The organism is Rhodococcus sp. Eu-32, assembly GCF_003336925.1.
In the GTDB taxonomy this organism is placed as follows: domain Bacteria; phylum Actinomycetota; class Actinomycetes; order Mycobacteriales; family Mycobacteriaceae; genus Rhodococcoides; species Rhodococcoides kyotonensis_B.
The window spans coordinates 115,344-173,014 of record NZ_QGNK01000012.1 but is presented as its reverse complement, the minus strand read 5'-3'; the positions used below and the strand labels follow the sequence as shown (position 1 = coordinate 173,014).

Sequence of the window (57,671 nt, the reverse complement as noted above, 5' to 3'; positions counted from 1 at the left end):
TCGGCGCCATCGCAATGGGAATCGGCACGAGCGAAGTCGAACACGTCATGGCGACGCAGACGCTGTCGCTGCGTCCGTTCAAGACGATGGCGATCACCGTCGACGGGCAGCTCGCGCCCGGCGTCACGAGCAAGGACCTGATCCTCGCCGTGATCGCGAAGATCGGCACCGGTGGCGGTCAGGGTTACGTTCTCGAGTACCGCGGCGAGGCCATCCGCGCGATGTCGATGGAAGCTCGAATGACCATCTGCAACATGTCGATCGAGGCGGGGGCTCGCGCCGGCATGATCGCGCCCGACGAGATCACCTACGAATACATCAAGGGGCGGCCGCACGCACCGCAGGGTGCGGACTGGGACGAGGCCGTCGCGGCGTGGGACCAGCTGAAGACCGATCCGGATGCCGTCTTCGACAACGAGGTTCACATCGACGCGTCGTCGCTCACGCCGTTCGTGACGTGGGGTACCAACCCGGGGCAGGGCGCGCCACTCGGTGATCGCGTTCCCGATCCGGACGATTTCGCCGACGAGAGCGCCAAATTGGCTGCCGAGAAGGCGCTGCAGTACATGGGTCTCGAGGCAGGAACTCCGTTGCGGGAGGTCTCGGTCGACACCGTGTTCGTCGGATCCTGCACCAACGGTCGCATCGAGGATCTGCGTGCCGTCGCAGAGGTTCTCGACGGCCGCACGGTCGCCGACGGTGTGCGCATGCTGATCGTGCCCGGATCGATGCGCGTGCGCGCACAGGCCGAGGAGGAAGGTCTCGGTGAGATCTTCACCGCCGCAGGCGCCGAATGGCGCCAGGCCGGATGCTCGATGTGTCTCGGAATGAACCCGGATCAGCTCGCGTCCGGCGAGCGTTCGGCGTCCACCTCCAACCGAAACTTCGAAGGGCGTCAAGGGAAAGGGAGCCGTACTCACCTGGTCTCGCCGCTCGTCGCGGCTGCCACTGCGGTACGAGGCACGCTGTCGTCGCCCGCCGATCTCGTCTGACCCGGCCTTTCATTCGCACGAATTATTCGTTGACCGTAGGAGATTTTTCGATGGAACCCTTTACCAGCCATAAAGGAATCGGCGTACCGCTGCGTCGGTCGAACGTCGACACCGACCAGATCATTCCGGCCGAGTACCTGAAGCGAGTCACGCGTACGGGTTTCGAGGACGGTCTGTTCGCCGCGTGGCGAAACGATCCTGATTTCATTCTCAACAACAGTCCGTACGACCGCGGTTCGGTTCTGGTGGCGGGACCGGACTTCGGAACGGGGTCCTCGAGGGAGCATGCGGTGTGGGCTCTCTCCGACTTCGGATTTCGGGTCGTCATCGCGTCGCGTTTCGCCGACATCTTCCGCGGGAACGCCGGAAAGGCGGGTTTGCTGGCCGCACAGGTCGAGCAGAGCGACGTCGAATTGATCTGGAAGGCACTCGAAGAGCAGCCAGGACTCGAGATCACCGTCGATCTGGAAGAGAAGACCGTCACAGCGGGAACCTTGGTGGTGCGCTTCGATATTGACGACTACACGAGGTGGCGCCTGCTGGAGGGCCTGGACGACATCGGATTGACGTTACGCCAGGTAGACGCCATTGCCGAGTACGAAAAGGCAAGGCCTTCATGGAAACCTACGACGCTTCCCGAGCGCATCGAGGCCCCGTCCGAAGGGTAGGAAATTCGGCCTCCGAGACCTACTGTGGCGGTAAATCTTTCCGTTGCGCCTGATGAAAATTGGCGTGGCGCATAGACTCTTGACGTCTTGGGGTTTACCGTTGTAGTAGTCGGTCCGACGATGGGCCACAATATTGCGGAGGAAATCCATGAACAAGGCAGAGCTGATCGATGCCCTGACCGAGAAGTTGGGGTCTGACAGGCGGAGCGCGACCGAGGCTGTCGAGAACATCGTCGACACCATCGTGCGTGCAGTTCACCGTGGCGAGAGCGTCACCATCACCGGATTCGGTGTGTTCGAGCAGCGTCGCCGTGCGGCTCGTGTCGCGCGCAACCCTCGTACCGGCGAGACCGTTCGCGTGAAGCCGACCAACGTTCCTGCTTTCCGTCCGGGTGCTCAGTTCAAGGCCGTCATCGCTGGCGGACAGAAGCTTCCGGCGTCCGGCCCCGCCGTCAAGCGTGGATCGGCTGCTGCGCCGGCGAAGAAGACTGCAGCAGCGAAGAAGACCGCAGCCAAGAAGGCAGCAGTCAAGACGACCGCTCGCAAGACCACCACCGCCGCCGCCAAGAAGGCAGCACCGGCCAAGACGACGGCCCGCAAGACCACCACCGCCGCCGCCAAGAAGGCAGCACCGGCCAAGACGACGGCCCGCAAGACCACCACCGCCGCCGCCAAGAAGGCAGCTCCCGCGAAGACGGCTGCCAAGAAGACCACGGCTGCAGCGAAGAAGGCTCCGGCCAAGACCGCAGCCAAGAAGACCACGGCTGCAGCGAAGAAGGCTCCGGCCAAGACCGCAGCCAAGAAGACCGCCGCCAAGAAGGCCCCGGCTAAGCGCACCGCACGCAAGTAAGCGTCGAACGGTACGGCAGTACCGAAAACAACGACAGGGCCCCGACATTCGATGTCGGGGCCCTGTCGTCGTCCTGTATGTCGTTGTCGTGGACCGTTTCTGTGTCGGCCGTTGTGTCGTGTCGTACCGCGTATCAGTCCTCGGCAGGCACGGTCGGCAGCGGGCTCGCCAGGTGATCGGCCGCGATCAGTTTGTCGCCGTACAGCGTCAGCACCCAGACGCTGCCTTTTCGATTGCGGTTCGGCGGTAGCGTGACGCCGTCCTTCTCCGCCCACCACGACAGCAGATCCGGAATGACCTTGCCCTGACTGCACAGTGCGGTCACGTGATCGGCCGACGCGATCTCGCGGGCACGCCGGCGAGCGGTCGGCGGGTCCTCCCAGTACCCCTCTTCGGACAGCAAGGGTTCCAACGTGATCTGTTCCCCCAGCGCGTCCGCAAGAGGCTGTACGGTTTGCACACACCGTCGCCGATTCGCTGCGTGCACGGTCTCCGCTCCGAACGCTCGCAGCTGTCCGACGAGCGCCGCTGCCTGGGTTTGTCCGAGCTTGTCCAAGGGGCGCAACGCGTCGTCGCCTTTGTAGCGCGATCGTTGCCCGGCGCGACCGTGCCGAACCAGCAACAGGGTCCGGGTGTCCGCCGGTTGCTTCAGGAATTTGTTCAGCACCTTGCGATCCATCGGATACGACAATTCACGCGCGGCGTGCTCGGGGCTGACCCATCTCAGCTCGTCCACTTCGGAGTTCGCTTCGAATTTGCCGTCGCGTGCCTCCGCGGCCCAGTAGTCGACCTTCTTCGTCTTCTGGTGCCCCGGAACGGGATACGTGACCTTGGTCAGATACCGGCCCAATCGAGCGTCGAACCCCGTCTCCTCGGCGATTTCCCGCACTGCGGCCACGACGGCGTTCTCGCCCGGGTCGATCTTTCCCTTCGGAAAGGACCAGTCGTCGTACTTCGGGCGATGAACGAGAGCGACACGAATGTCGCCTCCGTCGCCGGGGCATCGTCGCCACAGGACGGCACCCGCGGCGAAGATGTTGGCGCGCAGCGATTTGTCGCCGCGGCTCATCAGGAGGCCCGACTCCGACGGCTGCGCATCAGCTCGACCTGGTGCTCGCGCACGGTCTCACCCTGTGCGGGCGACGCGGCCCAGCTGCCGTCGGGCTGCAGAACCCAGCAGCGCGTGGTGGGGTCGAGAGCGGACTCGAAGATGTCGTCGAGTTGAGCGGTCAACCGTGGATCCTTCACCTGCGCCATGACTTCCACGCGGCGGTCCAGATTGCGATGCATCATGTCCGCGCTGCCGATCCAGAATTCTTCCGAACCGCGGAACTCGAGTACCCGTGAGTGTTCGAGGAAACGCCCGAGAATGGAACGCACCTCGATGTTCTCGCTCAGGCCGGGTACTCCTGGCTTCAGCGCGCAGATGCCGCGCACGACGACCTGAATCGGGACTCCGGCAGCGGACGCACGGTACAGGGCGTCGATGACCTGTTCGTCCACGAGCGCGTTGGCCTTCAACCGGACACCGGCGTTGCGGCCGGCCTGCTTGTGCTCGACCTCGCGTTCGATGCGCTCGATGATTCCGCGTCGAACCCCGTACGGAGCCACCAGGAGGTTCCGGTAGTGGGACTTGCGGGAGTATCCGGTCAGCGAATTGAACAGGTCGGTGAGGTCGGCGCCGATCTCGGGCGACGACGTCAACAAGCCCACGTCCTCGTAGATGCGGGCAGTCTTCGGGTTGTAGTTGCCGGTTCCGATGTGGCAGTACCGACGAATGACCGATCCTTCGCGTCGAACGACGAGGCACGTCTTGCAGTGCGTCTTCAAGCCGACGAGACCGTATACGACGTGTACCCCGGCTTTTTCGAGCTTGCGTGCCCATTCGATGTTGGCCTGCTCGTCGAACCGCGCCTTGATCTCGACCAGTGCGACGACCTGCTTGCCCGCGCCTGCCGCGTCGACGAGTGCGTTGACGATCGGTGAGTCACCGGAGGTGCGGTAGAGAGTCTGCTTGATGGCGAGCACGTGCGGATCGGCAGCCGCCTGCTCGATGAAGCGCTGCACACTCGTCGAGAACGAATCGTACGGATGCTGCACCAGCACATCGCCGTCGCGCAGCGTCGAGAACACGCTTTTCGGTGTTTCGCGCTCGCCGAACGCCGGATGCGTCGCGGGCACGAACGGTGCGTCCTTCAGGGTGGGACGGTCGACGCCGTACACCTGCCACAGGCAGGACAGGTCGAGGAGGCCCGGCACCTGGATGACGTCACCGGGGTCGACGTCGAGTTCGCGCAACAGCAGACCCAGCATGTGCTCGGTCATGTCGTCGGCGATCTCGAGGCGGACCGGAGAACCGAATCGGCGACGCGCCAGCTCGCGTTCGAGTGCCTGCAGCAGATCCTCGTCTCGATCTTCCTCGACCTCGAAATCCGCGTTGCGCGTGATGCGGAACGCATGGCTCTCCACGACTTCCATTCCGGGGAACAGGACGTCGAGGTGCGCCGAGATGACTTCTTCCATCGCGAGGAACGCATCGACGGCCTGGCCGTCGCCGCCGCGTCGCACACGCACGAAACGGTCGACGTTGTCCGGAACCTTGACGCGCGCGAAGTGCTCGCCTGCGGTGGCGTAATCCTTCACCGTGACAGCGAGATTGAGGCTGAGGCCGCTGATGTACGGGAACGGGTGGGCGGGGTCGACGGCGAGAGGTGTCAGTACCGGGAAGATCTGTTCCTGGAAGTACGCGGACAGGCGTTCGCGTTCGGCGTCGTCGAGGTCTCGCCACCGGACGATCTCGATGCCCTCGGATGCCAACTCGGGCAGGATCGAGTCGAGCAGCACCCGCGCGTGGCGACGCGCAAGTTCCTGTGTCCGTTCGCCGATCAGCGCGAGCTGTTCGCGGGGAGTGAGACCGTCGGCGGATCGGACCGACAGCCCCGTCTCGTCACGACGTTTCAGACCCGCGACGCGGACCATGTAGAACTCGTCGAGATTCGAGGCGAAGATGGCGAGGAACTTCGCACGCTCGAGGAGCGGAAGCGACGAATCCTCCGCGAGAGCGAGAACGCGTGAATTGAAGTCCAGCCAGCTCAATTCGCGGTTCAGATAACGATTTTCGGGCAGAGCGTCCTTGTTCTGGACGACCTCGGGAGTGGTGGCGGCGGGTAGGGCGGACGGACTGCTCGGTGTCACGTTCGCTAGGGGAGCGCTCCATTCCGCAGCCTCGACACCGCCCGAAGGGCCAGTGGATTCCGATTCGCCGGTCTGTACTTCGCTGTCGCTCACGAGAACGATCATCCCCCATTCCGTCGATGGTTGAAACTCGGATCGGCCATTTCGATCGCGATGCCGTGGCCGCATCACCAACCGAGCGTACGGAGAACTTCCGCGGTGGCGGGTCCGACACCCAACGAGAGTGCTTGTCGCACGTCGTCGATCGTGTCCACGTCGAGACGGAGGCCGGGCCAGGTGCCGTCGAGATCGTCGGCGCCCGACTGTCGGTGACGCTGGGCCGACGCCGGTCCGAACAGGGGAGTGAAGTCGCTCGCACCTGCCTTCAGGATCAGTGCAGCCGTTCCCGTTCCGTGGTGATCGCTGACGACGGACCTCGACGCCGGACGTGCGGTCTCGTAGGCCTCGGCGAGTTCCTCCGAACGCAATGCGGGCAGATCGGCCTGCAGGACGATGATGTCGTGTTCTCCGCCGGCACGAGCGGAGGTCATCGCAGCCGAGAACGCCGAGTTCAGTCGGTCGGCGGACGTGCCGTCCTCGCCTGCCGGATCCTCGACGACGAGAGCCCCCAACTCGTCCGCCACGTCGGCGACGGTCGGATCCGGCGTGACGACGGTGATCGACCCGACTGCCTCCACCGCACGGGCCGCCTGCACGGTGTCACGCAGCATCGCCACGACGAGCCGCGCCCGATCGACGTCCGAGAACGAACCGGCCAACCTCGTCTTGGCGGTGGTCAGATCCTTCACTGCGATGACCACGTGGGCGGTACTCATGGGTACCGATCCTGCCAGCGTGCGCGTCGCGCGCCGAGTTCGACCTCGGTGACGGGGCTCGGGCGGCTACTGTGATGCGGCGGCATGCTGGCGGGGTGGCCGACGCGGATTCCGGCGAGACTTTTCGAGAAGGTGGTTTTCGATGACCAGAGCAGCAGTACTCGGTTCCGGATCGTGGGGAACGGCATTCGCGAAAGTGCTTGCCGATGCCGGGACGGACGTCACGATGTGGGCCCGACGTGAGGAGTTGGCGTCGGCGATCGCCGACAAGCACGAGAACACCGACTATCTCCCCGGAATCACGTTGCCGTCGTCGATCTCGGCCACGAGCGACCCGGCGACGGCGCTCGACGGGGCCGACATCGTCGTGCTCGCGGTGCCCTCGCAGTCGTTGCGCGCCAACCTGGCCACGTGGACCGACTTCATTCCGGCGGATGCGACGCTGCTCAGTCTGGCCAAGGGAATCGAGACCGGAACGTTGCTGCGTATGAGCCAGGTGGTCGGTCAGGTGACGGGGGCGGATCCGAGTCGGATCGCGTCGTTGTCCGGCCCGAATCTCGCGCGGCCGATCGCGGAGGGTCAGCCGGCTGCGACGGTCATCGCGTGCCCGGATTCCAGGCGCGCGCTCGAGATTCAGAAGTCCTGTGCGACAGGGTATTTCCGTCCCTACACCAATTCCGACGTCATCGGCTGCGAAATCGGCGGTGCGTGCAAGAACGTCATCGCCCTCGCCTGCGGAATGGCGAGTGGCGTCGGCTACGGGGAGAACACGCTCGCGTCGATCATGACGCGCGGCCTCGCCGAGATCATTCGGCTCGGCACCGCGCTCGGCGCGAAGCCGGCGACGCTGGCCGGTCTCGCGGGCGTCGGCGATCTCGTCGCGACATGCTCGTCGACGCTGTCGCGCAACCGCACGTTCGGTGAGCGCCTCGGGTCGGGCGGGTCGATGGAGAGTGCGCAGAAAGCTGCACACGGTCAGGTCGCCGAGGGCGTCAAGTCCTGCACGTCGGTACGTGCGCTGGCCGAGAGCTACGACGTCGAGATGCCGCTCACCGAAGCAGTTCACCGCGTGTGCCACGAAGGATTGTCGGTTCCCGACGCCGTCGGGCATCTGCTCGGCCGTCGTATCAAGCCCGAGTGAAGGTGGGCCACGTCCACTGTGGCCGATGAGGTGGCGGTACGGTTTGGAACCGTGAGCACACCCCGTACCAAGGTCGCCGTCCTCTTCGGCGGCCGGAGCAACGAGCACGCCGTGTCCTGCGTATCCGCAGGCAGCGTGCTGAAGCATCTCGATCCGGAGCGGTACGAGGTCGTCCCGATCGGCATCACCACCGACGGCGCCTGGGTGCTCGGCGCCTCGGACCTCGAAGCACTGGCCATCCACGGCCGTGAACTTCCGTCCGTGGACAAGGACGGCGTCGCGCTGGCACTGACGGCCGATCCGACCCGTCGAGGCGCGCTCGTCGGACTCGGGGAGGGCGACGCGGGCAAGGTGCTCGACGCCGTCGACGTCGTCTTCCCGATCCTGCACGGACCGTACGGCGAGGATGGAACGGTTCAGGGGTTGCTCGAGCTCGCCGGCATTCCGTATGTCGGCCCGGGCGTCCTCGCCAGCGCTGCGGGAATGGACAAGGAGTTCACGAAGAAGCTGTTGGCGGCGGAGGGACTGCCCGTCGGCAGGCAGGTGGTGCTCCGGCACGACACCGAATCGTTGACCCCGGCGCAACAGGATTCGATCGGACTGCCCGCATTCGTCAAACCCGCGCGTGGCGGATCGTCCATCGGCATCTCACGGATCGTCGCGTGGAGCCAGCTTCCGGCGGCCATCGCCGAGGCTCGTCGCCACGATCCGAAAGTGGTTGTGGAAGCGGCCATTCACGGGCGTGAGGTCGAGTGCGGTGTTCTCGAATTCCCGGACGGTGCCGTGCGCGCGAGCGCGGTCGCCGAGATCAAGTTGCCCGGCGCCGACGCGAACGACCACTCGTTCTACGACTTCGACAGCAAGTACCTCGACGACGTCACCGAATTCGACCTGCCCGCCGATCTTTCCGAGGACGTCGCCGACCGAATCCGGTCGATCGCGGTCGACGCGTTCCGTGCTCTCGATTGCCAGGGACTCGCGCGTGTCGACTTCTTCGTCACCGACGACGGCCCCGTCATCAACGAGATCAACACGATGCCCGGATTCACCTCGATCTCGATGTACCCGAAGATGTGGGGCGAAAGCGGCGTCGAGTACGGGACTCTGCTCGATACGTTGATCGAGACGGCCGTCGCCCGGGGTGTCGGACTGCGCTAGTTCGGGGGCTGACGCAGAGGCGCAGGATCGAGCGGTGTCTGCGGCAATGCGGCGGTGATTGCGTTCGACGCGTCCTGCAGCGGTGTCGGTCCCGACCCACCGGGAACGGTCAGTGCGACGTAGACGGCGCGGTCGACGGCGAACCACGTGCTGGCGTCGATGCCGGAGTCGGCACCGGACACCTCGAACCATTGCACATCGTTGACGACCTGCAGGGGCGCTGCGACGTCGAACCCGTCAGGTCGGTCGAGGCCACAACGCAGGACGACAGGTTCGGACTCGTCGTCGCCTGGTGCCCACGCGCGAGCGCCCGCCGGGGCAGGGTCGAGCAGTTCGGCCGAGCGGTAGTCACCGAGTTGCTCTGGCAGAGCGCCCAGCAGCGAGGTGCATTCCGGACTCTCGGCTTCGGGCGCGTTCACCGGTCCGAGCGCTTCGGGTGGGCGCGTGGACTTGCCCGACACCATGACTGCCGCAACGATGACACCGATCAGCAGCGCGACCGGAAGCGCCACCGCCGTCGCGATCACCGCAGGGTGACGCCGTTCGGGTTGCTCCTGATGTGTCGGCTCCGTCGGTGGCAGGGGCGTGGATTCGGGTTCGCTCATGGTCCTTCGATCTTTTTCGCAGTGTGAGGTCAATGCTGGTCGACGACCTGGCAGGTCAGCGTGCGAGTGATCGAGTCGACCTTCTGGATGTGTCCGACGATGTCGCGAACCTGTGCGTCGCCTTCACCCTCGGCGCGCACGACGACGTCGTAGGGTCCGGTCACTGCTTCTGCCGACACCACGCCGGACACCTCGCGCAACGCGGACGCCACGAGGCCCGCGCGCCCCACCTCGGTCTGAACGAGGACGAATATCTGCACCATTGCTGGTCCCTTCTGGCGATCCTCGGCCGCGACACCGGCGGTAGTGTCGAGCGAGGGGAACGTGATCGTGGTGAGCAGTTCACCGCCTGCGCACCTGCCGCTAAAAGTACCGCAGCGCCGAATCGGGTCCTCGCGCGCACGACCACCATCGACACGAGGGAGTTTTCGTCATCGACAACGGAGAGACGACCGTCGGCAGCGTCGGCGAGTTCGGTGTCATCGACAGGATCACCCGGGGGCGGCATCATCCGGCCGACACGGTCCTCGGCCCGGGAGACGACGCTGCGATCGTCGCCGCGCCCTCCCGATCGGTCGTGGCTACGACGGATATGTTGGTGCAGGGCAGGCATTTTCGCCTGGACTGGTCGAGTCCGGTCGACATCGGACGCAAGGCGATTGCGCAGAACGCTGCGGACGTCGTGGCGATGGGTGCACGGTGCACCGGCTTTCTCGTCGCCCTCGGCTGCCCGTCGGACACGCCGATCTCGATCACCGACGGACTCACCGACGGGCTGTGGCTCGAAGCCGAGCGTGCGGGAGCGGGCATCGTCGGCGGTGACCTCGTGCAGTCGGAGAGCCTCGTGATTTCGATCACCGCCCTGGGGGATCTGGACGGGCGACCCGCCGTACTCCGTTCCGGGGCGCAGCCGGGAGACGTCGTCGCCGTCGCCGGTCGGCTGGGACGGTCGGCCGCTGGGCTCGCCGTCCTGCTGGCGGGAATCGACGGTCACGTCGGACTCGTCGATGCGCATCGGGTTCCCAGCCCGGACTATTCCCGAGGGGCGGCTGCCGCGCGTGCGGGTGCGACGTCACTCACCGACGTCTCCGACGGGTTGCTCGCCGACCTCGGGCACATCGCGGACGCGTCGTCCGTGTCGATCGACGTCGTCACGGAGCTGCTGCACCCTGACGACGACATGCGTTCTGCGGCAACCGAACTCGGTGTGTCCGCGTTCGACTGGATGCTCGGCGGAGGTGAGGATCATGCGTTCGCCGGAACCTTCCCCGCGAACGTGACGCTGCCCGACGGGTGGGTCGTGATCGGGACCGTGCACGACGGGTCGGGCGTCACCGTCGACGGGAGAGGCCACGACGGGAGCCACGGCTGGTCGAGCTTCTCGGTGTGAGGACAGTTCTGGGCTATGTTGCACGATATGACGAAGAAGCCGCTCGCGGAGGTAGTCGAAAAGGGTTGGGCTACAGCGCTCTCCCCGGTCGAGGATCGAATCACGCACATGGGGAACTTCCTGCGTGAGGAGGTCGCGAACGGTCGGCAGTATCTCCCGTCGGGGAACAACGTGTTGCGCGCGTTCACCCGACCGTTCGACGACGTCCGTGTCCTGATCGTCGGGCAGGACCCGTATCCGACGCCGGGACATGCGGTGGGGCTGAGCTTCTCGGTCGCCCCGGATGTGCGCCCGGTGCCGCGTTCGCTCGCGAACATCTTCAAGGAGTACACCGAGGATCTCGGCTTCCCGACGCCTACCTCCGGCGATCTGACGCCGTGGGCGGATCAGGGTGTGCTGCTGTTGAATCGAGTCCTCACGGTCGAACCGGGTGTCGCCGCGTCGCACCGACGGAAAGGGTGGGAAGCGGTGACGGAACAGGCCATTCGAGCGCTCGTCGCCCGCTCCGAATCCGGTGAATCGGCGGGCTTGGTCGCCATTCTGTGGGGACGCGACGCGGCGACGCTGAAGCCGATGCTCGGAAGCACCCCGTACATCGAATCGGCCCATCCCTCACCGCTGTCCGCGTCGCGCGGATTCTTCGGTTCTCGGCCGTTCAGCAGAACGAACGACATCCTCGCCGACGGCGGCCACCGGCCGATCGACTGGCGGCTGCCCTAGCGGAGGAGAGGATCAGGAGAAGTCGGGGCGACGCTTCTCGACGAACGCGTCGACGCCCTCGCGTCCGGTAGGACTGTCGGCGGCGGCCGAGATCGACTCCGTCTCCGCAGCCAATTGCTGTGCGAGAGTGTTGTTCTCGGACTGCAACAGCAGCGCTTTCACGCCCTGGAACGCCGCGGTCGGGCCCGCGGCGAACGTGCGCGCCAGACGTTCGGCCTCGCTCACGATGATGTCGTCACCCACCAGACGGCTGAGGATACCGAGGCGAACGGCTTCCTCGCCGTTGATGATCGAGTCGTTCAGCAGAATGTCCCGCGCGCGAGTGGAGCCGACGATGCGGGGCAGAGTCCACGTCAGTCCGCCGTCCGGAGTGAATCCGATTCCGGGGTAGGCGGGACGAAGTTTGGTCGCGCGTCCGCCGATCGCGACGTCGGCGTGGCACACGATGCTCATGCCCGCGCCCGCCGCCCAACCCTGGACGCCTGCGACGATGGGCGCCGTGGCTGCGGCGAGCTCGGAGACGAAAGCGTGGAACGCGTCGGCGACCTCGCGCACGTACGCGCCGCGATCGGGTGCGTCGGCGAAGGCGCGGACGTTGCCGCCTGCACAGAAGTTCGGACCGGATCCGACGAGCAGAACACATCCCGCGCGAAGTTCGCCTGCGTTCAGCAACCGAAGTGCCGCAGCGCCTTCCGTCATCGCGTCACCGTTCAGCGACGTTCCCGCGGCCTCGGTGGCCACGGTGATTCTCAGTACACCGTCCTCGAGATGGACGTAGTTCGCGCTTTCGATGTTGGTCACCGTCGCACTGTAACGTGCCTCACCCGAGGGGACGCGAACCCCCTCCGGCAGATACGACGATGCCCCCCGAAAACAACTGTGCCCCGACGCTGAACAGCGTCGGGGCACAGTCGATGATGCAGTCGATGAGGGCTCGATCAGCCCCGAACCACCTTGCCGGCCTTGAGGCAGGAGGTGCACACGTTCATGCGCTTGCTGTTGCCGGGGGCAACCTGAGCGTGAACGGTCTGGATGTTCGGGTTCCAGCGACGGTTGGTCCGTCGGTGCGAGTGCGAGACCGACTTACCGAAGCCGGGCCCCTTGGCGCATACGTCGCAGACGGCAGCCATAGTCGCGAACTCCTTGATAGATGTTGTTCATTACATGAGGGCATTTGCTCCGACACGTACGACGCGCACAGCACACCGTGCCGCATCAGGCAACCCTGCAAGAATAGCCGTGCCCCCGGAATTAACCAAACCGCCACCTGAGGGCGTACGTCACAGCCGCTGGGAACGGTAGCCGCGCGTCACCGAGTCTAGGCTTGTCCGGTGTCGGTCCGCCGACGCACGGGGAGTTCTCGATCGATCTGCAGCGTCGAACAGGGGGTGTACGTGGCGGAGAGCGAGCTCGAGGCGACGTCGACAGAACTCGGCGTCGACGAGTTGCGTACGTGGGCGTACCGATGTGTCGACGATCTGACCGCGCGATGCGACGAGATCAACGAGCTGAACGTCTTTCCCATCCCCGATTCCGACACCGGAACGAATCTGGTGTTCACCGTCCGCGCTGCCGTCGAGAGCATGCGTGCGGCCGGACCCGACGCGGATCTGCGGGCGACGGCGTCGGCCCTCGCGGCGGGAGCAGTGGCAGGCGCGCGAGGAAACTCGGGCGTCATCGTGTCGCAGGTTCTGCGAGCGGTCGCCGAAGTGGCGTCTCGTGGCTGTCTCGACGGTGCGGGGTTGACCGATGCTCTCGTGCGCGCAGCCGAACTCGTCGTCGAGGTCGTCAGCGTTCCGGTGCAGGGCACCATCGTCAGCGTGCTCGCGCGGGTGGCCGAGGACGTGGCGTCGCTCGATCGGCAGGCCGACGTGGCGGTCGTGGCTCGCCGGGCTGCCGAATCGGCGTCCAGTGGGCTGGATCGCACGCGCAAGCAGTTGCCCGCGCTCGACGCAGCAGGTGTCGTCGACGCCGGAGCACTCGGTCTCCGCGTGATGCTCGATGCACTCGCCACCACGCTGACCGGTGCCGTCCCGTCGCGGCAGCGCTATCACCGACGGGTCGATCCGCAGACGCGACGAAGCGCCCCACCCCGGTTGCTGCCGCGGGCGACGGCTGTCGGCGACGTCACGCACGGCGAAGCGACGGTCGGATACGAAGTTCTGTACGGGATTCGCGACATCGACGACGACGGTGCGCGACAGCTTCGACTCGGCCTCGCAGAAATCGGGGATTCCGTCGTCGTGGCGGGCGACGGCGACGGCGGGTGGTCCGCGCACGTCCATACCGCCAATGCGGGGCTGGCCGTGGATGTCGGTCTGAAGATCGGGAACGTGCACGGGGTGAGGATCGAAGTGCTGGAGTCCGCCGAGGCGGGTTCGGGTGGGCACTGTCACCCGGGTGACTCCACTGCCGACGTTCGCGGTGGGCGCGACATTCTCGCGGTCGTGGCGGGCGACGGTGCCGAAGGGCTCTACTCGGGCGAGGGTGCGAGCGTCCTCCGATCCGACAGACAACGCCTCGGGCCTGCCGAACTGTGCGCCGCGATCGTCGAGTCGAACCACCCCGAAGTTCTCGTCCTGCCCAACGGAGCTCTGTCCGCCCAGGAATTGGTGCACGTCAGCATCGCGTCGCGCAACGCGGGCAAGGACGTGCTGATGCTGCCGTCCGGTTCGATGGTGCAAGGACTCGCTGCGCTCGCGGTCCACGACGCGTCGCGTGCAGCGGTGGACGACGCCTTCGCGATGTCCGAAGCGGCGGCCGGTACCCGGTGGGCGTCGCTGCGTCACGCCGAGGAACGCTCGCTCACGTGGGTCGGAACCTGCGAGCCCGGTGACGGTCTCGGACTCGTCGGGCACGAAGTCGTCGTCATCGGCCCCGACGGGGTCACCGCCGGCCGCGACCTGCTCGATCAACTTCTGTCGGTGGGTGGTGAGATGGTGACGATGCTGATGGGGCGGGCCGCGTCGGACGAGTTGGGTGAGCAGCTGACCGAACACGTACGCACCCGCTATCCAGGTGTGGAAGTCGTGGTCTACCACGGCGGACAGATGGACGAACTGGCGCAGCTCGGCATCGAGTGACTGACGAGAAGGGACGGACGACAAGCAATCATGGCCGTACTCTCGGATCGGCTCGACTCCGTGCTGGGCGCCACTGTGGCCACGCCGCTGCACGAGTTCTTCGACATCTCCACCGTCGAGGACCTGCTGCGTCATTACCCACACCGGTACATGACCCACGGCGGGGAACTCAGCGAGAAGGAACCGCCGGAAGGCGAACACATCACCATCGTCGCCACCATCTCGTCGGCGACGATGCGGCAGATGAAGGTACGCAAGGGCCAGTTTCTCGCGGTGTCGCTCGCGGCCGACGGCCAGCAGATCGACGCCAGCTTCTTCAACCCGCACAAACTCAAGCACGTCCTGGTGCCGGGACGCCGTGGCATGTTCTCCGGGAAGGTCAAGTACTTCGGCCGTCGCTGGAATCTCGCACACCCCAGTTACGTGCTGCTCGGTGGTGACGACGAGGACGGCGCGATCGTGCCGGCCGGCCGCATCGTCGGAGGCGGGGCGCTCGCCGGCTTGGCTCGCGGGTCGGTCGACTCCTCGGGCAGCGTGGACATGGCCATGTTCGAGCGCAGGTACGTGCCGATCTATCCGGCCACCAAGGACGTCGAGAGCTGGACGTTCATGCGCTGCGTTCGTCAGGTTCTCGACCGACTCGACCCGACGCCGGATCCTGTTCCGGCCGACATCCTGGCCGATCGCGATCTCGTCGACCTGGACACCGCACTTCGATGGATTCACTTTCCGGACTCCGCGGAGCAGAAGGAACAAGCCCGTGAGCGTCTGAAGTTCGACGAGGCGCTCGCGGTGCAATTGGTGCTGGCATCGAGGCGTCGGGACGTCCAGGCGCGGTCGGCTCCGCCGTGCCCGCCGCGGACCGACGGCATCGCGGCCGAATTCGAACGCCGACTTCCGTTCTCGCTGACCGAAGGTCAGCTCACCGTCGCGGGGGAGATCTCCGACGACCTGTCCCAGGGCCACCCGATGTCCCGGCTGCTGCAGGGCGAAGTCGGCTCGGGTAAGACCGTCGTCGCGCTGCGGGCGATGTTGCAGGTCGTCGACGCAGGCCACCAATGTGCGTTGTTGGCACCGACGGAAGTGCTTGCCGCCCAGCACGCTCGTTCCATCACGTCGATGCTCGGTTCGCTCGCGACCGCGGGCGAACTGGGATCGCACGATCTCGCGACGAAGGTCGCGTTGCTCACCGGGTCGATGAGTACGGCGGCCAAGAGGTCGGCGTTGCTGGACGTGGTCACCGGGGATGCAGGCATCGTCATCGGCACGCATGCACTCATCCAGGACCGCGTCGAATTCATGGACCTGGGCATGGTCGTCGTCGACGAGCAACACCGATTTGGCGTCGAACAGCGAGATGCGCTGCGGGGTAAAGCCCGTGAGGGCACGAGCCCACACCTGCTCGTGATGACGGCGACGCCGATTCCGCGAACCATCGCGATGTCGTCCCTCGGTGATCTCGAAACGTCCACGCTGACGCAACTTCCGCGTGGTCGATCGCCGATCGTCAGCAACGTCGTGTCGTCGAAGGACAAGCCGGCGTGGGTCGGTCGCGCGTGGGAACGCATCGTCGAAGAGGTCGAGCAGGGTAGGCAGGCGTACGTCGTGTGTTCGCGGATCGGCGGCGACGAGGACGAGAAGCCGGCCAAGAAGGCGTCCGACGAGGGAACGAATCTGCCCAAGCCGAAGGCCGCGCTCGACATGTTCGACATGCTGCGTGACGGTCCGCTGGCGCAGCTACGAGTGGGACTCCTGCACGGACGTATGCCGTCCGACGAGAAGGACGTCGCGATGTCCGAGTTCAATGCGGGCGAGATCGACGTTCTCGTCTGCACGACCGTCGTCGAAGTCGGCGTGGACGTGCCCAACGCGACGGTGATGGTGATCGTCGACGCCGACAGGTTCGGGATCAGTCAGTTGCATCAATTGCGCGGCCGTATCGGCCGAGGTGGCCACCAGGGTTTGTGCATCATGATCACCCAACTCGGCGGCGGCGGTCCGACGGCAGAGCGCTTGAAGTCGGTGGCGGCCACGAACGACGGATTCGAGCTGGCCAAACTCGACCTCGCGATGCGGCGTGAAGGCGACGTCCTCGGAGCAGCGCAGTCCGGCACGGTCAGCAGCCTTCGTCTGCTCTCGCTCTTCGACGACGAGGACGTCATCGCCGACGCGCACGACTGCGCCCGCGCGTTGTTCGACGCAGACCCGCAGTTGGAGAACAGCCCGGGCATCGCCACGATGATGAAATCGGCGTGGCGGTCGGACCGAATAGACTTTCTCGACAAGTCCTGACCGGGGTCTGCCGACCTCTGCACCGTTCAAGCAACGCATTTTGGTCAATTTGTCCCACATCTCGAGACTGAGGTCACATCGACAGCGCTCGGCGGCGGTAGGTTGAGCCAATGTTCTCCAAAGTGTTGGTTGCAAATCGCGGCGAGATCGCCATCCGAGCGTTCCGCGCGTCGTACGAGTTGGGTGCCGCGACAGTGGCTGTCTTCCCCTTCGAGGATCGCAACTCGGTCCATCGAACGAAGGCCGACGAGGCGTACGAGATCGGCGAGAAGGGTCACCCCGTTCGCGCCTACCTGTCCGTGTCCGAGATCGTCGCCGCCGCGAAGCGGGCAGGCGCCGACGCGGTGTACCCGGGCTACGGGTTCCTCTCGGAGAACCCGGACCTCGCTGCCGCGTGCGCCGAGGCAGGCATCACGTTCGTCGGGCCGTCGTCCGACGTGCTCGAGCTGACGGGCAACAAGGCCAGGGCGATCGCCGCGGCCAAGCGTGCAGGCTTGCCCGTGTTGGCGTCGTCGGAGCCGTCGAGCGACGTCGACGAGTTGGTGGCCGCATCCGAATCGATGACCTTCCCCGTGTTCGTCAAAGCCGTGGCCGGTGGCGGTGGCCGCGGTATGCGACGCGTGGCCGAACCCGCGCAGCTGCGTGAGTCCATCGAGGCCGCGGCGCGTGAGGCGGAGTCGGCGTTCGGCGATCCGACGGTGTTCCTCGAACAGGCCGTCATCGACCCGCGTCACATCGAGGTCCAGATCCTCGCCGACGGCGAGGGCAACGTCGTCCATCTCTTCGAGCGCGACTGCAGCCTGCAGCGTCGACACCAGAAGGTCATCGAGCTCGCACCCGCACCCAACCTTCCCGCCGAGGTGCGCGAGAAGATCTGCGCCGACGCCGTCGCGTTCGCGAAAGAGATCGGCTACTCGTGTGCAGGCACCGTCGAGTTCCTGCTCGACACTCGGGGCAACCACGTCTTCATCGAGATGAACCCTCGCATCCAGGTCGAGCACACCGTGACCGAGGAAGTGACCGACGTCGACCTCGTGCAGGCACAGCTGCGGATCGCGTCGGGGGAGACCCTTGCCGACCTCGGCCTGAGCCAGGACAAGATCGTGCTGCGCGGTGCCGCACTGCAGTGCCGCATCACCACCGAGGACCCGGCAAACGGGTTCCGTCCCGACACCGGTCGCATCACCGCCTACCGCACCCCGGGCGGCGCAGGTGTCCGTCTCGACGGCGGTACGACGCTCGGCGCCGAGGTCGGTGCGTACTTCGACTCGATGCTCGTCAAATTGACTTGTCGCGGACGGGATTTCGAGACCGCTGTGGCGCGTGCGCGCCGTGCGGTGGCCGAGTTCCGCATCCGCGGTGTCGCGACGAACATCCCGTTCCTGCAGGCCGTTCTGGTCGATCCCGACTTCACCGCGGGACGCGTCACGACGTCGTTCATCGAGGAACGCCCGGAGCTGTTGACCTCGCGCACCTCGGGTGACCGCGGCACGAAGATCCTCAACTACCTCGCCGACGTGACGGTCAACAAGCCGCACGGCGAGCGCCCGTCGACGGTGTACCCGCAGGACAAGCTTCCCGAGGTGGACTTCTCGAAGCCCATTCCCGACGGCAGTCGTCAGCGTCTGCTCGCGCTCGGGCCCGAGGGCTTCGCGCGCGATCTGCGCAGTCGCAAGGCGCTCGGCGTCACCGACACGACGTTCCGCGACGCGCACCAGTCGCTGCTCGCGACGCGTGTACGAACGTCCGGGCTGCTGATGGTGGCACCCTACGTCGCGCGTACGACGCCGGAACTGTTGTCGATCGAGGCATGGGGCGGTGCGACGTACGATGTGGCGCTGCGGTTCCTGCACGAGGACCCGTGGGAGCGCCTCGCGGCGTTGCGTGAAGCGGTGCCGAACATCGCGCTGCAGATGCTGCTTCGCGGACGCAACACCGTCGGCTACACCCCGTACCCGGAGAAGGTGACCCGCAGCTTCGTCGCGGAGGCCACCGACACCGGTATCGACATCTTCCGCATCTTCGACGCGCTCAACAACGTCGACCAGATGCGTCCGGCTATCGACGCGGTGCGTGAAACCGGTACGGCCATCGCGGAAGTCGCGCTCAGCTACACCGGCGACCTGTCCAACCCGAACGAATCGCTCTACACGCTCGACTACTACCTGAAGCTGGCCGAGCAGATCGTCGACGCCGGTGCGCACATCCTCGCGATCAAGGACATGGCAGGCCTGTTGCGTGCCCCTGCCGCGAAAACCCTTGTCACAGCACTGCGCTCGAACTTCGATCTTCCGGTCCACGTGCACACGCACGACACGCCGGGCGGACAGTTGGCGACGTATCTCGCTGCGTGGGAGGCGGGTGCGGACGCCGTCGACGGTGCAAGCGCCGCGATGGCCGGAACCACCTCGCAGCCCGCACTGTCGGCGATCGTCGCCGCGGCAGCACATTCCGAGCGCGACACCGGTCTCGACCTGGACGCGGTATGCGACCTCGAACCGTACTGGGAGGCGCTACGCAAGGTGTACGCGCCGTTCGAGTCCGGGCTTCCGGCACCGACGGGCCGCGTCTACACGCACGAAATTCCGGGCGGCCAGCTGTCGAACCTGCGGCAGCAGGCGATCGCCCTCGGCCTCGGCGACAGGTTCGAGACCGTCGAAGCGAACTACGCTGCGGCCGACCGGATGCTGGGCCGTCTGGTCAAGGTGACACCGTCGTCCAAGGTCGTCGGCGATCTCGCGCTGGCTCTGGTCGGCGCGGGCGCGTCGGCCGAGGAGTTCGCCGAGAACCCACGGGCATACGACGTTCCGGACTCGGTCGTCGGATTCCTGCGCGGAGAACTGGGCACACCCGCGGGCGGATGGCCGGAACCGTTGCGCACGAAGGCATTGGAAGGTCGCACCGAGCCCAAGCCCGAGACGCCGATCTCGGAGGAGGACGAGAAATCGCTCGACGGAACCTCTGCCCAGCGTCGAGATGCACTGAATCGCTTGCTGTTTCCCGGACCGACGGCCGAACTGGCAGCGCACCGCGAGAAGTACGGCGACACGTCGCGGCTGTCGGCGAACCAGTTCTTCTACGGCCTGCGTCAGGGCGAGGAGCACCGGGTCAAGCTGGAGAAGGGCGTCGAACTGCTCATCGGACTCGAAGCGATCTCCGACGCCGACGAGCGCGGCATGCGCACGGTCATGTGCATCCTCAACGGCCAGTTGCGGCCGGTGTCGGTGCGGGATCGCTCGATCGCGTCCGATGCCCCGACGGTCGAGAAAGCGGATCGGTCCGATCCCGGACACGTGCCTGCCCCGTTCGCAGGCGTCGTCACGCTGTCGGTGGCCGAAGGCGACAAGATCGCCGCGGGAGACGTCGTCGGCACGATCGAGGCAATGAAGATGGAAGCCGCGATCACCGCCCCCAAGGGTGGCACGGTCACCCGTCTCGCGATCGGCAACGTGCAGCAGGTCGAAGGCGGCGATCTGCTGCTGGTGATCAAAACCGGATCGGGCGCGGAGGCGCCGAGCGCGTGATGCGTAACCTTCTGTAGATGACCAGGATCGTCGCAGGCATTGCAGGAGGACGGCGGTTGAAGGTGCCGCCTCGCGGTACACGTCCCACGTCGGAACGTGTCCGCGAGGCGCTCTTCAGCTCTCTCGATTCCAGGCTCGACCTCGACGGTGCCGTCGTGCTCGATCTGTTCGCGGGATCGGGAGCCCTTGGCCTCGAGGCGCTTTCGCGTGGGGCGTCGTCGGTTCTGCTGGTCGAGTCGGATGCTCGCGCGGCGTCGGTGGTACGCGACAACGTCTCCGGCGTCGGCCTGGCGGGTGCGACGGTACGCTGCGCGCCCGTGTCGGCGGTGCTGGCCGCGCCGGCCGACACGCAGTACGACCTCGTGATGGCAGATCCGCCGTACGCCGTCACCGATGCCGCGGTCGAGAAGATGCTGCAGGACCTGCTCGCCGGGAACTGGCTCGCGCCGGAAGCCGTTGTGGTGCTCGAACGTTCGTCGAGATCGCCCGAGACCGCATGGCCGGACGGGCTCGTTCCGGAGAAGGTCAAGAAGTACGGCGAGACGCGTATCGAGATCGCGAGCGTGGCAGCGTCGCCCGGCTCCTGACGCGTCCTCGGTGATAGCGTCTTCGTCCATGACTGGAGCTGTGTGCCCTGGATCCTTCGACCCCGTGACCAAAGGTCACCTCGACGTCATCACCCGGGCTGCAGCGCAGTTCGACGAGATCATCGTCACGGTGATGATCAACAAGAGCAAGCGCGGACTGTTCACGGTCGACGAGCGCATCGAACTGTTGAAGGAAGCCACCGGCCATCTCGGAAACGTGCGGGTGTCGTCGTGGCACGGCCTGCTGGTGGACTACGCACGCCAGGAAGGCTTCACCGCCATCGTCAAGGGACTGCGCGGCGCCAACGACTTCGACTACGAACTGCAGATGGCGCAGATGAACCAGAAGCTGTCCGGCGTCGACACTCTCTTCATTCCGGCGAACCCCACGTACAGCTTCCTGTCGAGTTCTCTCGTGAAGGAAGTGGCGATGTTCGGCGGCGACGTCGAGGACATGGTTCCTGCCCACGTTCACGGACCGCTCCTCGAGCGCATCGCCGAACGCAAGGCGGAGTAGCGCGCGACACGCTTGTTCCGACACACCGCGGGCGCGTCGCGCACGGGCGGGGATCTGCAGGCAAACTGGACTGTGCTCGATCTTTCTTCGGTTCGACGATTGGGGTTACCGGTGTATCGCGTATTCGAGGCGCTCGACGAACTCGTCGCCATTGTCGAGGAGGCGCGCGGTGTCCCGATGACAGCCGGTTGCGTCGTCCCCCGTGGCGACGTGCTGGAACTGCTCGACGACGTCCGTGATTCCATCCCCGGCGAGCTCGACGACGCCCAGGACGTGCTCGACCACCGCGACAAGCTCGTCGGCGACGCTCGCGCCACGGCCGACAAGACCGTCACGTCGGCCAATCAGGAGGCGCAGGACACCGTCGAGAATGCTCGGGATTCGGCAGACCGCATTCTGGCCGACGCCAAAGCCCAGGCGGACCGCATGGTCGCCGAAGCGAAGGCACACGCCGAACAGCTGGTCGACGACGCAACCGACACTGCCGAACGGACCGTGGAGGACGGCCGTCGGGAGTACGAGGCCCTGACGACGCGGGCGCGCACCGAGGCCGATCGCATGATCGAGTCCGGGCAGGCGGCATACGACCGAAGCGTGGCGGACGGCGTCGCGGAACAGGCTCGTCTCGTCGCGCAGACCGAGGTCGTTCAGGCCGCGCACGCGGAATCGGCGCGGGTCATCGACGAGGCGCACGCGGAGTCGGATCGGATGCGCAGTGAATGCGACGTGTACGTCGACACGAAGCTCGCCGAGTTCGAGGAGTTCCTGACCGGCACTATTCGCTCGGTCGGACGCGGTCGTCAACAGCTCCGCACCGGGTCCGGCGTCCCCGATTACGGAACCGACCCGGCCGACGATTTCCGTCGGTCACGCCGTTCGTAGTCGTCCTCGCTCGGGATCCGGGGCCGCAGTTTGCCCCGACATGCATGCATGCGTATCGTTGTGTGGTTGCCTGATGCACGGTTCGACGACTCGTCGTGCCTGCGATCGGGCAGACATCCGTCATCGAGCAGGAAGATTCACTGTGTCAACCGGTCGTAGTACCCCCCGTCCCGACGCGGACGCGGGTTTCGTGCTGGACGTCGACAATCTGGGTCGCAGGCCCGGGTCGATGAAACAGATCCAGCGGACGGTCGCCGCGCCGTCGCGCATCGGGCTCGACTCGATCGCGATCAGCGAAGGATCGCCCGTCGAGCTCGACCTTCGGTTGGAAGCAGTGTCCGAGGGCGTTCTCGTCACCGGCACCGTGCGTGCCGACACGACAGGGGAGTGCTCTCGCTGCCTCGAACCGGTGACAGGTGACGTCGACGTCTACCTCACCGAGCTGTTCGCCTACCCGGACAGCGTGACGGAAGAAACGACCGACGAGGACGAGATTCATCGCGTCGTCGACGATCGGATCGACCTCGAACCAGTCATCGTGGACTCGGTCGGGCTGGAGCTTCCGCTCTATCCGCTGTGTCGCGAAGACTGCGAGGGATTGTGCCCCGAATGTGGCGTTCGCCTGGCGATTGCTGAATCCGGCCACAGTCATGACATACTGGATCCTCGCTGGGCTGGTCTTGCAGCCAAATTTGGCGTGGGCTCAGAACCGAGCACAGAACTTGTGAACAACGAAGCCGAGGAGAAGTAGAAGTGGCTGTCCCGAAGCGCAAAATGTCGCGTTCCAACACGAGGTCGCGTCGTGCACAGTGGAAGACCACTGCGCCCACCCTCGTCACCTGCCCCAACCGCGGTTGCGGCGAGAAGACCCTGCCCCACATCGCGTGCCCCTCGTGCGGCACCTACAAGGGTCGCCAGGTAGCAGCAGCGGTCTGATCCCAGGATCGGACGAATTGTGACGAACAAGGGCAGTTCTACCTACAGGAACAGCTCGACAGCCGGCAGCGGCGGGGACGACCGAGAGTCGCTCCTCGCCGCTCTTGGCGTTGTACTGGACGAATCACTGCTGACGTTGGCGTTGACGCACCGCTCGTACGCGTACGAGCAGGGCGGGCTGCCGACGAACGAGCGCCTCGAGTTCCTCGGAGACTCGGTGCTCGGACTCGCGATCACCGAACGGCTGTATGCGGTGCACCCGGACAAGTCCGAGGGCGAGCTCGCCAAGATCCGCGCCAGCGTCGTGAACATGCACGCTCTGGCCGAAGTGGCACGCGGCCTCGGCGAGGGCGGACTCGGTCGTCATCTGCTGCTCGGTAAAGGCGAAGAGCAGACCGGCGGGCGTGACAAGCCGAGCATCCTCGCCGACGGTATGGAATCGCTCCTCGGTGCGATCCATCTGCAGCACGGAATCGACGTCGCGCGTGAGGTCGTGTCCCGACTGTTCGCGGACCTGCTCGATCGTGCACCCCGACTCGGCGCAGGGCTCGACTGGAAGACCAGCCTTCAGGAGCTGACGGCGGGCAAGACGCTCGGCGTCCCCGTGTACGAGATCTCGTCGACGGGTCCCGATCACGACAAGGAGTTCACCGCGACGGTTCTCGTCGGCGGTCACGCGTTCGGTGTCGGTATCGGGCGGTCGAAGAAGGAAGCGGAGCAGAAGGCCGCAAGCACCGCGTGGAATGCGTTGTCGGACAGCGAAGAAGAATCCGACGGCGGCACCGACGTGGCGTCGGGCAGCGTGGATGCCTGAGCTTCCCGAAGTCGAGGTCGTGCGCCTCGGTTTGGAGGCACACGTCGTCGGGTCGCGCATCGACTCGGTCGACGTCCTGCATCCGCGTGCGGTGCGTCGTCACTTCGCGGGCCAGCGAGATCTGGTGGCGCAGTTGCGTGGTCGTCGAATCGCGTCGGCGGAGCGGCGCGGAAAATATCTGTGGTTGCCACTCGACCCCGGCGACATGGCGATCGTCGTGCATCTGGGCATGAGTGGGCAGATGCTCGTCCAGCCGCCGACCGTTCCCGACGAGAAGCACCTGCGAATCAGGGCGCACCTCGACTCCGGCGCCGATCTACGATTCGTCGACCAGCGCACGTTCGGGGGATGGGCCGTCGCCCCACTGGAAGTGGTCGACGGCACCGAAGTTCCGGAACCGGTGGCACACATCGCACGTGACCCCGTCGACCCGCTCTTCGACGCCGAAAAGGTCGTGGAAGTGTTGCGCGGCAAGCACACCGAGATCAAACGGGCACTGCTCGACCAGACCGTCGTGTCCGGTGTCGGCAACATCTACGCCGACGAAGCATTGTGGCGGGCCAAGATTCACGGCAACCGCATCGCCGATACCCTGACGCGACCTGCGCTTCGGCGGCTTCTGACGTCGGCACATGCGGTGATGGGCGAGGCGCTCGCGCAAGGCGGTACGTCGTTCGACGCGCTCTACGTCAACGTCAACGGCGAATCCGGTTATTTCGATCGATCGCTCGACGCATACGGACAAGAGGGTCGTCCGTGTTCGCGTTGTGGTGCGCCGATCAGACGTGAGAAGTTCATGAACCGGTCGTCGTACAGCTGCCCGAAATGTCAGCCGCGGCCTCGAAACACGCGCTGACCGCAGGCGTCGGCGGGCCTGTCTAGAATCTGCTGTCATGGCTGACGAGAGCACACCGACAGAGCTGTGGGTCGAACGCACGGGCACCCGCCGGTACACCGGCAAGAGTTCGCGAGGGGCCGAGGTGTCGATCGGTTCCGAGTCGGTGGACGGAGTCTTCACTCCCGGTGAACTGCTCAAGATCGCGCTGGCGGCGTGCACCGGCATGAGCTCGGACCTGCCTCTGTCACGCAGACTCGGTGACAACTACGACGCCACCGTCCGAGTCTCGGGCGCCGCGGACCGCGAGAACGAGCTGTACCCGAACCTCCACGAGATTCTCGAGCTCGACCTCAGCGAGCTCGACCCCGAGGCGCAGCAGCGGTTGCTGACCGTCGTCGAACGGGCGATCGACAAGGTCTGCACCGTCGGCCGCACGCTGAAGGCGGGCACGAAGGTATCCCTCGACGTCGTCACGGACGCCTGACATGAGATGGGGGGCGGCTCTGGGGGTACTGGCGGCAACGTGTGGGGCAGTGGTGGCCGTGGCTCCCACGGCAGCGGCAGCGCCCGCGTGTGCACCGTGGACCGTCAGCACGGTCGCGTCGGGGCTCGGCCTGCTCGAGAACGTGACGTTCGACGACCGAGGAACGATGCTGCTGTCCCGGACGTCGCTCACCGGTCCCGGCGCCATCGCCGGTCTGATGCCGGACGGGACTCGGTCGGTCGTCGTTCCGGACGTGACTGCACCCGGTGGGCTCGTCGTACGCGACGACACTCTGTATTTCACGACCGGCAACGGCTTCTCGTCGGGACTTCTCGACGTTCACGACGGCACGGTCGAGGCCGTCGACCTCGACACCGGTGCGCGCACGGTGGTGGCGCGCGACGTCGTCATGCCCAACGGCCTGGCCGTGCTCGACGACGGTGACCTCCTGGTCACACGCAATCTCGGCACGCCGAGCGGCGTCACACGGGTCGACGCGGGCGATCCCAACTCGGCTCGATACGTGCGTACGGACGTCGGGAGCGCCAACGGGCTGGCCGTCTCCGACGGAACGGTGTACGTCTCGAACACGTTCGAGCCCGAACTGGCCATCACGGTTCTCGACGCGTCGAACCTCGGTGGGGATGCTCGTCGCATTCGGGTCGACGGATTCGGACCTGTCACCGCGTCGGACGACCTGACCGTCGGGCCGGACGGGCAGATCTACCTCGCCCAGAACCTCGCCGGTCGAGTACTGCGCATCGACCCCGAGTCCGGTGCGTCGTGCGTCATCGGAACCGGTCTGCCGTCGACCTCGGCGGTCGAGTTCGGTGGTGTCGGATGGGACCCGGATTCGCTGTACGCCACGAGTTTCGACGGCTCGGTCCGCCGGCTGGCCCCCGCATGAGCGACGAACGACTGACCGCGTGGGTCCACGGAACCGTGCAGGGTGTGGGTTTTCGATGGTGGACGCGGTCTCGGGCGCTCGAACTCGGTCTCGTCGGGCACGCCACCAACCATGCCGACGGCCGTGTTCTCGTCGTCGCCGAGGGCTCGCGCGAGCGGCTGGAACGACTTCTCGACTTGTTGCGCGGCGGGACGACTCCCGGCGTCGTGTCGCTCGTCGTGGAATCCTGGGATCCAGCACGCGGCGGACTCTCCGGGTTCGTCGAGCGTTGAGGCCCGACGTCGGCGACTGGAGTGTCGGCCGAACAGGTCGGACCTACCCGGTAATCTGACTCGTCATGCATCTCAAGAGTCTGACGCTGAAGGGCTTCAAGTCCTTCGCCTCGGCGACGACTCTTCGTTTCGAACCGGGAATCACCTGCGTCGTCGGACCCAACGGGTCGGGTAAGTCCAACGTCGTCGACGCGCTCACCTGGGTCATGGGGGAGCAGGGCGCGAAAGCGCTGCGCGGCGGGAAGATGGAAGACGTCATCTTCGCCGGCACGTCCGGCCGGGCGCCGCTCGGCCGGGCGGAAGTGACGCTGACCATCGACAACGCCGACGGTGCACTGCCCATCGATTACACCGAGGTCTCGATCACCCGGCGCATGTTCCGCGACGGTGCGGGCGAGTACGAGATCAACGGCAACTCGTGTCGGTTGATGGACGTGCAGGAACTGCTCAGCGACTCCGGTATCGGACGCGAGATGCACGTCATCGTCGGACAGGGACGCCTCGCCGCCATTCTCGAATCGCGGCCCGAAGACCGACGCGCCTTCATCGAGGAAGCCGCGGGTGTTCTCAAACACCGCAAGCGCAAGGAAAAGGCCGTCCGCAAACTCGACGCGATGCAGGCCAACCTCGCGCGTCTGACCGACCTCACCGCCGAGCTCCGACGTCAGCTCAAGCCGCTCGGCAGGCAGGCCGAAGTCGCGCGGCGTGCACAGACCGTGCAGGCCGATCTTCGCGATGCGAAGCTGCGCCTGGCCGCCGACGATCTCGTGACGCGTCGTGAGGCATTCGCCAGCCAGGAACAGGACGAAGCCGCGCAGCGCGAGCAGTACGCCGTCGTTCAGGACACCCTCGAAGCCGGAAACGTCGCGCTCGGCGAGCTCGAGCAGTCGGTCGCCCGTCTGACACCCAGTGCCGAGGCGGCGAGCCAGACCTGGTTCCAGCTGTCCGCGCTCGCCGAACGCGTGAATGCCACCATCAGGATCGCGAAGGAACGCGCACGTCACCTCGACAGTGCGCCGTCGACGGGCCGCGGTCAGGATCCCGACGAGCTCGAGCAGCAGGCCGAACGCGTCGCCGAGGAAGAGATGGAGCTCGTCGAGGCCGTCGAGATCGCCCGCGAGACGCTCGAAGCAGCGCGCGAGCAGCTGATGGAACGTGAGTCGGCCGCAGCCGAGGCCGAACGCGCCCACATGGCCGCCGTGCGCGCCGTCGCCGATCGCCGTGAGGGATTCGCCCGGCTGTCCGGGCAGGTCGACACGTATCGAACGAAGGTCGAGTCCATCGATGCCGAGGTAGCTCGGTTGTCGGTCGCCATCGACGAAGCCCGTGAGCGCGGCGACGTCGCGCAATCGGAGTTCGACAGCGTCCAGGACCAGATCTCGGGGCTCGACGCAAGCGAACTCAGCCTCGACACGCACTACGAGCGTGCGGTCGCCGCACTGCGCAGCGCCGATGCTCGCGTCACCGAGTTGCAGAACGAGGATCGAACCGCGGGCAAGAAGGTCGCGTCGTTCCAGGCGCGCATCGAAGCACTGACGATGGGCCTCGAACGCAAGGACGGCGCGGGGTGGCTCATCGAGAACGGCCAGTCCGGCCTGTCGGGCCTGCTGGCCGAGCGGATCACGATCGAGCCCGGATTCGACGTCGCCATCGCGGTGGCCATGGGTCCGGTCGCCGACGCGGCACATGCCGACTCGTTCGCGAGCGCGCGCGAGGCCGTACGGGCGCTCCGCGAAGCCGATGGAGGCCGGGCAGCGATCGTGTTCGACGGCGCCGCCGTCGATGCGCAGCATCGGTCGGTCACCCTGCCCGACGGGGCACGGTGGGCTCTCGACGTCGTGTCGTACCCGGATTCCTTGGCCGAGTCGATGCTCGCCCTGCTCGGTGACGTCGCAGTCGTCCCGTCGCTCGACGACGCAGCGTCGCTGGTGGCGTCGGCGCGTGGGGTGCGTGCGGTGACGACGGCGGGCGATCTCGTCGACGCGGGCCTGGTCACCGGTGGTTCGGATCGTCGGCCCAGCACGCTGGAGGTACAGGCCGCGATCGATACGTCCATGGTCGAACTCGCTGCGGCCGAACGCCGATTGGCCGAGCTGGAAGCTGCGTTGTCGGGCGCGCTCGCCGAGCAGTCCGACCGCAAGGAATCGGCCGAGCAGGCATTGGCCGCGCTCAACGAGTCGGATGCGGCCATGGCCGCGGTCTACGAACAGCTGGGCCGCCTCGGCCAATTGGCGCGATCCGCCCACGCGGAGTCGACGCGTCTGTCCGAGCAGCGAGCGGCCGCCGAGACCGGTCGAGAGGAAGCTCTGGGGGCGCTGGCGGAACTCGAAGAACGGCTTCGGCTCGCCGAGGACGAACAATCCGGGTTGGAGGGCACCGGCGACTCCACCGAGTCCACCATCGCCCGCGAGACAGCTGCAGCCGCGTTGGCGGAAGTCCGTGCCGTCGAGGTCGAAGCACGCCTGAACGTGCGCACCGCCGAGGAACGTGCGCAGTCGCTGCGTGGACGCGCCGACTCGTTGCGCCGAGCGGCTCGCGCCGAGCGCGAGGCCCGTGCCCGTGCCGAACGCGAGATGGCATCGCGACGGCATGCAGCTGCCGTCGCCGAGGCCGTGGCGTCCGCGGGAGAGCGCGTTGCCGAACGGTTGGCGATGGTCGTCGACGAGGCCGCGTCCCGTCGCGACGAGCTCGCCGAACGCAAAGCGACGACGACGGCCGAGCTCGAACGCGTCAAAGAACAGGTTCGTGCGTTGCAGGCGCAGCTCGCGTCGATCACCGACGCCGTGCACCGCGACGAGGTAGCCCGCGCCCAGGCGGCGCTGCGCATCGAACAGCTGGAAGCGAGCATTCTCGAGCAGCACGGCATCGGCCTCGACGATTTGATCGCCGAGTACGGGCCGGACATCGCGTTGCCGCCGACCGACCTGGAGATGGCCGAGTACGAAGCAGCGAAGGAACGCGGCGAACAGGTCGTCGCCCCCGCGCCGATGCCGTTCGATCGTGTGACGCAGGAGAAGCGCGCCAAGAAGGCCGAACGCGATCTCGCGACACTCGGCAAGGTCAACCCGCTCGCGCTCGAAGAGTTCGCTGCGCTCGAGGAGCGCTACAACTTCCTCTCGACGCAGCTCGAAGACGTCAAATCGGCGCGCAAGGATCTGCTCGAGGTCGTCGCCGACGTCGACGACCGCATCCTTCAGCTGTTCACCGATGCCTGGCTCGACGTCGAGCGCGAATTCACGCAGGTGTTCGCGAAACTGTTCCCCGGCGGAGAGGGTCGACTGATTCTCACCGAACCCGGCGACATGCTGACCACCGGTATCGAGGTGGAAGCGCGACCGCCCGGCAAGAAGGTCAAGCGGTTGTCGCTGCTGTCCGGCGGCGAGAAATCACTGACCGCGGTCGCGATGCTCGTGGCCATCTTCCGTGCGCGACCGTCCCCGTTCTACGTCATGGACGAGGTCGAGGCCGCGCTCGACGACACCAACCTACGGCGGCTGATCGGGCTGTTCGAGCAGCTACGGGAGAAGTCGCAGCTCATCGTCATCACTCACCAGAAGCCGACGATGGAGGTCGCCGACGCGTTGTACGGCGTCTCGATGCGCGGCGACGGCATCACGACGGTCATCTCGCAACGGTTGAACCGGGATCGCGTCGAAACCATCGGCAGCGCAACGATCGACGAGGATTCCGTGGTGGATCCCGCACCGGCGCCGCCGGCATGACACGGCTGACGCGGGCGCTGTAGCGCATCGTGACAGGATGGTCCCCGTGAGTACCGAAGCGTGGATCGTCGTCGCGGCCGTTCTGGCCATTCTTGTCGTCGTGCTCGTCGCGGGATTCGTTCTGTCCCGTCGCCGCCGCGTGTCCTTCCAGTCCAAGGACACCAAGGCCGTCGAGGAAACTCCGAAGGACAGATCGGGTGGTTACAAGGCGGGTGGTGGCTTCTCGTTCAGCCAGGGCACCGCCACCGCCGAGCCGGAGCTCGCCCCGAAACCCAAGCCGCGCCCCGAGCCGACTCCGCGGCCGGAACCGACGCCCACACCCGAGCCCGCTCCGACGCCAGAGCCTGCGCCTGCTCCCGAACCCGCGCCGACTCCTACACCCGAGCCTGCTCCCGAGCCTGCGCCTACACCGGAGCCCGCGCCTGCTCCCGAACCCGCGCCTACACCGGAGCCCGCTCCCGAGCCTGCACCGACTCCCGAGCCTGCACCCACACCCGAGCCCGCGCCGGAACCTGCTCCTGTCCCGACGCCCGAGCCCGAGCGTCCTGTCATCGAGGAGATCGCACCCACCGAGGGCCGGATCGACCGACTGCGTGGCCGGTTGTCCCGGTCGCAGTCCGCGGTCGGGAAGAGCTTGCTGGGACTGCTCGGTGGTGGCGATCTCGACGAGGATTCGTGGGAGGAAGTGGAGGACACGCTGCTGATCGCCGACATCGGGTCGTCGACCACGGCGGAGATCATGTCGACGCTGCGTGAACAGATGGCGGCGCGCAGCATTCGCACCGAAGCGGATGCGCGAGCACTGCTGCGCGAGGTCCTCGTCGCTCAACTGCACCCCGAGTTCGATCGGTCGATCAAGGCGCTGCCGCACGAAGGTACGCCTGCGGTGCTGCTCGTCGTCGGTGTCAACGGCACCGGCAAGACGACGACCACCGGCAAGCTCGCCCGCGTACTCGTCGCCGACGGCCGCCGGGTTCTGCTCGGCGCGGCCGACACGTTCCGCGCCGCAGCAGCGGACCAGTTGCAGACGTGGGCCGAGCGCGTCGGTGCGGACGTCGTGCGCGGCAAGGAAGGCGCCGATCCGGCCGCCGTCGGATTCGACGCGGTGTCCAAGGGCATCGAGCAGGGTGTCGACGTCGTCGTCGTGGACACGGCCGGGCGTCTGCACACCAAGTCGGGCCTGATGGACGAGCTCGGAAAGGTCAAGCGCGTCATCGAGAAGCGAGCGCGCGTCGACGACGTGCTGTTGGTTCTCGACGCGACGGTCGGACAGAACGGTCTGATGCAGGCACGTGTGTTCGCCGAGGTCGTGGACATCAGCGGCGTCGTACTGACCAAGCTCGACGGCACCGCGAAGGGCGGCATCGTGTTCCAGGTCCAACGCGAACTCGGTGTTCCGGTGAAGCTCGTCGGGCTCGGAGAGGGCGCTGACGACCTGGCGCCGTTCGAGCCGGGGGCGTTCGTCGACGCACTGCTCGGCTGACATCAGGTGCGGCCGTCCGCCGCACGAAGCCACACGAAACACGCCCCGCCGAACCGTCGGCGGGGCGTGTTTTTCGTTGTGGACGGGTTCGTTCGAGGGTGGCCGGTTTCGACCGCTTTTCGCCGGTTTCGTGCTCGAAGCAAAACCGGCGAAAGGACGAAACGCCTGGACGAAACGTACTAGCAACACATTCCGTCTGTCCGTTCACATGCGCGAAACACCGGAGTGTCACCGATGAAACCTAGTGAAACCACTCTTTGTCCAGACCACGCGCCAACCGGTGCGTCAGATAAGGAGGGTGTACGTGAGTCCCGAGGATTTGTTGGCCAACTCCGGCAATGCCGCCTGGATGCTGGTGGCCGCATCGCTGGTGCTGCTGATGACGCCAGGCCTGGCGTTCTTCTACGGCGGCATGTCGCAGCAGAAGTCCGTGCTGAACATGATGATGATGTCGTTCGGCTCGATGTTCGTCGTCGCCATCATCTACGTTCTGTGGGGTTGGTCCATGTCCTATGGCACCGAGAACATCGGCGGGATCTTCGCGAACCCGTTCGAGTTCTTCGGACTGAAGGATTCGATCACCGACGCGGACGGCAACTTCATCGCCGGTGCCTGGGGCTACGCCAACGTGATCGACATCGCGTTCCAGGTGACCTTCGCGATCATCACCGTCGCCCTCATCAGCGGTTCCATCGCAGGCCGCGTCAAGTACGGAACGTGGCTCGCGTTCGCAGGTATCTGGGTCACGCTGGCCTACTTCCCGCTGGCACACATGGTGTGGGGCGGTGGACTCCTCTCGGGCTCCGAGGACGGACTCGCGGCCAAGCTGTTCGGCACGACCGACGACGGTGAGGGCGGCCTGGTCGCCTCCGTCGCACCGATCGACTTCGCCGGTGGCACCGTCGTTCACATCAACGCCGGTATGGCCGGCCTCGTGTTGGCGCTGATCGTCGGTAAGCGCGCCGGATTCGGCCGCGTCGCATTCCGCCCGCACAACCTGCCGTTCGTCATGCTCGGCGCTGCACTTCTGTGGTTCGGTTGGTTCGGCTTCAACGGTGGATCTGCATTCGCCGCCGACGGTGTCGCCGGTCTCGCCTGGGTCAACACCACCACGGCCACCGCTGCTGCCATCGCAGGATGGCTCGTCGTCGAGCGCATTCGCGACGGCAAGGCCACCAGCCTCGGCGCTGCGTCGGGCATCGTCGCCGGTCTCGTCGCCATCACGCCTGCCGCCGGTGCTCTCACGCCGATCGGCTCGATCTTCCTCGGCGCCATTGCCGGTGTTCTCTCCGCTCTCGCAGTCGGCCTTAAGTTCAAGTTCGGCTACGACGACTCGCTCGACGTCGTCGGTGTCCACCTCGTCGCAGGTCTGTGGGGAACCGTCGCCATCGGCTTCTTCGGATCCGAGACCGGCCTGTTCTACGGCGGTGACTACAAGCAACTCGTCGTCCAGATCGTCATCGCTCTCGTCGCACTGATCTTCACCGGCATCATCACGACCGTCATCGCATTCGCGCTGAAGCCGCTCGGTTGGCGTGTGTCGAAGGAAGACGAAGCCAAGGGAATCGACGAAGCCGAACACGCCGAGACGGCGTACGACTTCGCCTGACAAGGTAGAGATAGGAGCGAATCGAAGCTCCGCACGCAACCGGGCACTCCAGAGCTTGTGAAGGGAAGCAGAAAATGAAGCTGATCACGGCAATCGTCAAGCCGTTCACGTTGGAGGACGTCAAGACGGGTCTCGAACAGGCCGGTGTGCTTGGCATGACGGTCAGTGAAGTCCAGGGATACGGACGTCAGAAGGGCCACACCGAGGTCTACCGAGGCGCCGAGTACTCGGTCGACTTCGTGCCGAAGGTGCGCGTCGAGGTCGTCGTCGACGACGCCGCGGTGGAGAAGGTCGTGGAGGTCATCGTCGAAGCCGCTCGCACCGGCAAGATCGGCGACGGCAAGGTGTGGGTCTCGCCGGTCGACTCGGTCATCCGGGTACGTACCGGGGAACGTGGTGCCGATGCGCTCTGACCCCACTGGGTCGCGGGCAGGCGGCCCCGGCTCTGCAGCGAAAGCTGCAGGGTCGGGGCCTTCGGCCTCTGGGCCGTCCGCTACCAAGAGTTCCGATGCGGCGGCAGACCTGGCGCGCGCCAGGAAACAATTGCTCGACGGCGGAACACGCGGACGCCGTCTCGACGCGCCCGCGCTGAGGCAGGCGCTCGTGGACCTTCACGAGTTCTGGCTCACCACGAAGGGTGCCGAACTCGGGATCAAACCCGATTCGGGGTTCGCGATCGTTGCAGTCGGAGGCCTCGCGCGCCGCGAATTGCTTCCGTACTCCGATCTCGATCTCGTACTGCTCCACGACGACATGGACCCCGAGTTGGTGTCGGAGGTGGCCGACAAGCTGTGGTATCCGCTGTGGGACGCCCACATCAAACTCGACCACAGTGTGCGCACGGTGCCGCAGGCTCTGCAGGTGGCGTCGACGGATCTGACTGCGGCGCTCGGCATGCTCGAAGCCCGTCACATCGCGGGAGACGTCGAGCTCAGCAATCTGCTGATCGGCGGAGTGCGGCGCGAGTGGCGTACCGGCATCCGGTCGCGGTTCGACGAACTGATCACCCAGACGCAGTCGCGGTGGTCGCGGAGCGGCGAAATCGCACATCGCGCCGAACCGGACCTCAAGAGCGGTCGTGGTGGACTGCGGGACGTCCAGCTTCTCGATGCCCTGTCCATCGCCCAGCTGACCGACGGCATGCCGGGGCTCGGTCCGCAGTCTCCGGGAGGAGGACTCGCCTTCGCCCACACGCGCATGCTCGACGTCCGAACCGAACTGCATCGTGTTGCCGGCCGCGCCCGCGACCAACTGCGTGCGCAGGATGCCGACGAGATCGGTGCAGCACTGCGCATCGGAGACCGGTTCGACCTCGCCCGCGTTCTCAGCGACTCGGCACGCACCATCAGCTACTCGGTGGACGTCGGGCTACGCACCGCCGGGAATTCGCTTCCACGACGCGGGCTGTCGCGTCTGCGCCGAGTACCCGTACGTCGGCCGCTCGACGAAGGCGTCGTCGAGCATGCAGGAGAGGTCGTGCTCGCCCGAGATGCCCGTCCGAGCAAGGATCCGGGGCTCATCACCCGCGTGGCGGCCGCGTCGGCGCAGTACGGGATGCCGATGTCGGCGTCCACGTTGAGCAGACTCTCCGACAGCGCACCCGAACTGCGTGAACCGTGGCCCAAGGAAGCGGTGAACGATCTGTTGGTCCTGCTCGGCTCCGGTCGACGCTCGATCCCGGCGATCGAGGCACTGGACCGCACCGGCCTATGGGGGCGCTTGCTGCCCGAGTGGGGTGCCGTCCGCGACCTTCCGCCGCGCGACGCGGTGCACACCTGGACTGTCGACCGGCATCTCGTCGAGACTGCGGCCTACGCGTCGGCGCTGACGACGCGCGTCGCTCGACCCGACCTATTGATCCTCGGGGCATTGATCCACGACATCGGCAAGGGTCGCGGGGGAGACCACAGCGTCGTCGGCGCCGAGTTGGCGACGCAGATCGGTAATCGGCTCGGGCTCTGGCCGTCGGACGTGGCACTCCTGACCGCGATGGTGCGTCACCATCTGTTGTTGCCCGAGACAGCGACACGGCGCGATCTCGACGATCCCGTGACGGTGCAGACCGTCGTCGACGCCCTCGGCGCCGATCCGGTTCTTCTCGAGCTGTTGCACGCGCTCGCCGAGGCCGACTCGCTCGCGACGGGTCCGGGAGTGTGGGGTGACTGGAAGGCGTCGCTCATCCGGGAGCTCGTACGACGCTGCCGTCTGGTGATGGCGGGGGAGTCGTTGCCCACACCCGATCCGCTCGACCCGGCTCACGTCGAGTTGGCCGAGAAGGGTGGCGTACACGTCGATCTGCAGCCGACCGAGGGGTCGCACACGTTCGTCGTGACGGTCGTCGCGCCGGACACCCCCGGTTTGTTGTCGGACGCCGCGGGCGTTCTCGCGCTGCACTCACTGCGCGTGTTGTCGGCGTCCCTCGGCAGTCACGACGGTTCGGCCGTCAACTCGTTCGCCGTCACGCCGTTGTTCGGAGCTCCGCCTCAAGCGGGGCTGCTGCGTCAGGAACTCATTCGCGCACAGGCCGGTGAGCTCGATCTGGTGGCGGTGCTGAACGAGAAGGAACGGAATGCTCGCCCTCCGGTTATCGACGGGGAGGACTCGGCGGTGCCGGTGCTGTACGCCCAGGCTCCTCCGCGCGTGTTGTGGTTCGACGGGACCGAACCGGGACAGGTCGTGCTCGAACTGCGGGCCGAGGACCGCCTCGGCCTGCTCTGTCGGCTCGCGAGCGCGCTGGAGAAGCTCGGTGCCGACGTGCGGTGGGCGCGGGTGGCGACTCTCGGTACGTCCGTCGTCGACGCCTTCTGTATCGACCTGACCGGATCGGACACTCGTGCGACACGCGAGGAGATCGAAGAAGCGATTCTCGGTGTGGTTCCCGCCCCGGAACCGCCGAGACCACCGGAAAAACCCGAAGGAACCTAGGTCCGGTGTCGGCCAGGCGTCGAATTCCCATCGTTCGTAGTGAGATCTCATAAAGATTCGGTTACGGTGTTTGCGCGCGAGATCGTTTTGTTACGTTTCCCGCCAGCAGACGAAAAGCGGGTCCGAGCAGTGACTGCTCGGGGGCGCACGCCGACGACTGATGAGGTAGACACTGTGGGATCCCACCGGCGGTCGAACATTTACGTTCCGGCCGATACAGATTCGACGACACCACGTGGGCGCCACAGGGCGACGGAGGACTCCAAGGATTCGGGGTTGAGGGCGGCGACCATCGTCGCCGCCACCGGTGCGATCGTCGCGGGTGCGGCTCAGATGGGAACGGGTACCGCGTCGGCGGCACCTGCTCCCGCGCCGCAGGCCCCCGCGGCGGCAGTGCCGTTCCAGATCCCGCCGAACATGCTCCCGGCCGGGTTCGAACTCCCCGCGGGCATCCAGTTGCCGGAGAACATCCAGCTGCCGCCCGGCATCGAGATTCCCGACACCTCCGACCTTCCCGCACTCGGGCTGCCGGACGTCGGCAAAGCGGCTCAGGATCTGTTGCAGGGACTGCAGCCGCTGAAAGAGAAGGCCGTGCAACCGGTTTCGGGTGTTCTGACGTCGAGCTTCGGTTCGCGATGGGGAACGCACCACGGCGGCCTCGACGTCGCGGCCCCCATCGGAACGCCCGTTCTTGCCGCCGCCGACGGTGTCGTCACCGCGGCAGGGCCTGCATCGGGGTTCGGCTTGTGGGTCAAGGTCATGCACGCCGACGGCACCGAAACCATCTACGGCCATGTCGACAACTACTCGGTGGCCGAAGGACAGCAGGTCTCGGCGGGCCAACAGATCGCGACGGTCGGCAACCGAGGTCAGTCCACCGGCCCGCACCTGCACTTCGAGGTCCACGACCCGGGTGGGGTCAAGGTCGACCCGGCGCAGTGGTTGGCCACCCGAGGGGTGTCGGTGACCTGGAACGACGCAGCACGAAACGCGTAGGCAATCCTGCGGACCGCGCTCTGTCGGCCTCGATGACGACGGGGCGCGGTAGCGGGCGCTAGTCTGGAGCCTGCTCTACTCGTCTGTTCAGGCCCCATTCGCAATTGGCTCAGGAGTGCAATCGGTGTTCGAATCCCTATCCGACAGGTTGACCGGGACCCTCAAGGACCTGCGTGGCAAGGGTCGACTCTCGGGGGCCGACATCGATGCCACAGCCCGTGAAATCAGGCTCGCGCTGCTCGAAGCCGACGTCGCTCTGCCCGTCGTGCGTGAGTTCATCACGCGCATCAAGACGCGCGCCAAGGGCGCCGAGGTCTCGGGTGCTCTCAACCCGGCCCAGCAGGTCGTCAAGATCGTCAACGAGGAACTCGTCGGCATTCTCGGCGGCGAGACGCGCCGACTGACGTTCGCGAAGACGGCGCCGACGGTCATCATGCTGGCCGGCCTGCAGGGTTCCGGTAAGACGACGCTCGCCGGCAAACTCGCCAAATGGCTCAAGGAGCAGGGACACACACCGCTTCTGGTCGCGTGTGACCTCCAGCGCCCCGGTGCAGTCAGCCAGCTCCAGATCGTCGGTGAGCGTGCGGGCGCCACGGTGTTTGCTCCGCACCCCGGCACGTCGATCGGTGGCGGCGAGAACGAGCTCGGCATCTCGGCTGCCGACCCGATCGAGGTCGCACGTGCCGGTGTCGCCGAAGCACGCACCAAGCAGTACGACATCGTCATCGTCGACACCGCAGGCCGTCTCGGTATCGACACCGAACTGATGAATCAGGCCGCGGGCATCCGAGACGCCGTGCAGCCCGACGAGACGCTGTTCGTGCTCGACGCGATGGTCGGTCAGGACGCGGTCAGCACCGCGCAGGCGTTCCGCGACGGCGTCGGATTCACAGGCGTCGTGCTCACCAAGCTCGACGGCGACGCCCGAGGTGGTGCAGCGCTCAGCGTGCGCGAGGTTACGGGCGAGCCCATCATGTTCGCGTCGACCGGTGAAAAGCTCGAAGACTTCGACGTCTTCCACCCGGACCGTATGGCCAGTCGAATTCTCGGCATGGGTGACGTCCTCAGCCTCATCGAGCAGGCGGAGCAGCACTTCGACGCCGAGCAGGCCGAGGCGACCGCCAACAAGATCGGTTCCGGTCAGCTCACGCTCGACGACTTCCTCGAGCAGATGATGGCCGTCCGCAAGATGGGCCCGATCGGAAACCTGTTGGGCATGCTCCCGGGTGCAGGCCAGATGAAAGAACTGGCCAACATCGACGAGAAGCAGCTCGACCGTGTGCAGGCGATCATTCGTGGCATGACGCCGCAGGAACGCAACGATCCGAAGATCATCAACGCGTCGCGGCGTCTACGCATCGCGAACGGATCGGGCGTCAAGGTGTCGGACGTCAACCAGCTGGTGGACCGGTTCTTCGAAGCGCGCAAGATGATGTCGGCGATGGCAGGCCGCATGGGCATGCCCGGCGCGCGCAAGCAGGTCCGCAGCAAGAAGGGCAAGAAGGGCAAGAAGGGCGGACGCGGTCCGACTCAGCCCAAGATAAGGGGCGGTTTCCCTGGCATGCCCGGTGGAATGCCCGCGGGAATGCCGGATCTGTCGGGCATGCCCAAGGGTCTCGACCAGCTACCCCCGGGACTGGAGGGCATCGACCTGTCGCAGTTGAAACTGCCGAAGAAGTAGCGGACCGACCGTGCCCGCCTTCCGGGTTCGGGGTCGGCCGGTGCCGTCGGAGGATCCGGTCGATTTCTGGATCGTCGACGGCCGCATCTCGCTCGACCCGGTCACGCATGCGGACACGTTGTGCGACGACGGGTGGATTCTTCCCGGCCTCGTCGACGCGCACTGCCACGTGGGCATCAAGTACGGCGGCGGCCACGAGGATGTCGACGGCGCCGTCGAACAGGCGAGGGCCGAACGGGACGTCGGCGTGCTGCTGCTGCGCGATGCAGGCTCGCCCGTCGACACACGCGCCCTCGGCGATCACGACGACCTGCCCCGCATCATCCGCGCGGGTCGGCACATCGCGTCCCCCAAGCGGTACATCCAAGGCCTCGCGATCGACGTCGAGGACGAGTCGCAACTACCGGAAGTCGTTGCGCGACAAGCACGTTTCGGTGACGGCTGGGTCAAGCTCGTCGGCGACTGGATCGATCGCAGCGTCGGTGACCTGAGGCCGCTGTGGGACGAGAAGATCCTGCGAGCATCGATCGACGCAGCCCACGCCGAGGGCGCTCGCGTCACGGCGCACGTCTTCGGTGAGGACGCCCTGCCCGGGTTGATCTCGGCGGGCATCGACTGCATCGAGCACGGCACCGGCCTGACCGACGAGACCATCGAGATGATGGTCCGGCACGACACCGCGCTGGTGCCGACTCTCGTGAACATCGCGACCTTTCCCGACATCGCCGCGTCGGCGTCGAAGTACCCGATCTACGCGCGCCACATGCGCGACCTGCACGCGCGGGTCAGCTCGACCATCGGTCGAGCGCACGATGCGGGCGTGTCGATCTACGCGGGTACCGACGCGGGCGGATCCATCCGGCACGGGCGTATCGCCGACGAGGTGCAGGCGCTGACCGAAGTCGGAAAGACGCCGACCGAGGCGCTCGGCGCCGCGAGCTGGAGTGCCAGATCGTGGCTCGGATGGCCGGGTCTGGAACACGGCGCTCCCGCGGACCTTCTGGTCTACGACGTCGATCCCCGGACGTCACCGGCGGTGCTGTCACATCCCGACGTAATCGTTCTGCGCGGTGTGCCGCAGCGTCGCCGACAGGTCGATTAACTTCCGGCGGCGCTCGTCTGGCACAATGGACTGCTGTTCGCCCGTCTCCGGTTACGTACCGCACGGCGGTCACGACACCCCATCAACGCAAAACCGGGTGCGCGGTCCACGCGCACCGCTGAATTGCGGAGTGACCAACTCGAAAGGCTCTACTTTTCATGGCTGTCAAGATCAAGCTCATGCGCATCGGTAAGATCCGCACCCCGCACTACCGCGTCGTCATCGCCGACTCTCGCACCCGCCGCAGCGGCCGTGCGATCGAGACCATCGGCACGTACGAGCCCAAGCAGGAGCCGAGCGTCATCGACATCGATTCCGAGCGTGCTCAGTACTGGCTCGGCGTCGGCGCTCAGCCCACCGAGCCCGTCGAGGCTCTGCTGAAGATCACCGGTGACTGGCAGAAGTTCAAGGGCCTCCCCGGCGCCGAGGGCACCCTCCGCGTTGCCGAGCCCAAGCCGTCCAAGCTGGACCTGTTCAACGCTGCGCTCGCTCAGGCCGACGCCGAGCCGCTCGGCGACGCCACCACGGCCAAGAAGAAGAAGGCTCCGAAGGCCGACGAGGCTGCTTCGGCCGACGACGCCGCAGCCGAGACCGCAGAAGCACCGGCCGCCGAGGCTGCTGAGAAGTGAGTGCCGTGGTCGCCGACGCCGTCGAGCATCTCGTTCGTGGCATCGTCGCCAACCCTGACGACGTTCGCGTCGAATTGATCACCGGCCGTCGCGGACGCACCGTGGAAGTTCACGTGCATCCCGACGATCTCGGCAAGGTCATCGGTCGCGGAGGTCGGACGGCAACAGCTCTGCGCACGCTGGTCTCCGGTATCGGAGGCCGCGGAATTCGCGTCGACGTCGTCGACACGGATCAGTAGCGCAGCACACATGGAGCTGGTAACCGGCCGTGTGGTGAAGTCACACGGCATCCGCGGCGAGGTCGTCGTCGAGATTCGCACCGACGAACCCGACGATCGCTTCGCCGTGGGGTCGGTGATTCGCGGGCGTAAGCCACGCGATACCACCGGCGAGGTCGACTACACGGTGGAAGCCGCCCGGGAACACTCCGGGCGGCTTTTGCTGCGCCTGAAGGGAATCGATTCCCGGGACGCCGCCGACGCCCTCCGCGGCACACTGTTCATGGTCGAGTCGGACGATCTCGAATCCTCCGACGATCCGGACGAGTTCTACGATCACGAGCTCGAAGGTCTGACCGTGCAGCTCGCCGACGGTACGGTAGTCGGAACGGTTCGTGAGGTACTGCATTCCGCGGCAGGCGAATTGCTGTCCATCCGTCCCGCCGACGGAAGCCGATCCGAAGTGCTCGTGCCGTTCGTGGCCGCCATCGTCACGTCGGTGTCCCTGGCCGACGGCACGGTCGTGATCGATCCGCCCGAAGGTCTCCTGGATCCGGAGTAGACATCGTGAAACTCGACGTCGTCACGATCTTTCCCGAATACCTGGACCCGTTGCGAACTGCCTTGCTGGGCAAGGCGATCGACAAGGGCCTGGTGTCGGTGGACGTACACGATCTGCGTAGCTGGACCCACGACGTGCACAAGGCCGTCGACGATTCGCCGTACGGCGGCGGACCCGGAATGGTCATGAAGCCCACCGTGTGGGGCGACGCGCTCGACGACGTCCTCACCGAGGACTCTCTTCTCGTCGTCCCGACTCCGGCCGGTGTGCCGTTCACGCAGCGCACCGCCGAGCGATGGTCACAGGAGAAGCACATCGTCTTTGCATGCGGACGCTACGAGGGCATCGATCAGCGCGTGTTCGACGACGCGGCCACCCGTGTACGCGTCGAAGAGGTGAGTATCGGCGACTACGTCCTCATCGGGGGAGAGGCCGCCGTTCTCGTCATGAGCGAAGCCGTCGTGCGGTTGCTGCCCGGCGTGCTCGGGAATCAGCAGTCGCACCAAGAGGATTCGTTCTCCGACGGGCTCCTCGAAGGCCCCAGCTACACCCGGCCCGTCCGGTGGCGTGGGCTCGACGTCCCGGACGTCCTGTTGTCGGGCGATCACGCGAAGGTCGCCGCGTGGCGCGCGGAGCAATCACTGCAGCGGACGCGTGAACGCCGTCCCGATCTGCTCGCCGACTAGTCGACCCGGCCGTCCGGGAAGAGCATCGACACGACGCCCGTGATGGTGTCGCGCGCATGCTGGGCGCTGCTGTCATCCGTGACGTCGACGACGGCGGTGTCGGGGTAGTGCTCCCAGTCGTCGTCGTAATGGACCTCTTCGCGTGAGATCACGGCGATGACGTAGTCGTCGTTGCTCCCCACCGTGCCCGTCGACAGGTGCACCCACCGGCCGGCGATGCAGCACATCCAGCCCTGCTTGACGGCCCAGACCGGTTCGGACGGAAGGCCGTCGACGATTCCGAAGTGCTGGTGATAGCCGTCCGTCGCCACCGGAGTCGACTCGCGGAGGAGATCCTCGATCGTCGACGTCGACGTCGCGGACAGGCCGCCGGTACCGTCGACGAGTTTCGCGTAATACGTGACGATGTCGGCTGCCGTCGTCATCGTGTTCCACCACAGTCCGTCCCACGGAGGCGACGTAGCCGCGAGGCCGTAGCGTTCGGCCACCCGTACGACGATGTCGTTGCCGCCGTACTCGTCCCAGAGATAGTTGGCGGCGTCGTCGCTCGACGACTTCAACATCACCTTCAGCAAGGCCATCTCGTCTTCGGCGAGGGGAACCTGCGCGACGTCGGCCTCGTGGAGAACCTCGTCGGCGATGAAAAGCTTGGAGACCGAAGCGGTTTCGCTCTGTGTGGTGTCACCGTTCGAGAAATAGGATCCGGTTCGTCGGTCGAAAACGGCGAACGACACCTCCGCGCCTCGACCCGCCGCCGACGCGATGGCCGCCGGGATGCGCGAATCCAGATCGAGATCCTGGACCGTCTCGGTGTCCGGGAACGGTGACGACGACGTTGCGGACGACGCGCCCGACGCGGAATCGGCAGGAACGTCGCAGCCGGTGACGAGAACGGCGATCGCGGCGAACAGTGCCGTGCACGAGAGCGCCAGGACTTGCATGGGCCTGGACATCCTCGGTCTCCTGCACTGGTCACTGATGAACGTGTCCCACACTAGCTGTAGGGTCGTGCGCCGTGACGACTGCTCTGAAAACTGTGAACAAGCGCATAGCCGAGGAACTCGACGTATCCGAAGGTCAGGTCAGCGCTGCCGTGGATCTGCTGGACAGCGGATCGACCGTGCCGTTCATCGCTCGGTACCGCAAGGAAGTCACCGGCATGCTCGACGACGCGCAGCTCCGTCAGCTCGAAGAACGGCTCCGGTACCTCCGTGAGCTCGACGAGCGACGCGACGCGGTCCTCGAATCCATTCGCTCGCAGGGCAAGCTCGACGAGGCTCTCGAACAATCACTGATGCTGGCCGAGACCAAGGCCCGCGTCGAGGACATCTACCTGCCGTTCAAGCCCAAGCGTCGGACCAAGGCGCAGATCGCGCGCGAGGCGGGCCACGAACCCGTCGCCGACGCTCTCATCACCGATCCCACCACCGATCCCGCCTCGTACGACTCCGAGCAGCTCGACGGTGCGCGCGCCATCCTCGTCGAGCGCTTCGCCGAGGACGCCGACCTGGTGGGCGAACTGCGTGAATTGATGTGGACCCGTGGAAAACTGGTCTCGACGGTGCGCAAGGGCAAGGAAGAAGAAGGCGCCAAGTTCGCCGACTACTTCGAATTCTCCGAACCGTTCACGTCGTTGCCGTCGCACCGCATTCTGGCGACGCTGCGCGGCGAGAAGGAAGAAGTTCTGTCCCTGGGGTTCGAACCGGAGCAGGACGAGACGCCTCCCGGTGAGCGGACGGTGTACGAGGGACGCATCGCCACCGCGTTCGGTATCGCCGACCAGGGCAGGGCCGCGGATCGGTGGTTGCTCGACACGGTGCGATGGGCTTGGCGTACCAAACTGCTCGTGACCCTCGCCATCGACGTTCGGATGCGGCTTCGCCAGTCCGCGGAGCAGGATGCCGTCGACGTCTTCGCCACCAACCTGAAGGACCTGCTGCTCGCTGCGCCCGCGGGCAATCGCGCGACGATGGGCCTGGACCCCGGGTTCCGCACCGGGACGAAGGTCGCGGTCGTCGATTCGACCGGCAAAGTCGTCGACCACGACACGATCTACCCGCACAAGCCCCAGGGCAAATGGGATCAGGCTGTCGCCACGTTGGCCGCACTGGCCGCGAAGCATTCGGTCCAGCTCATCGCCATCGGCAACGGCACGGCGTCCCGCGAGACCGATGCGCTTGCCGCCGACCTGATCTCGAAATTCCCGGAAGCGGGTCTGACCAAGGTCGTCGTGTCCGAGGCAGGCGCTTCGGTGTACTCGGCATCGGCATACGCGTCGAGCGAACTTCCCGAGCTCGACGTCTCGATCCGAGGCGCCGTCTCCATCGCACGTCGGCTGCAGGATCCGCTCGCCGAGCTCGTGAAGATCGATCCCAAGTCCATCGGCGTCGGCCAGTACCAGCACGACATCTCCGAATCCCTGCTGGCGCGTTCGCTCGGTGCGGTCGTCGAGGACGCGGTGAACGCTGTCGGCGTCGACGTCAACACCGCGTCGGTCCCGTTGCTGTCGCGTGTGTCGGGCATCGCCGGTTCGCTTGCGGAAAGCATTGTCGCGCACCGTGATCAGAACGGTCCCTTCACCTCGCGCTCCAAGCTGAAGGACGTCGCGCGTCTCGGGCCGAAGGCATTCGAGCAGTGCGCCGGCTTCCTGCGGATCCAGGACGGCGACGATCCGCTCGACCGGTCGAGCGTGCACCCCGAGGCGTACCCGGTCGTTCGCCGCATCGTGGATTCGGCGGGCGTCGGGGTGCTCGAGGTCATCGGCAACACGTCGCTGCTGCGCGGTCTGCAGCCGCAGCAGTTCGCCGACGAGCGCTTCGGTATCCCGACGGTCACCGACATCATCGCCGAACTCGAGAAGCCGGGCCGCGACCCGCGACCGGAATTCAAGACGGCGACCTTCGCCGCCGGGATCGAGAAGGTCGCCGACCTGAAGCCGGGCATGACGCTGGAAGGCGTCGTCACCAACGTGGCGGCGTTCGGGGCCTTCGTCGACGTCGGTGTGCACCAGGACGGTCTCGTCCATGTCTCCGCGATGTCGCACAACTTCGTCAAGGATCCGCGCGAGGTGGTCAAGTCGGGTGACGTCGTCAAGGTCAAGGTCATGGAGGTCGACGTCCCGCGTCAGCGCATCGGCTTGAGTCTGCGCCTCGACGACGAGCCGGGCGCGGCCGCCAAGGACAAGCCTCGTGGCGGGTCCGGCGGGGGACAGCGCGGGGGGAACGGAGGCGGGCCGCGTAATGGCCAGCAGGATCGCAGGTCTCAGGGGGGCCGTCGCGACAATCGCGGCGGGACTCGCCAAGCGAGCGCACCGGCGAGTGGATCGATGGCCGACGCGCTACGGAAGGCCGGATTCGGGAAGTAACATCTCGTTTCACGTGTGAAGGGAGATGCGGCGGCCGTGAAGTGGTTGGATCGTGAGATCATCGCGCACGGCCGCCTGCCACTTCTGTGTTTCCTCCTCGGCTTCGTCGTGGGTTTCCTGTTGATTCGCTTGAGCGTCAGGATGATTCGCGCGCAGGTCAGGTGGTGGCCCGGAAACATCACGCCCGGCGGACAGCACATCCATCACGTCGTGTTCGGCATCGTCTTGATGCTGGTGTCCGGCGTCTCGTTGATCGCCGTCTTCGAGGACGCCACGCAGGAGACCGGGGCAGTGCTCGCCACCTTGTTCGGCGTGGGTGCCGCGCTCGTGCTCGACGAGTTCGCGCTGATCTTCTATCTGCAGGACGTCTACTGGGCAGAGCAGGGACGGACCTCGGTCGACGCCGTGTTCGTCGCTGTCGCGGGCACCGGCTTGCTACTCCTCGGATTCCACCCACTCGAACTGTTGAACGTCACCGACATTCGACGAAGCCCGGACGCATGGGTTCGCGTCGGTTACGTGGTGCTGGCCGTCGTCAATCTCGGACTCTGTGCCGTTGTCGTGCTGAAGGGGAAGATCTGGACCGGTCTGATCGGGCTGTTCTTCGTCCCGATTCTGGTGGTCGCCTCGCTGCGGCTCAGCAGGCCGTCCGCGCCGTGGGCTCGTTGGCGGTACACGAGACGTCCGAGGAAGATGGAGCGTGCGTTGCGCCGTGAACGCACGATCAGGCGACCGGCCATTCGAGCCAAGATCTATTGCCAGGACCTGATCGCGGGCAAACCGAGCGTGGAGCACGCCGTCTCTGCGACCGAGGACGAGCTGGACCGGACCGTACAGCCGGCCGCACCGCCGCGTGGGTGACCACGATTTCGTGGGCGGAGCGACGTCTGGCACAATAGTGGGGTTGCCTGTACCAGGCACAGACCTAATCGGAGTACGAACCAGCCGAGTTCCGTGTCGACAGTGTTTTCTGTCGTCGCGGTACCGCTCGGTTCCTCTACTCGTGCGAAGAACGCAAGGATGGCCCCACCGATGAACACTTTGGACTTCTTGGACAACAAGTCGCTGCGCAGCGACGTTCCTGACTTCCGCCCCGGCGACACGCTCAACGTGCACGTCAAGGTTATCGAAGGCTCGAAGGAGCGCGTGCAGATCTTCAAGGGCGTCGTCATTCGTCGCCAGGGTGGTGGCGTCCGCGAGACGTTCACCGTGCGCAAGGTCTCGTTCGGCGTCGGCGTCGAGCGTACTTTCCCGGTGCACAGCCCCAACATCGCTCAGATCGATGTTCTGACCCGCGGTGACGTTCGTCGCGCGAAGCTGTACTACCTCCGCGATCTGCGTGGCAAGGCCGCCAAGATCAAGGAAAAGCGCTGACACCAGCTCGTCGACAGACGGCTACATTCTTTCCGACGCCGCATCACCCAACTGGGTGGTGCGGCGTCGGTCGTTGTGTGACCTGTCACGACACTTGGCGAGTGGGTTCGACGCAGCTCTCGTCCACGGCAGCGCTACGGCTAATCTGGTGCGGTGGCTGATTCCTCGTACGATCCGAACGGTACTTCGGATTCCGACGCCGACGAACCCGCGACCAGGAAGCGCGAGAAGAAGCCTCGCTCGTTCTGGCGCGAGCTACCGATCCTCATCCTCGTCGCCCTCGTCCTCAGTTTCCTGCTGCAGACGTTCATCGCACGCGTCTATTTGATTCCGTCCGAATCGATGGAGCCGACGCTGCACGGGTGTCCCGGATGCACCGGTGACCGCATCGTCGTCGAGAAGATCGGCTATCGGTTCGGCGATCCGAAGCCCGGCGACGTCATCGTCTTCCGCGGTCCCGACTCGTGGAACGGCGAATACGTGTCGACGCGGTCGTCCAACCCGGTCGTGCGTGGCGCGCAGGAAGTCGGATCGTTGATCGGCATCGTCGCGCCCGACGAGAACGACTTGGTCAAGCGAGTTATCGCGACCGGAGGCCAGACCGTCGAATGCTGCGACGATCAGGGGCGGGTGCTCGTGGACGGCAAGCCGCTCGACGAGCCGTACATTCAGATGGACTTCCCCTTCACGCCCGGCGTTCTGACATGCGACACCGAGATCAAGTCGGGGCGCTGTTTCTCCGCGGTCACGGTTCCCGAAGGAAACCTGTGGGTCATGGGGGACAACCGCAGCAATTCGGCGGACTCGAGGTTCCATGTGTCCGACGAACTGAAGGGCACCGTTCCAGTCGACAACGTCATCGGTCGCGCGTTCGTCATCGCGCTGCCGCCGTCGCGCTGGGGCACACTCGATTCGCCCGACATTCAAGGACAGTGAAACCGAGCAGAACAGATGGCTAGAACGAGTACGAGCCGGTCCCGCGGTCGGCCACCGTGGCCACCGCGGCCGGTCATCCGCCGGTCCTCGGGTCTGCGGACCATGGAGTCCGCGCTGGACCGACACGGGTTGGGGCCCGTCGCCGGGGTGGACGAGGCGGGTCGAGGTGCGTGCGCGGGACCACTGACGGTTGCTGCGTGCGTGCTGGGGCCGAAACGGTACGAGTCGTTGGCGGACCTCGACGACTCGAAGAAGCTGACGGAGAAGCGTCGTGAACAGCTGTTCCCGAAGATCCAGCGGCTCGCGCTCGCGTGGAGCATCGTGTTCATCGAAGCCGAGGAGATCGACCGCATCGGTCTGCACGTCGCGAATATCGAAGGGATGAGACGTGCCGTTGCGGGCCTCGGCGTCGCGCCGGGGTACGTGTTGACCGACGGATTTCGCGTCCCTGGGCTGCCCGCGCCGTCGCTACCCGTCATCGGCGGCGACGCGACTGCCGCATGCATCGCCGCGGCCAGCGTGCTGGCCAAGGTGTCGCGGGACCGCGTCATGGTCGAGATGGATTCCTCGATTCCCGGATACGGCTTCGCGATACACAAGGGATACAGCACCAAGGCGCACGCAGCCGCCATGGTCGAGCTGGGCCCGTGCGAGGAACACCGGATGTCCTACGCCAACGTGTCTGCAGCCGCGGCCGGTCGTCCCGATTCGGTGGCCGCGGTGTTGGGGCGGATGGACTGCACGGACAGCGGTGCGCGATGATTGACGTTCATGCAAACAGACGGAGGATGAGTAGAAACCGATGAGTGCCGAGGATCTCGAAAAGTACGAAACCGAGATGGAGCTCTCGCTGTATCGCGAGTATCGGGACATTGTCGGTCAGTTCAACTATGTCGTGGAAACCGAACGGCGTTTCTACCTCGCGAACTCCGTCGAACTCATACCGCACAACGCCGACGGCGAGATCTATTTCGAGCTTCGCATGTCGGACGCATGGGTCTGGGACATGTACCGGCCCGCGCGGTTCGTCAAGCATGTCCGCGTCATCACCTTCAAGGACGTCAACATCGAGGAGCTCGACAAACCGGATCTGCGGCTTCCGGAGTAGAAGTATGTCGGTGACGCTGTGGTTGTTGCTCGTCGCGGCAGCGATCTATCTGTTCGGACGTCGGCGCTCGCGTCGAAACCTCGTGATGTGCGGCCAATTGATCGGTCTGGTCGCGGTGTGCCTCGTGGTGGGGCAAGTTGCCTGGCAAATTCTTGCGCAATGATCACTGTAGTGTGAATCGTTGCGACACACCGTATTTCGATGAGTCGACGCATTCGGGTCGGGTGAAATGGCTCATATAAACGGGGTCATTGTTGCTGAAAAGAAACTGTGGATTCAGCGATTGTTTTGTCCGATCGGAGGAATGAGTGGTAGAAACATGCATACATCATTCCTTGACGGTTAGAGGTTCGGACATGGCGCGTAAGACACTCGTCCAAATGATCGATGATGTCGATGGGTCGGTCATCAAGGAGGGGCAGGGCGAAACCGTCGAATTCGGTATCGACGGCAATCTGTATCGCATCGACCTGAATCTGAAGCACGCGAACGAATTACACGAGCAATTGGCGTTCTGGATCGAACACGCGGAGAAGGTTTCCGGCCGCCGGAGCAAGAAAGTCGCGTCGGCGCCGTCCCGCGGGAAAGTCGATTTGCAGGATGTTCGCGCGTGGGCTCGCGAGAACGGCTACGAGGTCAGTGCTCGCGGAAGAATCAGCCAGGACGTGCAGGCAGCCTACGAGGCAGCACACTGAAACCGCGATAGTTCACAAAGCTCGACTCTCGATGCCCCGGCCGATTCGGCCGGGGCATCGAATCGTTTCGGGCGGCCTTTCTCACCCCGTTCATCCACAGCTTCGCTTCGTCCACAGGGCAATTCTCGACCTGCGGTTTCTCCGATGTCACCGGCGGCACGACAGTGCATGGTCGTGCAGTGGTTCGGCAGTCGGCGGACCGACGATCAGTTGGGGGAATGGATGTCGAATGCGGAGTTGGGGGCTCGCGGCGAAGCGTTCGCCGCGCTGCACCTGGTGGAGTCCGGAATGGAATTGGTCGACCGGAATTGGCGGTGCAGACACGGCGAGTTGGACATCGTCGCTCGTGACGGCGAGACGATGGTGTTCGTCGAGGTGAAGACGCGGTCGGGCACCGGGTACGGAACTCCGGCGGAGGCCGTGACGCCCGTCAAACGCGATCGAATTCGCAAGTTGGCACTGATGTGGCTAGCGGAACACGATTATCCCTGGGTGCGAATGCGTTTCGACGTCGTAGCAATCCTGGTGACCCGAGACGGCGATCCAGTGGTGTCGCACTTGCGGGCGGTGTTCTGATGGCGCTCGGAAAAGCCTTCTCGGTCGCGGTCACCGGTGTCGACGGTCAGGTCGTCGAGATCGAGGCGGATATAGGCAGAGGATTGCCAGGAACACATCTGGTGGGATTGCCGGATACCGCCTTGCACGAATCACGCGACCGCATCAAGGCTGCGGTGTCGAATTCGGGTGGTAGTTGGCCCGATTCGCGCGTGGTGCTCGCGTTGTCGCCGGCGACTCTGCCGAAGATGGGATCGGTGTACGACCTCGCGCTCGCGTTGGCGGTACTGCACGCCGACAAGCAGATTCCCCGTGCGTCGATGCGGCGGACGGTGTTTCTGGGGGAGTTGGCTCTCGATGGTCGACTGCGGAGAATTCGCGGAGTTCTGCCCGCGGTACTGGCGGCGAAGAACGCGGGATGGTCCTCGGTGGTGGTGCCGACGGCCGCGTTGGCCGAGGCAGGTCTTGTCGACGGAATCGACGTGTTCGGAGCGCGGTCGCTGAAGGACGTGGTGGCCTGGCTGCGCGGCGAGGACGATCTCGTTCGCCCGGCGCCCGGTGTGTGGGACGACGGGGTGTCGTACCCGGACATGAGCGAGGTCGTCGGACAACCGGAGGCACGGTGGGCTCTGGAGGTCGCGGCCGCGGGTGCGCATCACGTCATGTTGACCGGGCCGCCGGGCATCGGGAAGACGATGCTGGCCCAGCGTCTCCCGGGAATACTTCCCCCGCTTACCGAGCAGGAGGCGTTGGAAGTGACGGCGATCCATTCGGTCGCCGGGACGTTGCCCGACGACCGGCCGTTGATCGGTTCGCCGCCGTTCATCGCACCGCACCATTCGACGTCGGTCAGTGCCATGGTCGGGGGCGGATCCGGAATGGCGAAACCCGGCGCCGTCAGCCGGGCGCATCGCGGTGTTCTGTTTCTCGACGAATGCGCCGAGATCGGCGTGAAGGTGCTCGAGTCGTTGCGAACACCGTTGGAGGACGGGGAGATTCGCATCGCGCGTCGCGACGGTGTGGCGCGGTACCCGGCTCGATTCCAGTTGGTTCTCGCTGCCAATCCGTGCCCGTGCGCTCCCGCACGCGACGTCGATTGCGTCTGCACACCGACGGTACGACGGAAATATCTCGGAAAACTCTCCGGGCCTCTGCTCGATCGCGTCGACCTCCGAATTGCGATGAAAGCGGTCGCCACGGGAGCTCTGACGGACGACGTGGGCGAGACCACCGAGGTGGTGAGGGCACGGGTCACCGGTGCACGTGATGCAGCAGCCGAACGCTGGCGCGACTACGGATGGCGCACCAACGCAGAGGTGCCGGGTCCTGCACTGCGCCAGAAGTTCACGCTGCCCCGGGAATCGGTGAGACCGATCGAGCGGGCGCTCCGGAACGGATCGCTGACCGCGCGAGGGGCGGACCGCGCTCTGCGGGTGTCGTGGACCCTGTGCGATCTGGCGGGCGGCAACGTGCCCGGCATCGACGAGGTCGGCGCGGCGCTCGATTTTCGAGACAGGGGAATGTCGTGACGGGACACGACGATCGCAGGCTGGCGTGGGCGTACCTGTCACGTGTCGCGCAGGGGCCGCATCGACAACTGGCCGAGTTCGCAGTCGCGGCGGGGCCGCAGGAGGCGCGAGCCGAACTGGCCCGCGGCAGATTCGGCGAGCGCCTGCAGGTTCGTGCGCACATCGACACCGCCGAAGACGACCTGAATCTGGTTGCGTCGCTCGGCGGTCGACTCGTCACACCGGACGACGACGAATGGCCCACATGGCAGTTCCTGTCGTTCGACGGTGCAGGAATGCCGACGTCGTCGGACCACTGCGCGCCGTTCGCGCTGTGGGTGCTCGGGCGAGGACCGCTCGACACGCTGGGGGAACGAGCGGTGTCCATCGTCGGTACGAGAGCGGCGAGCGCCTACGGCGAACACGTGACCGCGGAGATCTCGGGTGACCTGGCGGTCGACGGGTGGACGATCGTCTCCGGCGGGGCGTTCGGGATCGACGCGGCCGCCCACCGTGCGGCCCTCGGTGTGGGAGGTGCGACGGTGGCCGTGCTGGCGTGCGGAATCGACCGGGCATACCCGTCGGGACATGCGCGGCTGCTCGGCCGCATCAAGGAATCCGGCGCAGTGATCAGCGAATACGCGCCCGGAACGACGCCGGCGAAGCATCGGTTTCTCGCACGAAACCGGCTCGTCGCCAGTCTCGGCTCGGCGGTCGTCGTCGTCGAAGCGGGGTGGCGTAGCGGTGCACGCAACACCGCGGCGTGGGCGCGAAAGCTCGGAAGGCCGGTGTTGGCGGTGCCGGGTCCGGTGACCTCGGCGTCGTCGAAAGGCTGCCACCGCATGATCCGCGAGGGGGAGGCTCGGCTCGTCGCCGACGCGCACGACGTCGTCGCCGAAGCCGGCGTCGTCGGTGAAACCGACGAGGGTCGACCGTCGATGTTCCGCGATATCGACGCGCTGTCGGAACCGGCGCTGCTGGTCTACGAAGCGCTTCCGGCGTCGGGCACGTTGTCTCCGCGTGAACTGTCCGAGCGGTCGTCCCTGCCGATCGCGAAGGTGCGTTCGGTCCTACCTCTCCTGGAACTCGACGGCTTCGTCGCCAGCGACGACACCGGCTGGTACCGCGTGGTCGGGATGTGAACGACCCCGACGCATGTCGCTACCGGTAGCCTGATTAGGCAATGCTTACTCGAATAGCTATCTGGTAGCGCTGGAGCAGCTCGGAAAGGCTGAACACGTGGCACGACGCAAGACCACCCTGACCGTCCTCCGGACGGAGGCGCTGACCCCGCACATGCAGCGGGTCTACCTGGGCGATCCCGGATTCGACGACTTCGAGCCGGTCGACTTCACCGATTCGTACGTCAAATTGATCTTCGGAACCGAGGACGACGAGATCAAGCGCACGTACACGATTCGGTCGGTGGATACCGATGCGCGTGAGATCGCGATCGATTTCGTCGTGCACGGCGACGAGGGTGTCGCGGGTCCGTGGGCTGCCCACGCGCAACCGGGAGACACGATCAGCCTGTACGGCCCCGCGGGCGCGTACACACCACGCGCGGACGCCGACTGGCATCTGTTCGCCGGTGACGAGTCCGCGATCCCCGCGATCTCGGCGGCCGTCGAGGCGCTCCCCGAGGACGCGATCGCCAAGGTCTTCGTCGAGGTCGCGGATCGTAAGGACGAGATCTACATGGAGACGCTCGCCCTCGTCGACGTCACGTGGATCCATCGTGGTGCGGGTTCCAACGAGATCACCGACGACAAGGCAGGCGACAATGCGCCGCTGATCGAGGCGGTACGGAACACCGAATGGTTGCCCGGCCAGGCTCAGGTCTTCATCCACGGTGAGGCGCAGGCCGTCATGCACAATCTGCGCGGCTACATTCGAAAAGAGCGCGGCGTGTCGGCCGAGTGGGCGTCGATCTCCGGGTACTGGCGTCGCGGCCGCACCGAGGAGACGTTCCGCGTGTGGAAGCGCGAGCTGGCCGAGGCCGAGGCCGGCGCGTCGAGCTGATCGTCGACCCGATCGGGCGACCGGCGAGGCGACGGCTCCCCGGCGCGCCCGGTTGCTCGGTCGGCTCCGAGGGGCCACGCTGAACCGATGTCCGACGAGCTGACACCGACGTTTCGAGCGCTCCTCGACGACTACGCCGAGCACCTCCGGCTCGGACGAAGTCGGTCGGCCAACACGATTCGCGCGTATGTCGCCGACGCCGAATCGCTCCTGGCCTATCTGGTGCACGAAGAGGACTCGGACGAGGTGTCCGACCTGAGTCTCCGCGTGCTTCGCGCGTGGCTCGCACACCAGTCGCGGGCCGGTTCGGCGCGATCGTCGATGGCGCGTCGAACATCGTCCGCGAGGGCATTCACCGCGTGGCTGACGCGAACCGGTTACCTCGACACCGATCCTGCGCTTCGTCTGTCCTCCCCGTCGGCGAAACGTGCGCTGCCCGCCGTGCTGAAGAAGTCGCAGGCGTCGGACGCGTTGTCGGCTGCGGAATCGGGTGCAGCCGAACGAGATCCGATCGCCCTGCGGGACAGGCTGATCGTCGAGATGTTGTACGCCACGGGAATTCGAGTCAGCGAACTGTGCGGACTCGACGTGGACGACGTCGACACCGGGCGTCGACTGGTACGCGTTGTCGGCAAGGGGGACAAGGAGCGATCGGCGCCGTACGGGCTGCCTGCGCATCAGGCACTCGACGCGTGGATCGCGTTCGGGCGACCGGCGCTGGCCACCGATCGGTCGGGTTCGGCGCTGCTGCTGGGCAAGCGCGGCGGGCGAATCGACCCTCGCCAAGCTCGTACGGCGGTGCACGACGTCCTGGACTCGGTGCCCGGTGCGCCCGACATGGGCCCGCACGGCCTCCGGCACTCCGCGGCGACGCACCTGCTGGAAGGTGGGGCAGATCTACGCGTGGTGCAGGAATTGCTCGGTCACGCATCCCTGGCGACGACGCAGATCTACACCCACGTCTCCGTGGAACGACTACGCACCGTCCACGACCGCGCGCACCCGCGGGCGTGACGTCACCGGCGGGGCTGCCGGGATTTGGTAGCGTCGTAGCGAAACAAACCGCGTGCACAGTATTGTCGGGCGCATACGTATCGACGTCAGATTTCGACCCGCAATTCGTATACCGGGGGGCACCGTGGACCGCGAAGAACCACAAGGCACGTCAGCCGCGTGGTCGATCCGTGACCAGATCAGGCCGGGGCGGCCGTTTCGTTCCAACCCGGTGCCCATCGATCCCGCACCTGCCGGGTCCACCTCGTTCCAGGCTGGAGAACCGCCGATGAACGGTGACCGCCAGGCCCCGCCGTGGCAGACCCCACGTCCGGATCGCCGTCCGCCGCGGTACACGCCCCCGACGGAGAATTCGGCAGCGAATCCGGAACCTGCTCAGCCGTCCGGGCCGCAGGGTCAGGCGCGATCCGAAAACGCGCGATCGCACAGCCCGCAGAACTGGACTCCGCCGTGGGCCGACCCGGCCGCTGCGCCCGGTCAGCCGCACACGAACTCGTTTCCCGGCGTCCCGCACCATCAGCCGACGAGCCAGGATCTCGCTCCCGATTCGCTGCTCAAGCGACCGCGTCGGACGTCGGCGTCGGGGTGGCGTCGCGGAGTACACCGCCTCACCGGCGGTGTCATCAACCCCGGTGCATCGACGGCCGAGGAGCGTTACCGCAACCAGGTGGATCGCATTCGGCAACCGGTCATGGGGGACTACCGGATCGCGTTCCTGTCCTTGAAGGGTGGGGTCGGCAAGACCACGACGACGCTCGGTCTCGGGTCCACCTTCGCGTCGCTCAGGGGGGACTGCGTCATCGCCGTCGACGCCAATCCGGATTTCGGCACACTCGGCGAGCGGGTGCCGCGCCAGACGTCGTCGACGGTGCGGGACCTCCTGGCCGACGCGCCGAACATCAAGCGCTACTCGGACATCAGGGCGCACACGTCGCAGGCGCCGAGTCGACTCGAAGTGCTTGCGGGAGAACGGGATCCGGCTGCGTCCGAGGCGTTCGACGAGAAGGACTACCGGTCCGTGATCGAGATGCTGCAGGTGTACTACAACCTGATTCTGACGGACTGCGGCACCGGCATCATGCACTCGGCGATGAACGGCGTTCTGCAGTTGGCCAACGCGCTCGTGCTGGTCTCGTCACCCGCGGTGGACGGGGCACGCAGCGCCGCGGCAACCCTGGATTGGCTGCAGTTGCACGGCTACGGTCATCTGGTCGAGCGCACGGTCGTCGTCATCAGCTCGGTACGGCCGGGCTCGTCGGCGGTCGACATGAACCTGCTCACCCAACACTTCCTCGAGCGCTGCCGCGCAGTGCTCGTGGTTCCGTTCGACGAACATCTCGCCGAGGGTGCCGTCGTCGACTTGAATTCGATGCGTCCACAGACGCGTGCGGCGTTCGTCGAACTGGCTGCCATGGTGGCCGACGACTTCCCTGCCGCCACGGGTCGGCACTCCGGCCCGAGCTGGCGTTAGTTTCGATCCCCTGGCGCAAGGGGTTTGAGCACGATTCTCGACGCGCCGACCAGCCGCAGCGGATCCAGATACTCACGCCCTCGCCGGACACCCCAGTGCAGACAACTGTCCGCGCACCCCGGGTGTCCCGGTTCCACCGTCCCGATCGTCGTGCCGGATCGGACGCGGTCACCGGGGGAGACGACCGCGAGCACCGGTTCGTACGTCGTCCGCAGTCCGTTCGGATGGTCGATCGACACGACGGGTTTGCCCGCGACGGATCCGGCGAACACGACGGTTCCGTCGCCCGCCGCCCGAACGGTCTGCCCCGCCGCGCCGGCGAGATCGACTCCGCGGTGGCCGGGAAGCCAGTCGTGCTCGGGTGGGTCGAATGGGCCGACCACCGCGGGCCGCGGGGCGAGCGGCCAGACGAAGCGGTCGCCGGGAGACGCGTCGGCGTCCGTCGTGCAGTGCGTGATGACGGCGGCGGCCACGAAGACCGTGAGCAGGCGTTTCATACAGTCCAGGGTCACCCGAGATCGATGCCGTCCCAGCGTCGAATAGATATCTGTGGACAAACGAAAAATTCGTCCACAGATGTCGTTCGCCCTTGACCATCGGGCCTGGTTATGTAGTCGGGCGCGCGAGGTCTACACTTGTCGAGCGGCCTGTGCATGCATGGGTCGACTTCGCGCGTCCGCGTCATGTGGCAGCCACCGTTTCCGTGGCATCGTCGCACGACCCGGCTGTCGGGCGGTCCTGCTTCTCGAAGTGGGTCCGACAGTCAGCGGTCGCCAGGGCAGGGGTCGAACGACACCCTGCATCAACCGGCAATCGAAAGAGAGTTCTTCAGCCATGGCTGTAGTAACCATGAAGCAGCTGCTCGACAGCGGCACACACTTCGGACATCAGACCCGTCGCTGGAACCCGAAGATGAAGCGTTTCATCTTCACCGACCGCAACGGCATCTACATCATCGACTTGCAGCAGACGCTGACCTTCATCGACAAGGCCTACGAGTTCGTCAAGGAGACTGTCGCTCACGGCGGCACGGTCCTGTTCGTCGGCACGAAGAAGCAGGCTCAGGAGTCCATCGCAGCCGAGGCCACTCGCGTGGGAATGCCCTACGTGAACCAGCGCTGGCTCGGTGGCATGCTCACCAACTTCCAGACGGTTCACAAGCGTCTTCTCCGCCTCAAGGAGCTCGAGGCCATGGAGCAGACCGGTGGCTTCGAGGGACGCACCAAGAAGGAAATCCTCATGCTCACGCGTGAGATGACCAAGCTGGATCGCACCCTCGGTGGTATCCGCGACATGGCCAAGGTTCCGTCGGCCATCTGGATCGTCGACACCAACAAGGAG

At 65.9% G+C, this 57,671-nt stretch carries 56 protein-coding genes (2 of these 56 cut by a window edge); 47 read left to right on the top strand and 9 right to left on the bottom strand.

The genetic code is table 11. The features are described 5' to 3' along the window. From leuC to DK926_RS16250, 3 genes are all read left to right on the top strand, one after another. Nucleotides 1-992 carry the 3' portion of a 3-isopropylmalate dehydratase large subunit gene (leuC, locus tag DK926_RS16260; RefSeq protein WP_114331266.1) on the top strand. It extends 433 nt beyond the left edge of the window, so only the last 992 of its 1,425 coding nucleotides appear in the window; the start codon falls outside the window, past its left edge; its stop codon occupies nt 990-992. 50 nt (nt 993-1,042) lie between these two features. Beyond that, the gene (leuD, locus tag DK926_RS16255) at nt 1,043-1,660 is read left to right on the top strand and encodes a 3-isopropylmalate dehydratase small subunit (RefSeq protein WP_068428474.1); all 618 of its coding nucleotides are present in this window, start codon (nt 1,043-1,045) and stop codon (nt 1,658-1,660) included. A gap of 148 nt (nt 1,661-1,808) precedes the next feature. Then, on the top strand, nt 1,809-2,510 hold the full coding sequence (locus DK926_RS16250; RefSeq protein WP_114331265.1) for an HU family DNA-binding protein: 702 nt from the start codon (nt 1,809-1,811) through the stop codon (nt 2,508-2,510). 133 nt (nt 2,511-2,643) lie between these two features. Here DK926_RS16250 and DK926_RS16245 read toward each other — a convergent pair whose 3' ends face one another. From DK926_RS16245 to cofC, 3 genes are all read right to left on the bottom strand, one after another. Continuing rightward, the gene (locus tag DK926_RS16245) at nt 2,644-3,579 is read right to left on the bottom strand and encodes an NUDIX hydrolase (RefSeq protein ID WP_114331264.1); all 936 of its coding nucleotides are present in this window, start codon (nt 3,577-3,579) and stop codon (nt 2,644-2,646) included. Further along, a complete protein-coding gene (locus DK926_RS16240; protein ID WP_243636849.1) occupies nt 3,579-5,705 on the bottom strand; it encodes an RNA degradosome polyphosphate kinase in 2,127 nt (708 codons plus the stop codon). The genes DK926_RS16245 and DK926_RS16240 overlap by 1 nt, the downstream gene beginning before the upstream one ends. A gap of 167 nt (nt 5,706-5,872) precedes the next feature. After that, complete coding sequence (gene cofC / locus DK926_RS16235; protein WP_207890844.1) at nt 5,873-6,520, bottom strand: 2-phospho-L-lactate guanylyltransferase; 648 nt, start codon at nt 6,518-6,520, stop codon at nt 5,873-5,875. 142 nt (nt 6,521-6,662) lie between these two features. Between cofC and DK926_RS16230 the strand changes: the two genes are divergently transcribed. Continuing rightward, entirely contained in the window at nt 6,663-7,661 is a 999-nt protein-coding gene (locus tag DK926_RS16230) for an NAD(P)H-dependent glycerol-3-phosphate dehydrogenase (RefSeq protein ID WP_114331262.1), read from the top strand. A gap of 51 nt (nt 7,662-7,712) precedes the next feature. Next, a complete protein-coding gene (locus DK926_RS16225) occupies nt 7,713-8,819 on the top strand; it encodes a D-alanine--D-alanine ligase family protein (RefSeq protein WP_114331287.1) in 1,107 nt (368 codons plus the stop codon). Here the strand turns inward: DK926_RS16225 and DK926_RS16220 are convergent. Both DK926_RS16220 and DK926_RS16215 read right to left on the bottom strand, forming a co-directional pair. Beyond that, nucleotides 8,816-9,424 carry a DUF3515 domain-containing protein gene (locus tag DK926_RS16220; protein WP_114331261.1) on the bottom strand — a complete coding sequence of 203 codons (609 nt, stop codon included), beginning with the start codon at nt 9,422-9,424 and terminating at the stop codon, nt 8,816-8,818. The genes DK926_RS16225 and DK926_RS16220 overlap by 4 nt on opposite strands. A 29-nt stretch (nt 9,425-9,453) precedes the next feature. Continuing rightward, nucleotides 9,454-9,687 (bottom strand): Lrp/AsnC ligand binding domain-containing protein, encoded by a 234-nt coding sequence (locus tag DK926_RS16215; protein ID WP_068428494.1) that lies wholly within the window; start codon nt 9,685-9,687, stop codon nt 9,454-9,456. Between the two features lie 170 nt (nt 9,688-9,857). Between DK926_RS16215 and DK926_RS16210 the strand changes: the two genes are divergently transcribed. Both DK926_RS16210 and DK926_RS16205 read left to right on the top strand, forming a co-directional pair. Further along, entirely contained in the window at nt 9,858-10,814 is a 957-nt protein-coding gene (locus DK926_RS16210; protein ID WP_114331260.1) for a thiamine-phosphate kinase, read from the top strand. 27 nt (nt 10,815-10,841) lie between these two features. Continuing rightward, nucleotides 10,842-11,534, top strand: coding sequence for a uracil-DNA glycosylase (locus DK926_RS16205; protein ID WP_114331286.1), 693 nt, complete (start codon nt 10,842-10,844; stop codon nt 11,532-11,534). Between the two features lie 12 nt (nt 11,535-11,546). On the opposite strand, the gene DK926_RS16200 is transcribed toward DK926_RS16205, so the two are convergent. Both DK926_RS16200 and rpmB read right to left on the bottom strand, forming a co-directional pair. Continuing rightward, on the bottom strand, nt 11,547-12,335 hold the full coding sequence (locus DK926_RS16200; RefSeq protein ID WP_114331259.1) for an enoyl-CoA hydratase-related protein: 789 nt from the start codon (nt 12,333-12,335) through the stop codon (nt 11,547-11,549). A 137-nt stretch (nt 12,336-12,472) separates the two neighbouring features. Continuing rightward, nucleotides 12,473-12,664, bottom strand: coding sequence for a 50S ribosomal protein L28 (gene rpmB / locus DK926_RS16195; protein ID WP_008717389.1), 192 nt, complete (start codon nt 12,662-12,664; stop codon nt 12,473-12,475). 264 nt (nt 12,665-12,928) lie between these two features. On the opposite strand from rpmB, the gene DK926_RS16190 reads away from it, so the two are divergent. From DK926_RS16190 to trmD, 25 genes are all read left to right on the top strand, one after another. Further along, nucleotides 12,929-14,617 carry a DAK2 domain-containing protein gene (locus tag DK926_RS16190; RefSeq protein ID WP_207890843.1) on the top strand — a complete coding sequence of 563 codons (1,689 nt, stop codon included), beginning with the start codon at nt 12,929-12,931 and terminating at the stop codon, nt 14,615-14,617. A gap of 30 nt (nt 14,618-14,647) precedes the next feature. Next, a complete protein-coding gene (recG, locus tag DK926_RS16185) occupies nt 14,648-16,909 on the top strand; it encodes an ATP-dependent DNA helicase RecG (protein WP_114331257.1) in 2,262 nt (753 codons plus the stop codon). A 110-nt stretch (nt 16,910-17,019) separates the two neighbouring features. Further along, entirely contained in the window at nt 17,020-20,433 is a 3,414-nt protein-coding gene (locus DK926_RS16180) for a pyruvate carboxylase (protein WP_114331256.1), read from the top strand. 17 nt (nt 20,434-20,450) lie between these two features. Next, on the top strand, nt 20,451-21,020 hold the full coding sequence (gene rsmD / locus DK926_RS16175) for a 16S rRNA (guanine(966)-N(2))-methyltransferase RsmD (protein ID WP_114331255.1): 570 nt from the start codon (nt 20,451-20,453) through the stop codon (nt 21,018-21,020). Nucleotides 21,021-21,048: 28 nt separating this feature from the next. Next, nucleotides 21,049-21,537, top strand: coding sequence for a pantetheine-phosphate adenylyltransferase (gene coaD, locus DK926_RS16170; protein WP_114331254.1), 489 nt, complete (start codon nt 21,049-21,051; stop codon nt 21,535-21,537). A gap of 111 nt (nt 21,538-21,648) precedes the next feature. After that, nucleotides 21,649-22,419, top strand: a complete 771-nt coding sequence (locus DK926_RS16165) for a DivIVA domain-containing protein (RefSeq protein WP_114331253.1) — start codon at nt 21,649-21,651, stop codon at nt 22,417-22,419. Nucleotides 22,420-22,561: 142 nt separating this feature from the next. Beyond that, nucleotides 22,562-23,170, top strand: a complete 609-nt coding sequence (locus DK926_RS16160) for a DUF177 domain-containing protein (RefSeq protein ID WP_243636848.1) — start codon at nt 22,562-22,564, stop codon at nt 23,168-23,170. 2 nt (nt 23,171-23,172) lie between these two features. Next, on the top strand, nt 23,173-23,355 hold the full coding sequence (gene rpmF / locus DK926_RS16155) for a 50S ribosomal protein L32 (protein WP_080733022.1): 183 nt from the start codon (nt 23,173-23,175) through the stop codon (nt 23,353-23,355). A 19-nt stretch (nt 23,356-23,374) separates the two neighbouring features. After that, complete coding sequence (rnc, locus tag DK926_RS16150; protein WP_114331252.1) at nt 23,375-24,169, top strand: ribonuclease III; 795 nt, start codon at nt 23,375-23,377, stop codon at nt 24,167-24,169. Beyond that, a complete protein-coding gene (mutM, locus tag DK926_RS16145; RefSeq protein WP_114331251.1) occupies nt 24,162-25,025 on the top strand; it encodes a bifunctional DNA-formamidopyrimidine glycosylase/DNA-(apurinic or apyrimidinic site) lyase in 864 nt (287 codons plus the stop codon). The genes rnc and mutM overlap by 8 nt, the downstream gene beginning before the upstream one ends. A gap of 37 nt (nt 25,026-25,062) precedes the next feature. After that, nucleotides 25,063-25,491 carry an OsmC family protein gene (locus DK926_RS16140; protein WP_114331250.1) on the top strand — a complete coding sequence of 143 codons (429 nt, stop codon included), beginning with the start codon at nt 25,063-25,065 and terminating at the stop codon, nt 25,489-25,491. A gap of 1 nt (nt 25,492) precedes the next feature. Beyond that, nucleotides 25,493-26,398, top strand: a complete 906-nt coding sequence (locus DK926_RS16135) for an SMP-30/gluconolactonase/LRE family protein (RefSeq protein ID WP_114331249.1) — start codon at nt 25,493-25,495, stop codon at nt 26,396-26,398. Beyond that, on the top strand, nt 26,395-26,670 hold the full coding sequence (locus DK926_RS16130) for an acylphosphatase (protein WP_068428534.1): 276 nt from the start codon (nt 26,395-26,397) through the stop codon (nt 26,668-26,670). Before DK926_RS16135 ends, DK926_RS16130 begins: the two co-directional genes overlap by 4 nt. Nucleotides 26,671-26,735: 65 nt before the next feature. After that, nucleotides 26,736-30,392: a chromosome segregation protein SMC gene (gene smc, locus DK926_RS16125; protein WP_114331248.1), complete on the top strand. Its 3,657-nt coding sequence runs from the start codon at nt 26,736-26,738 to the stop codon at nt 30,390-30,392. A gap of 37 nt (nt 30,393-30,429) precedes the next feature. Next, nucleotides 30,430-31,875, top strand: coding sequence for a signal recognition particle-docking protein FtsY (gene ftsY / locus DK926_RS16120; protein ID WP_207890842.1), 1,446 nt, complete (start codon nt 30,430-30,432; stop codon nt 31,873-31,875). A 349-nt stretch (nt 31,876-32,224) separates the two neighbouring features. Next, nucleotides 32,225-33,484 carry an ammonium transporter gene (locus DK926_RS16115; protein WP_206031271.1) on the top strand — a complete coding sequence of 420 codons (1,260 nt, stop codon included), beginning with the start codon at nt 32,225-32,227 and terminating at the stop codon, nt 33,482-33,484. A gap of 74 nt (nt 33,485-33,558) precedes the next feature. Next, nucleotides 33,559-33,897 carry a P-II family nitrogen regulator gene (locus tag DK926_RS16110; RefSeq protein WP_019664269.1) on the top strand — a complete coding sequence of 113 codons (339 nt, stop codon included), beginning with the start codon at nt 33,559-33,561 and terminating at the stop codon, nt 33,895-33,897. After that, on the top strand, nt 33,887-36,409 hold the full coding sequence (locus DK926_RS16105) for a [protein-PII] uridylyltransferase (protein WP_114331284.1): 2,523 nt from the start codon (nt 33,887-33,889) through the stop codon (nt 36,407-36,409). Before DK926_RS16110 ends, DK926_RS16105 begins: the two co-directional genes overlap by 11 nt. Before the next feature lie 174 nt (nt 36,410-36,583). Continuing rightward, nucleotides 36,584-37,405, top strand: a complete 822-nt coding sequence (locus DK926_RS16100) for a M23 family metallopeptidase (protein WP_114331246.1) — start codon at nt 36,584-36,586, stop codon at nt 37,403-37,405. A gap of 124 nt (nt 37,406-37,529) precedes the next feature. Beyond that, the gene (gene ffh, locus DK926_RS16095; RefSeq protein WP_068429158.1) at nt 37,530-39,086 is read left to right on the top strand and encodes a signal recognition particle protein; all 1,557 of its coding nucleotides are present in this window, start codon (nt 37,530-37,532) and stop codon (nt 39,084-39,086) included. A 10-nt stretch (nt 39,087-39,096) separates the two neighbouring features. Further along, a complete protein-coding gene (locus tag DK926_RS16090; protein ID WP_114331245.1) occupies nt 39,097-40,188 on the top strand; it encodes an amidohydrolase family protein in 1,092 nt (363 codons plus the stop codon). A 158-nt stretch (nt 40,189-40,346) separates the two neighbouring features. Further along, on the top strand, nt 40,347-40,817 hold the full coding sequence (gene rpsP, locus DK926_RS16085) for a 30S ribosomal protein S16 (protein WP_068428548.1): 471 nt from the start codon (nt 40,347-40,349) through the stop codon (nt 40,815-40,817). Further along, nucleotides 40,814-41,056 carry an RNA-binding protein gene (locus DK926_RS16080; protein WP_003939023.1) on the top strand — a complete coding sequence of 81 codons (243 nt, stop codon included), beginning with the start codon at nt 40,814-40,816 and terminating at the stop codon, nt 41,054-41,056. The genes rpsP and DK926_RS16080 overlap by 4 nt, the downstream gene beginning before the upstream one ends. A gap of 10 nt (nt 41,057-41,066) precedes the next feature. Next, nucleotides 41,067-41,597, top strand: a complete 531-nt coding sequence (gene rimM, locus DK926_RS16075) for a ribosome maturation factor RimM (protein WP_114331244.1) — start codon at nt 41,067-41,069, stop codon at nt 41,595-41,597. Between the two features lie 5 nt (nt 41,598-41,602). Next, on the top strand, nt 41,603-42,283 hold the full coding sequence (trmD, locus tag DK926_RS16070; protein ID WP_114331243.1) for a tRNA (guanosine(37)-N1)-methyltransferase TrmD: 681 nt from the start codon (nt 41,603-41,605) through the stop codon (nt 42,281-42,283). Here the strand turns inward: trmD and DK926_RS16065 are convergent. Continuing rightward, nucleotides 42,280-43,236: a serine hydrolase gene (locus DK926_RS16065; protein WP_114331242.1), complete on the bottom strand. Its 957-nt coding sequence runs from the start codon at nt 43,234-43,236 to the stop codon at nt 42,280-42,282. The genes trmD and DK926_RS16065 overlap by 4 nt on opposite strands. A 62-nt stretch (nt 43,237-43,298) precedes the next feature. On the opposite strand from DK926_RS16065, the gene DK926_RS16060 reads away from it, so the two are divergent. From DK926_RS16060 to DK926_RS16000, 14 genes are all read left to right on the top strand, one after another. Further along, nucleotides 43,299-45,647, top strand: coding sequence for a Tex family protein (locus DK926_RS16060; RefSeq protein ID WP_165839591.1), 2,349 nt, complete (start codon nt 43,299-43,301; stop codon nt 45,645-45,647). A gap of 45 nt (nt 45,648-45,692) precedes the next feature. After that, complete coding sequence (locus tag DK926_RS16055; RefSeq protein WP_114331283.1) at nt 45,693-46,508, top strand: hypothetical protein; 816 nt, start codon at nt 45,693-45,695, stop codon at nt 46,506-46,508. Nucleotides 46,509-46,679: 171 nt separating this feature from the next. Beyond that, entirely contained in the window at nt 46,680-47,021 is a 342-nt protein-coding gene (gene rplS / locus DK926_RS16050; protein ID WP_068428564.1) for a 50S ribosomal protein L19, read from the top strand. Nucleotides 47,022-47,174: 153 nt separating this feature from the next. Then, entirely contained in the window at nt 47,175-47,957 is a 783-nt protein-coding gene (lepB, locus tag DK926_RS16045; protein WP_068428568.1) for a signal peptidase I, read from the top strand. A 15-nt stretch (nt 47,958-47,972) separates the two neighbouring features. Continuing rightward, nucleotides 47,973-48,719, top strand: coding sequence for a ribonuclease HII (locus DK926_RS16040; RefSeq protein ID WP_114331240.1), 747 nt, complete (start codon nt 47,973-47,975; stop codon nt 48,717-48,719). 40 nt (nt 48,720-48,759) lie between these two features. Then, nucleotides 48,760-49,065, top strand: a complete 306-nt coding sequence (locus DK926_RS16035) for a DUF2469 domain-containing protein (protein ID WP_068428573.1) — start codon at nt 48,760-48,762, stop codon at nt 49,063-49,065. Nucleotides 49,066-49,069: 4 nt separating this feature from the next. Next, the gene (locus DK926_RS26660; RefSeq protein ID WP_165839590.1) at nt 49,070-49,228 is read left to right on the top strand and encodes a hypothetical protein; all 159 of its coding nucleotides are present in this window, start codon (nt 49,070-49,072) and stop codon (nt 49,226-49,228) included. A 193-nt stretch (nt 49,229-49,421) separates the two neighbouring features. Next, nucleotides 49,422-49,760 (top strand): Lsr2 family protein, encoded by a 339-nt coding sequence (locus tag DK926_RS16030; RefSeq protein WP_068428576.1) that lies wholly within the window; start codon nt 49,422-49,424, stop codon nt 49,758-49,760. 222 nt (nt 49,761-49,982) lie between these two features. After that, a complete protein-coding gene (locus DK926_RS16025; protein WP_068428579.1) occupies nt 49,983-50,336 on the top strand; it encodes a YraN family protein in 354 nt (117 codons plus the stop codon). Then, complete coding sequence (locus DK926_RS16020) at nt 50,336-51,844, top strand: YifB family Mg chelatase-like AAA ATPase (protein ID WP_114331239.1); 1,509 nt, start codon at nt 50,336-50,338, stop codon at nt 51,842-51,844. The genes DK926_RS16025 and DK926_RS16020 overlap by 1 nt, the downstream gene beginning before the upstream one ends. Further along, entirely contained in the window at nt 51,841-52,965 is a 1,125-nt protein-coding gene (dprA, locus tag DK926_RS16015; protein ID WP_114331238.1) for a DNA-processing protein DprA, read from the top strand. Before DK926_RS16020 ends, dprA begins: the two co-directional genes overlap by 4 nt. 97 nt (nt 52,966-53,062) lie before the next feature. Further along, nucleotides 53,063-53,845: a siderophore-interacting protein gene (locus DK926_RS16010; RefSeq protein WP_114331237.1), complete on the top strand. Its 783-nt coding sequence runs from the start codon at nt 53,063-53,065 to the stop codon at nt 53,843-53,845. A gap of 87 nt (nt 53,846-53,932) precedes the next feature. Next, a complete protein-coding gene (locus DK926_RS16005) occupies nt 53,933-54,859 on the top strand; it encodes a tyrosine recombinase XerC (protein WP_114331236.1) in 927 nt (308 codons plus the stop codon). 211 nt (nt 54,860-55,070) lie between these two features. Beyond that, nucleotides 55,071-56,330: a MinD/ParA family protein gene (locus DK926_RS16000; RefSeq protein WP_347812644.1), complete on the top strand. Its 1,260-nt coding sequence runs from the start codon at nt 55,071-55,073 to the stop codon at nt 56,328-56,330. Here DK926_RS16000 and DK926_RS15995 read toward each other — a convergent pair. Continuing rightward, nucleotides 56,327-56,827, bottom strand: a complete 501-nt coding sequence (locus DK926_RS15995; RefSeq protein ID WP_114331235.1) for a M23 family metallopeptidase — start codon at nt 56,825-56,827, stop codon at nt 56,327-56,329. The two genes, DK926_RS16000 and DK926_RS15995, sit on opposite strands and share 4 nt — an antisense overlap. Before the next feature lie 337 nt (nt 56,828-57,164). Here DK926_RS15995 and rpsB point away from each other — a divergent pair, with 337 nt between their 5' ends. Further along, a protein-coding gene (gene rpsB / locus DK926_RS15990; RefSeq protein WP_068428601.1) for a 30S ribosomal protein S2 crosses the window boundary here: on the top strand, nt 57,165-57,671 show its 5' portion. Its footprint extends 357 nt past the window's final position; only the first 507 of its 864 coding nucleotides appear in the window; its start codon is at nt 57,165-57,167; the stop codon falls past the right edge of the window.

Excerpts from the sequence above, each read along its gene's own strand:
- leuD (WP_068428474.1), top strand. The coding sequence starts at position 1,043 with ATGGAACCCTTTACCAGCCATAAAGGAATCGGCGTACCGCTGCGTCGG.
- DK926_RS16250 (WP_114331265.1), top strand. The coding sequence starts at position 1,809 with ATGAACAAGGCAGAGCTGATCGATGCCCTGACCGAGAAGTTGGGGTCT.
- DK926_RS16245 (WP_114331264.1), bottom strand. The coding sequence starts at position 3,579 with ATGAGCCGCGGCGACAAATCGCTGCGCGCCAACATCTTCGCCGCGGGT.
- cofC (WP_207890844.1), bottom strand. The coding sequence starts at position 6,520 with ATGAGTACCGCCCACGTGGTCATCGCAGTGAAGGATCTGACCACCGCC.
- DK926_RS16230 (WP_114331262.1), top strand. The coding sequence starts at position 6,663 with ATGACCAGAGCAGCAGTACTCGGTTCCGGATCGTGGGGAACGGCATTC.
- DK926_RS16220 (WP_114331261.1), bottom strand. The coding sequence starts at position 9,424 with ATGAGCGAACCCGAATCCACGCCCCTGCCACCGACGGAGCCGACACAT.
- DK926_RS16215 (WP_068428494.1), bottom strand. The coding sequence starts at position 9,687 with ATGGTGCAGATATTCGTCCTCGTTCAGACCGAGGTGGGGCGCGCGGGC.
- DK926_RS16205 (WP_114331286.1), top strand. The coding sequence starts at position 10,842 with ATGACGAAGAAGCCGCTCGCGGAGGTAGTCGAAAAGGGTTGGGCTACA.
- rpmB (WP_008717389.1), bottom strand. The coding sequence starts at position 12,664 with ATGGCTGCCGTCTGCGACGTATGCGCCAAGGGGCCCGGCTTCGGTAAG.
- recG (WP_114331257.1), top strand. The coding sequence starts at position 14,648 with ATGGCCGTACTCTCGGATCGGCTCGACTCCGTGCTGGGCGCCACTGTG.
- DK926_RS16180 (WP_114331256.1), top strand. The coding sequence starts at position 17,020 with ATGTTCTCCAAAGTGTTGGTTGCAAATCGCGGCGAGATCGCCATCCGA.
- rsmD (WP_114331255.1), top strand. The coding sequence starts at position 20,451 with ATGACCAGGATCGTCGCAGGCATTGCAGGAGGACGGCGGTTGAAGGTG.
- coaD (WP_114331254.1), top strand. The coding sequence starts at position 21,049 with ATGACTGGAGCTGTGTGCCCTGGATCCTTCGACCCCGTGACCAAAGGT.
- mutM (WP_114331251.1), top strand. The coding sequence starts at position 24,162 with ATGCCTGAGCTTCCCGAAGTCGAGGTCGTGCGCCTCGGTTTGGAGGCA.
- DK926_RS16140 (WP_114331250.1), top strand. The coding sequence starts at position 25,063 with ATGGCTGACGAGAGCACACCGACAGAGCTGTGGGTCGAACGCACGGGC.
- DK926_RS16135 (WP_114331249.1), top strand. The coding sequence starts at position 25,493 with ATGAGATGGGGGGCGGCTCTGGGGGTACTGGCGGCAACGTGTGGGGCA.
- DK926_RS16130 (WP_068428534.1), top strand. The coding sequence starts at position 26,395 with ATGAGCGACGAACGACTGACCGCGTGGGTCCACGGAACCGTGCAGGGT.
- smc (WP_114331248.1), top strand. The coding sequence starts at position 26,736 with ATGCATCTCAAGAGTCTGACGCTGAAGGGCTTCAAGTCCTTCGCCTCG.
- ftsY (WP_207890842.1), top strand. The coding sequence starts at position 30,430 with ATGGTCCCCGTGAGTACCGAAGCGTGGATCGTCGTCGCGGCCGTTCTG.
- DK926_RS16115 (WP_206031271.1), top strand. The coding sequence starts at position 32,225 with ATGCTGGTGGCCGCATCGCTGGTGCTGCTGATGACGCCAGGCCTGGCG.
- DK926_RS16110 (WP_019664269.1), top strand. The coding sequence starts at position 33,559 with ATGAAGCTGATCACGGCAATCGTCAAGCCGTTCACGTTGGAGGACGTC.
- DK926_RS16105 (WP_114331284.1), top strand. The coding sequence starts at position 33,887 with ATGCGCTCTGACCCCACTGGGTCGCGGGCAGGCGGCCCCGGCTCTGCA.
- rpsP (WP_068428548.1), top strand. The coding sequence starts at position 40,347 with ATGGCTGTCAAGATCAAGCTCATGCGCATCGGTAAGATCCGCACCCCG.
- rimM (WP_114331244.1), top strand. The coding sequence starts at position 41,067 with ATGGAGCTGGTAACCGGCCGTGTGGTGAAGTCACACGGCATCCGCGGC.
- DK926_RS16065 (WP_114331242.1), bottom strand. The coding sequence starts at position 43,236 with ATGTCCAGGCCCATGCAAGTCCTGGCGCTCTCGTGCACGGCACTGTTC.
- rplS (WP_068428564.1), top strand. The coding sequence starts at position 46,680 with ATGAACACTTTGGACTTCTTGGACAACAAGTCGCTGCGCAGCGACGTT.
- DK926_RS16040 (WP_114331240.1), top strand. The coding sequence starts at position 47,973 with ATGGCTAGAACGAGTACGAGCCGGTCCCGCGGTCGGCCACCGTGGCCA.
- DK926_RS16035 (WP_068428573.1), top strand. The coding sequence starts at position 48,760 with ATGAGTGCCGAGGATCTCGAAAAGTACGAAACCGAGATGGAGCTCTCG.
- DK926_RS26660 (WP_165839590.1), top strand. The coding sequence starts at position 49,070 with ATGTCGGTGACGCTGTGGTTGTTGCTCGTCGCGGCAGCGATCTATCTG.
- DK926_RS16030 (WP_068428576.1), top strand. The coding sequence starts at position 49,422 with ATGGCGCGTAAGACACTCGTCCAAATGATCGATGATGTCGATGGGTCG.
- DK926_RS16025 (WP_068428579.1), top strand. The coding sequence starts at position 49,983 with ATGTCGAATGCGGAGTTGGGGGCTCGCGGCGAAGCGTTCGCCGCGCTG.
- DK926_RS16020 (WP_114331239.1), top strand. The coding sequence starts at position 50,336 with ATGGCGCTCGGAAAAGCCTTCTCGGTCGCGGTCACCGGTGTCGACGGT.
- DK926_RS16005 (WP_114331236.1), top strand. The coding sequence starts at position 53,933 with ATGTCCGACGAGCTGACACCGACGTTTCGAGCGCTCCTCGACGACTAC.
- DK926_RS15995 (WP_114331235.1), bottom strand. The coding sequence starts at position 56,827 with ATGAAACGCCTGCTCACGGTCTTCGTGGCCGCCGCCGTCATCACGCAC.